Annotated in this window: 51 protein-coding genes (1 of these 51 running past the window's edge); 39 read left to right on the top strand and 12 right to left on the bottom strand. The window is 62.2% G+C overall.

Translation table 11 applies throughout. The annotated features are described in order from the left end of the window. The 14 genes from H7C18_RS30350 to H7C18_RS30285 form a co-directional block, all read left to right on the top strand. Positions 1 to 1,460: the 3' portion of a bifunctional aldolase/short-chain dehydrogenase gene (locus H7C18_RS30350; protein WP_185132873.1), read on the top strand. 610 nt of this gene lie to the left of the window's left edge; only the last 1,460 of its 2,070 coding nucleotides appear in the window; the start codon falls outside the window, past its left edge; the stop codon is at positions 1,458 to 1,460. Positions 1,461 to 1,560: 100 nt separating this feature from the next. Further along, complete coding sequence (locus tag H7C18_RS30345; RefSeq protein WP_185132872.1) at positions 1,561 to 1,932, top strand: sensory rhodopsin transducer; 372 nt, start codon at positions 1,561 to 1,563, stop codon at positions 1,930 to 1,932. Between the two features lie 22 nt (positions 1,933 to 1,954). Beyond that, entirely contained in the window at positions 1,955 to 3,217 is a 1,263-nt protein-coding gene (gene rhaA, locus H7C18_RS30340; protein WP_185132871.1) for an L-rhamnose isomerase, read from the top strand. 6 nt (positions 3,218 to 3,223) lie between these two features. Next, positions 3,224 to 4,696 (top strand): FGGY-family carbohydrate kinase, encoded by a 1,473-nt coding sequence (locus tag H7C18_RS30335; protein WP_185132870.1) that lies wholly within the window; start codon positions 3,224 to 3,226, stop codon positions 4,694 to 4,696. A 77-nt stretch (positions 4,697 to 4,773) separates the two neighbouring features. Continuing rightward, on the top strand, positions 4,774 to 5,538 hold the full coding sequence (locus H7C18_RS30330) for a DeoR/GlpR family DNA-binding transcription regulator (RefSeq protein ID WP_185132869.1): 765 nt from the start codon (positions 4,774 to 4,776) through the stop codon (positions 5,536 to 5,538). A 664-nt stretch (positions 5,539 to 6,202) separates the two neighbouring features. Beyond that, on the top strand, positions 6,203 to 6,949 hold the full coding sequence (locus H7C18_RS35875; protein WP_337913930.1) for a DUF1835 domain-containing protein: 747 nt from the start codon (positions 6,203 to 6,205) through the stop codon (positions 6,947 to 6,949). A gap of 108 nt (positions 6,950 to 7,057) precedes the next feature. Beyond that, on the top strand, positions 7,058 to 7,786 hold the full coding sequence (locus tag H7C18_RS30320; RefSeq protein WP_185132901.1) for a (Fe-S)-binding protein: 729 nt from the start codon (positions 7,058 to 7,060) through the stop codon (positions 7,784 to 7,786). After that, positions 7,783 to 9,306: a LutB/LldF family L-lactate oxidation iron-sulfur protein gene (locus H7C18_RS30315; protein WP_185132867.1), complete on the top strand. Its 1,524-nt coding sequence runs from the start codon at positions 7,783 to 7,785 to the stop codon at positions 9,304 to 9,306. The genes H7C18_RS30320 and H7C18_RS30315 overlap by 4 nt, the downstream gene beginning before the upstream one ends. Continuing rightward, positions 9,299 to 10,033, top strand: coding sequence for a LutC/YkgG family protein (locus H7C18_RS30310; RefSeq protein WP_185132866.1), 735 nt, complete (start codon positions 9,299 to 9,301; stop codon positions 10,031 to 10,033). The genes H7C18_RS30315 and H7C18_RS30310 overlap by 8 nt, the downstream gene beginning before the upstream one ends. A gap of 26 nt (positions 10,034 to 10,059) precedes the next feature. Further along, positions 10,060 to 10,767, top strand: a complete 708-nt coding sequence (locus H7C18_RS30305) for a FadR/GntR family transcriptional regulator (protein WP_185132865.1) — start codon at positions 10,060 to 10,062, stop codon at positions 10,765 to 10,767. 116 nt (positions 10,768 to 10,883) lie between these two features. Continuing rightward, on the top strand, positions 10,884 to 12,209 hold the full coding sequence (locus H7C18_RS30300) for a deoxyguanosinetriphosphate triphosphohydrolase family protein (protein WP_185132900.1): 1,326 nt from the start codon (positions 10,884 to 10,886) through the stop codon (positions 12,207 to 12,209). Between the two features lie 130 nt (positions 12,210 to 12,339). Beyond that, positions 12,340 to 12,681, top strand: coding sequence for a metal-sensitive transcriptional regulator (locus tag H7C18_RS30295; protein WP_420481894.1), 342 nt, complete (start codon positions 12,340 to 12,342; stop codon positions 12,679 to 12,681). A 19-nt stretch (positions 12,682 to 12,700) separates the two neighbouring features. Then, positions 12,701 to 12,901 carry a copper chaperone CopZ gene (gene copZ, locus H7C18_RS30290; RefSeq protein WP_185132864.1) on the top strand — a complete coding sequence of 67 codons (201 nt, stop codon included), beginning with the start codon at positions 12,701 to 12,703 and terminating at the stop codon, positions 12,899 to 12,901. Positions 12,902 to 12,997: 96 nt separating this feature from the next. Continuing rightward, the gene (locus H7C18_RS30285; protein ID WP_238358073.1) at positions 12,998 to 15,289 is read left to right on the top strand and encodes a heavy metal translocating P-type ATPase; all 2,292 of its coding nucleotides are present in this window, start codon (positions 12,998 to 13,000) and stop codon (positions 15,287 to 15,289) included. Positions 15,290 to 15,458: 169 nt separating this feature from the next. On the opposite strand, the gene H7C18_RS30280 is transcribed toward H7C18_RS30285, so the two are convergent. From H7C18_RS30280 to H7C18_RS30260, 5 genes are all read right to left on the bottom strand, one after another. Next, the gene (locus tag H7C18_RS30280) at positions 15,459 to 16,262 is read right to left on the bottom strand and encodes a methyltransferase domain-containing protein (protein ID WP_185132863.1); all 804 of its coding nucleotides are present in this window, start codon (positions 16,260 to 16,262) and stop codon (positions 15,459 to 15,461) included. Positions 16,263 to 16,334: 72 nt separating this feature from the next. Then, on the bottom strand, positions 16,335 to 16,748 hold the full coding sequence (locus H7C18_RS30275) for an SRPBCC family protein (RefSeq protein ID WP_185132862.1): 414 nt from the start codon (positions 16,746 to 16,748) through the stop codon (positions 16,335 to 16,337). 18 nt (positions 16,749 to 16,766) lie between these two features. Further along, positions 16,767 to 16,991, bottom strand: coding sequence for a hypothetical protein (locus H7C18_RS30270; RefSeq protein ID WP_185132861.1), 225 nt, complete (start codon positions 16,989 to 16,991; stop codon positions 16,767 to 16,769). Between the two features lie 38 nt (positions 16,992 to 17,029). After that, entirely contained in the window at positions 17,030 to 17,245 is a 216-nt protein-coding gene (locus H7C18_RS30265) for a hypothetical protein (protein WP_185132860.1), read from the bottom strand. Between the two features lie 71 nt (positions 17,246 to 17,316). Then, the gene (locus tag H7C18_RS30260) at positions 17,317 to 17,970 is read right to left on the bottom strand and encodes a TetR/AcrR family transcriptional regulator (protein WP_185132859.1); all 654 of its coding nucleotides are present in this window, start codon (positions 17,968 to 17,970) and stop codon (positions 17,317 to 17,319) included. A 171-nt stretch (positions 17,971 to 18,141) separates the two neighbouring features. On the opposite strand from H7C18_RS30260, the gene H7C18_RS30255 reads away from it, so the two are divergent. The 4 genes from H7C18_RS30255 (at position 18,142) to H7C18_RS30240 (ending at position 26,492) form a co-directional block, all read left to right on the top strand. Further along, positions 18,142 to 18,909 (top strand): DODA-type extradiol aromatic ring-opening family dioxygenase, encoded by a 768-nt coding sequence (locus tag H7C18_RS30255; RefSeq protein ID WP_185132858.1) that lies wholly within the window; start codon positions 18,142 to 18,144, stop codon positions 18,907 to 18,909. Positions 18,910 to 19,161: 252 nt separating this feature from the next. Next, positions 19,162 to 20,244, top strand: a complete 1,083-nt coding sequence (locus H7C18_RS30250; protein ID WP_185132857.1) for a Gfo/Idh/MocA family protein — start codon at positions 19,162 to 19,164, stop codon at positions 20,242 to 20,244. 129 nt (positions 20,245 to 20,373) lie between these two features. Beyond that, positions 20,374 to 21,798, top strand: coding sequence for an aspartate ammonia-lyase (gene aspA, locus H7C18_RS30245; protein ID WP_185132856.1), 1,425 nt, complete (start codon positions 20,374 to 20,376; stop codon positions 21,796 to 21,798). Between the two features lie 101 nt (positions 21,799 to 21,899). Next, positions 21,900 to 26,492, top strand: coding sequence for a DEAD/DEAH box helicase (locus H7C18_RS30240; RefSeq protein ID WP_185132855.1), 4,593 nt, complete (start codon positions 21,900 to 21,902; stop codon positions 26,490 to 26,492). A 33-nt stretch (positions 26,493 to 26,525) separates the two neighbouring features. On the opposite strand, the gene H7C18_RS30235 is transcribed toward H7C18_RS30240, so the two are convergent. The 5 genes from H7C18_RS30235 to sigZ all read right to left on the bottom strand — a co-directional run bounded on the left by H7C18_RS30235 (position 26,526) and on the right by sigZ (position 31,764). Further along, positions 26,526 to 27,665, bottom strand: coding sequence for a GerAB/ArcD/ProY family transporter (locus H7C18_RS30235; protein WP_185132854.1), 1,140 nt, complete (start codon positions 27,663 to 27,665; stop codon positions 26,526 to 26,528). Positions 27,666 to 27,680: 15 nt separating this feature from the next. Continuing rightward, a complete protein-coding gene (locus H7C18_RS30230) occupies positions 27,681 to 27,851 on the bottom strand; it encodes a hypothetical protein (RefSeq protein WP_185132853.1) in 171 nt (56 codons plus the stop codon). Between the two features lie 99 nt (positions 27,852 to 27,950). Further along, entirely contained in the window at positions 27,951 to 29,123 is a 1,173-nt protein-coding gene (locus tag H7C18_RS30225; RefSeq protein WP_185132852.1) for a Ger(x)C family spore germination protein, read from the bottom strand. Positions 29,124 to 29,181: 58 nt separating this feature from the next. Further along, positions 29,182 to 30,705, bottom strand: coding sequence for a spore germination protein (locus H7C18_RS30220; RefSeq protein ID WP_185132851.1), 1,524 nt, complete (start codon positions 30,703 to 30,705; stop codon positions 29,182 to 29,184). Between the two features lie 435 nt (positions 30,706 to 31,140). After that, positions 31,141 to 31,764, bottom strand: coding sequence for an RNA polymerase sigma factor SigZ (sigZ, locus tag H7C18_RS30215; protein WP_185132850.1), 624 nt, complete (start codon positions 31,762 to 31,764; stop codon positions 31,141 to 31,143). Positions 31,765 to 31,864: 100 nt separating this feature from the next. Here sigZ and H7C18_RS30210 point away from each other — a divergent pair, with 100 nt between their 5' ends. The 18 genes from H7C18_RS30210 (at position 31,865) to H7C18_RS30125 (ending at position 54,123) form a co-directional block, all read left to right on the top strand. After that, on the top strand, positions 31,865 to 32,887 hold the full coding sequence (locus H7C18_RS30210) for an aldo/keto reductase (RefSeq protein WP_185132849.1): 1,023 nt from the start codon (positions 31,865 to 31,867) through the stop codon (positions 32,885 to 32,887). A gap of 94 nt (positions 32,888 to 32,981) precedes the next feature. Further along, positions 32,982 to 33,497 carry an acyl-CoA thioesterase gene (locus H7C18_RS30205; protein WP_185132848.1) on the top strand — a complete coding sequence of 172 codons (516 nt, stop codon included), beginning with the start codon at positions 32,982 to 32,984 and terminating at the stop codon, positions 33,495 to 33,497. Between the two features lie 116 nt (positions 33,498 to 33,613). Next, the gene (locus H7C18_RS30200; RefSeq protein WP_420481893.1) at positions 33,614 to 35,170 is read left to right on the top strand and encodes a glutamate synthase-related protein; all 1,557 of its coding nucleotides are present in this window, start codon (positions 33,614 to 33,616) and stop codon (positions 35,168 to 35,170) included. A 32-nt stretch (positions 35,171 to 35,202) separates the two neighbouring features. After that, complete coding sequence (locus H7C18_RS30195; protein ID WP_185132846.1) at positions 35,203 to 36,033, top strand: GNAT family N-acetyltransferase; 831 nt, start codon at positions 35,203 to 35,205, stop codon at positions 36,031 to 36,033. After that, positions 36,024 to 36,758, top strand: coding sequence for an AAA family ATPase (locus tag H7C18_RS30190; RefSeq protein WP_185132897.1), 735 nt, complete (start codon positions 36,024 to 36,026; stop codon positions 36,756 to 36,758). Before H7C18_RS30195 ends, H7C18_RS30190 begins: the two co-directional genes overlap by 10 nt. 19 nt (positions 36,759 to 36,777) lie before the next feature. After that, positions 36,778 to 37,347: an NADPH-dependent FMN reductase gene (locus H7C18_RS30185; RefSeq protein ID WP_185132845.1), complete on the top strand. Its 570-nt coding sequence runs from the start codon at positions 36,778 to 36,780 to the stop codon at positions 37,345 to 37,347. A gap of 199 nt (positions 37,348 to 37,546) precedes the next feature. Continuing rightward, a complete protein-coding gene (locus H7C18_RS30180; protein ID WP_185132844.1) occupies positions 37,547 to 39,295 on the top strand; it encodes an alpha/beta hydrolase family protein in 1,749 nt (582 codons plus the stop codon). Positions 39,296 to 39,538: 243 nt separating this feature from the next. Continuing rightward, the gene (locus H7C18_RS30175) at positions 39,539 to 40,447 is read left to right on the top strand and encodes an aldo/keto reductase (RefSeq protein WP_185132843.1); all 909 of its coding nucleotides are present in this window, start codon (positions 39,539 to 39,541) and stop codon (positions 40,445 to 40,447) included. A gap of 128 nt (positions 40,448 to 40,575) precedes the next feature. Further along, entirely contained in the window at positions 40,576 to 42,186 is a 1,611-nt protein-coding gene (locus H7C18_RS30170) for a family 10 glycosylhydrolase (RefSeq protein WP_185132896.1), read from the top strand. A 70-nt stretch (positions 42,187 to 42,256) separates the two neighbouring features. After that, positions 42,257 to 42,796: a metallophosphoesterase family protein gene (locus H7C18_RS30165; protein ID WP_185132842.1), complete on the top strand. Its 540-nt coding sequence runs from the start codon at positions 42,257 to 42,259 to the stop codon at positions 42,794 to 42,796. Continuing rightward, complete coding sequence (locus H7C18_RS30160; protein ID WP_185132841.1) at positions 42,793 to 43,851, top strand: GDP-mannose 4,6-dehydratase; 1,059 nt, start codon at positions 42,793 to 42,795, stop codon at positions 43,849 to 43,851. The genes H7C18_RS30165 and H7C18_RS30160 overlap by 4 nt, the downstream gene beginning before the upstream one ends. A 119-nt stretch (positions 43,852 to 43,970) precedes the next feature. Continuing rightward, positions 43,971 to 45,710: an ABC transporter ATP-binding protein gene (locus H7C18_RS30155; RefSeq protein WP_185132840.1), complete on the top strand. Its 1,740-nt coding sequence runs from the start codon at positions 43,971 to 43,973 to the stop codon at positions 45,708 to 45,710. After that, a complete protein-coding gene (locus H7C18_RS30150) occupies positions 45,700 to 47,556 on the top strand; it encodes an ABC transporter ATP-binding protein (RefSeq protein ID WP_185132839.1) in 1,857 nt (618 codons plus the stop codon). Before H7C18_RS30155 ends, H7C18_RS30150 begins: the two co-directional genes overlap by 11 nt. Before the next feature lie 113 nt (positions 47,557 to 47,669). Beyond that, positions 47,670 to 48,263, top strand: a complete 594-nt coding sequence (locus H7C18_RS30145; protein ID WP_185132838.1) for a TVP38/TMEM64 family protein — start codon at positions 47,670 to 47,672, stop codon at positions 48,261 to 48,263. A gap of 271 nt (positions 48,264 to 48,534) precedes the next feature. Further along, positions 48,535 to 49,200: a sulfite oxidase-like oxidoreductase gene (locus tag H7C18_RS30140; protein ID WP_185132837.1), complete on the top strand. Its 666-nt coding sequence runs from the start codon at positions 48,535 to 48,537 to the stop codon at positions 49,198 to 49,200. Between the two features lie 22 nt (positions 49,201 to 49,222). Next, a complete protein-coding gene (locus H7C18_RS30135) occupies positions 49,223 to 50,284 on the top strand; it encodes a M42 family metallopeptidase (RefSeq protein WP_185132836.1) in 1,062 nt (353 codons plus the stop codon). Positions 50,285 to 51,057: 773 nt separating this feature from the next. Continuing rightward, a complete protein-coding gene (locus tag H7C18_RS30130; protein ID WP_185132835.1) occupies positions 51,058 to 53,154 on the top strand; it encodes an acyltransferase family protein in 2,097 nt (698 codons plus the stop codon). 201 nt (positions 53,155 to 53,355) lie between these two features. Further along, positions 53,356 to 54,123, top strand: a complete 768-nt coding sequence (locus H7C18_RS30125; RefSeq protein WP_185132834.1) for an NADPH-dependent oxidoreductase — start codon at positions 53,356 to 53,358, stop codon at positions 54,121 to 54,123. A gap of 285 nt (positions 54,124 to 54,408) precedes the next feature. Here the strand turns inward: H7C18_RS30125 and H7C18_RS30120 are convergent, their stop codons facing one another. Next, on the bottom strand, positions 54,409 to 54,789 hold the full coding sequence (locus H7C18_RS30120; protein ID WP_185132833.1) for a hypothetical protein: 381 nt from the start codon (positions 54,787 to 54,789) through the stop codon (positions 54,409 to 54,411). A gap of 26 nt (positions 54,790 to 54,815) precedes the next feature. Beyond that, positions 54,816 to 55,814: an LLM class flavin-dependent oxidoreductase gene (locus tag H7C18_RS30115; protein ID WP_185132832.1), complete on the bottom strand. Its 999-nt coding sequence runs from the start codon at positions 55,812 to 55,814 to the stop codon at positions 54,816 to 54,818. Between the two features lie 204 nt (positions 55,815 to 56,018). Here H7C18_RS30115 and H7C18_RS30110 point away from each other — a divergent pair, with 204 nt between their 5' ends. The 3 genes from H7C18_RS30110 to H7C18_RS30100 all read left to right on the top strand — a co-directional run. Continuing rightward, a complete protein-coding gene (locus H7C18_RS30110) occupies positions 56,019 to 56,708 on the top strand; it encodes a metal-dependent hydrolase (RefSeq protein WP_185132831.1) in 690 nt (229 codons plus the stop codon). Between the two features lie 18 nt (positions 56,709 to 56,726). After that, the gene (locus H7C18_RS30105) at positions 56,727 to 56,987 is read left to right on the top strand and encodes a YqkE family protein (RefSeq protein WP_185132830.1); all 261 of its coding nucleotides are present in this window, start codon (positions 56,727 to 56,729) and stop codon (positions 56,985 to 56,987) included. Between the two features lie 44 nt (positions 56,988 to 57,031). Next, a partial coding sequence (locus H7C18_RS30100) for a nucleoside hydrolase (protein WP_185132829.1) occupies positions 57,032 to 57,671 on the top strand: 640 nt, incomplete at its 3' end.

Below are 57,671 nucleotides of genomic sequence, written 5' to 3'. Positions count from 1 at the left end.
CGTACGCGCAGACGATCAAGATCATCAGCGAAGCCGAAGCGTTCATTGAAGCCCGCGTCGACGAGGCGAAGCTGTTCGGCGGCGTCCGGCACGCTCCGTTGCCCGCGGAAGTTCGCCGCGCCATCGCGGCCGAAGTGATGCCGACCGTCCGCGGCGCCGTCAGCGACGCGAAGAAGATGATTCTGACGTTCGACGACCAGGATGACGTGCTTGCATTCGTCGGCGGCGAGAAATCCGCGAAGCTGTCGCAAGTCGGCGCCGCTTGTCCGGACCACCTCGTGCATACGAAGGTCGTGCCTCTGTTTATCGACTGGACGCCGAACGCGGACGACGTCGAAGGGCTCAAAGCGATTCTGAAAGACGGCATCGCCGCCTATAAAGATCAGTACAAAGCGTACTTCGAGCGCAACAGGAACGATGGCGACGTCATGTTCGAAGCCGCTCCGCGCGTCATCCTCATTCCGGGCGTCGGCATGATCAACACCGGCAAGAGCTGGGCCAACGCCCAGGTAAGCGGCGCCCTGTACCATCGCGCGATCGCCGTCATGCGCGGCGCGACCGCCCTCGGGGAATTCGTCTCTCTCAGCGAGAACGAATCGTATAACGTCGAGTACTGGCCGCTCGAGCTTTACAAGCTGTCGCTCGCTCCGCCGGAAGCGGAATTTTCCCGCCAGGTCGCGTTCATTACGGGCGGCGCCGGCGGCATCGGCAGCGAGACGGCCCGGCGCCTCGTCTCCGAAGGCGCGCATGTCGTGCTGGCCGACCTGAACCTCGAAGGCGCCGAGAAGGTCGCCGCCGAGATCAACGACAAGTTCGGAGAGAACCGCGCGATCGCGGTGAAGATGGACGTGACGAACGAAGAGATGGTGCAGGCCGCGTACGCGCAGACGGCGCTGAGCTTCGGCGGCGTCGACATCATCGTCAACAACGCGGGACTCGCCACGTCCAGCCCGTTCACCGAAACGTCCCTCAAGGAATGGAACCTGAACATGAACGTGCTCGGCACCGGCTACTTCCTCGTCGCCCGCGAAGCGTTCAAGATCATGAAGACGCAGGCGATCGGCGGCAGCATGGTGTTCATCGGCTCCAAGAACTCCATCTATGCCGGCAAGAACGTCACCGCCTACAGCTCGGCGAAGGCGCTTGAAGCCCATCTGGCCCGCTGCATCGCGGCGGAAGGCGGCGAGCTCGGCATTCGCGTCAACACGATTCTGCCGGACGCCATTCTGCAAGGCTCCGCCATCTGGAACAGCAACTGGCGCAACGAGCGGGCCGCGGCTTACGGCATCGAGCCGGACCAGCTGGAAGAGTACTACCGCAAGCGCACGACGCTGCTCGTCAACATTTATCCGCGGGACATCGCCGAGGGCGTGGCGTTCTTCGCCTCCTCCAAGGCCGCGAAGACGACGGGCTGCATGCTGACGATCGACGGCGGCGTTCCGGCGGCGTTCACCCGCTAATCGAGTTATCATTCAGGAACCCCCGCAAAGTACCCGAGTTGGCTTCAGAGGAGCAACGGCCGCTTTGCGGGGGCCATTCCATGGGGAGGGCAAACGACACATGCATCCTGCCAAAGGCGAGAAACATTGGATTATCCCGGACGGCTACATTCCGCCGACGAGCGCCGGTTCGCTGACGAGCCACGAGTCGGTCTGCGTGCTGAACTTATCGTCCGAAGAGGCTTTGCTGAACCTGACGATTTTTTTCGAAGACCGGGACCCGATCGAGGACATCCTCGTCGTCGTTCCGCCCCGCCGCACGAAGCACATCCGCACCTCGACGCTGAGCAAGGGAGGAACATCAATTCCGGTCGGCGTTCCTTATGCGATCGAAGTGCTCAGCGACATTCCGATCATCGTGCAGTACAGCCGTCTCGACGCAACCCAGGCCGAGAACGCGCTCATGTCGGTCGTCGGCTATCCGATTAAATAATTTCCAAGGAGGGCACGAACGCATGTCTTCGAAAATCGAGCAAAACTACCGCGAAGCCCAGGAACTGTATGCCAAACACGGAATCGACACCGAAGAGGCGCTCAAAAAGCTGCAGACGATCAAAATCTCGATGCACTGCTGGCAGGGCGACGACGTCCGCGGATTTCTGAACCGCGACCAGGAGCTGACCGGCGGCATCTCGGTCACCGGGAGCTATCCGGGCGCGGCGCGCACGCCGGAGGAATTGCGCGCCGATCTGGAGAAAGCGTTCTCTTTGATCCCCGGCAAGCATAAGGTCAATCTGCATGCCATCTACGCCGATACCGACGAGAAGGTGGAGCTTGACCGGATCGAGCCGAAGCATTACGAGAAGTGGGTCTCCTGGGCGAAAGAGCAGGGGCTCGGACTCGACTTCAATCCGACCTGCTTCTCGCACGAGAAGTCGAGCGACGGCTTTACGCTCAGCCATGCCGATCCGGAGATCCGCCGGTTCTGGATCGACCACTGCAAGGCATCGCGCCGGGTCGGCGCTTACTTCGGCGAGCAGCTCGGGCAGACGTGCGTGACGAACGTGTGGGTTCCGGACGGCTACAAGGACATTCCGGCCGACCGTTTGGCGCCGCGGCAGCGGCTCAAGGACGCGCTCGACGAAGTGTTCGCGGAAGAGATCGATCCGAAGTTCAATCTCGACGCGGTCGAGAGCAAGCTGTTCGGCCTCGGCGCGGAAGCGTACACGGTCGGCTCGCATGAGTTCTACATGGGCTACGGCATCCGGAACAACAAGCTGATCTGCCTCGACGCCGGCCATTTCCATCCGACGGAAGTGATCTCGAACAAGCTGTCGGCGCTGTCCCTGTTCGCGGACGGCATTCTGCTGCACGTGAGCCGCCCGGTTCGCTGGGACAGCGACCACGTCGTCGTGCTCGACGACGAGCTGATGGATATCGGCCGCGAGCTCGTGCGCGGCGACCTGCTCGGCAAAACGCATATCGGCCTCGACTTTTTCGACGCCAGCATCAACCGCGTCGCCGCCTGGGTCATCGGCACGCGCAATACGATCAAGGCGCTGCTTCGCGCCATGCTGGAACCCGCCGAAGCGCTGCGGAAGGCGGAGCTGGCCGGCGATTATACGACCCGTCTCGCGCTGTCGGAGGAGTTCAAGACGTATCCGTTCGGTGCGGTGTGGGACTACTACTGCGAGCAGATGGGCGTTCCGGTTCGCGAATCGTGGCTGGACGAAGTCAAGGCGTACGAGCAAGAAGTTCTGCAGAAGCGCGGAGGCTGATGCCCGGTGGCCGACATCCTCGCATACGATCTCGGCGCGAGCAGCGGAAGGGCGCTGCTCGGCCGTCTGACGGACCGGCAGATCGTCACGGAAGAGCTCCATCGCTTCCCGAACGATCCGGTGCAGGTGGGAGACCGTCTGCATTGGGACATTTTGTGTCTGTATCACGAATTGAAGCAAGGGCTGCTCAAAGCCAAGCATCAGGGCGTTGAAGTGCGCAGCCTCGCGATCGACTCCTGGGCGGTCGACTTCGGCTTGCTGGGAGGAAACGGCGAGCTGCTCGGAAACCCGTACCACTACCGCGACCGGCATACCGACGGCATGATGGAACGGCTGTTCGCGGAGATTCCGGCTGCCGAGGTGTTCGCCCGCACCGGCATCCAGTTTCTGCCGTTCAACTCGGTCTTTCAGCTGTACGCACTGAAGCAAGCCGGTTCTCCGCTGCTGTCGGCCGCGCGACGGTTCCTGATGATTCCGGATCTGCTCCGCTACTTCCTGACGGGGGAGGAGATCAGCGAGTTCACGAACGCGACGACCACGCAGCTGTTCAACCCGACGGCAAACCGCTGGGATTCGGAACTGCTGCGCCGTCTCGGCCTGGACGAATCGCTGTTCGCGCCGGTGGCGCTGCCCGGCACCCAAGTCGGCGCGCTTCGGCCGGCTTTGACGGAAGAACTCGGCGTCGGAGCGATCCCGGTGTTCGCCGTTGCCGAGCACGACACGGGCTCCGCCGTTGCCGCCGTTCCCGCGACGGATCGCTCTTTCGCGTATTTGAGCTGCGGCACCTGGTCGCTGATGGGCACCGAAGTGGAACGGCCGGTGCTGTCCGAGCTGGCCCGCGAGCTGAACTTCACGAACGAGGGCGGCGTGAACGGCACGTTCCGGCTGCTAAAGAACATCATGGGCCTGTGGATCCTGAACGAGACCCGGCGCGAATGGGAGCGGGCGGGGCAGTCGTATTCGTTCCCCGAGCTGGTCCGCCTGGCCGGAGAGGCTAAGCCGTTCGCGGCGTTCATCGATCCGGACGACGATGCGTTCCTGCCCCCCGGCGATATGCCGACGCGGATTCGCGGCTATTGCGAGCGGACCGGCCAGAGGGCGCCGGAGGAGCCGGGTGAAGTCGTTCGCTGCATTCTGGAAAGCCTTGCCTTCAAGTATCGCTACGTGCTAGAGTTGACCGAGCGGCTGTCGGATCAGACGTTCGGCGGGCTGCACATGGTCGGGGGCGGCATTCAGAACGCGCTGCTCTGCCAATGGTCGGCCAACGCGATCGGCCGCCCCGTCTGGGCGGGACCGGCGGAAGGAAGCGCCATCGGCAACCTCGCCGTGCAATGGATCGCGCATGGCGAGTTGTCCGACATATGGGAAGCGCGCAAGGTGATCCGCGACTCGTTCCCGGTCGTCGTGTACGAGCCGCGGGAGCGGGAAGCCTGGGAGGAAGGCTACGGCCGATTCCGGCGTTATACCGGTTTGTCATAAAGAAGAGAGGCCGCCGTCCGGGAGAATCGCTTCTTGGGCGGCGCGCCGCTCCTATATAAAACGGAAGGAGGCTGCCTATGCTGGTTGCGGAACGCTATGAGAAAATCGTTCAGCTCGTCAACGAAAGAGGAAGCATTCGGGTATCCGAACTGAGCGATCTGTGCCAGGTGACGGAGGAGACGATCCGCCGCGACCTGGACCGGCTCGAGTTGGCCGGGCGTTTGCGCAGGTCGCATGGCGGCGCGGTCAGCGTCAAGGATCAGCCGCAGCAGCCGGAAATTCCGTATTCGGAACGGGAGATCACGCATGCCGACGAGAAGCGGCGAATCGCGGCGGAAGCGGTGAAGCGCATCCGTCCGAAGGACCGCATCCTGCTTGACGCCAGCTCCACCGCCTGGTATATGGCGGCGAGCATGCCCGACATTCCGCTGACGGTGCTGACCAATTCGATCAAGGTGGCGACGGAGCTCGCCGTCAAGGAGAAGATCGAAGTGATCTCGACCGGCGGCATCCTCGCGCAGCGGTCGCTGTCGTTCGTCGGCCCGCTGGCAGAGCGTTCGCTTGACGCTTATTACGTCGACAAGGCGTTTTTCTCGTGCAAAGGCGTCCACCTGGAGCGGGGAATCAGCGAGTCGAACGAGCTGCAGGCGCGAATCAAGCAGAAGATGGTCGGAATGGCGGACGAGGTCGTTCTGCTGGCGGATGCCAGCAAATTCGGCGTTCAGGCGTTCACTCATGTTGCCGAAATGTCGCAGGTGAACGCGATTGTCACCGACCGGCGGCTACCGGACGAGACGCTTCGCCGGCTCGCCGAGCTGTCGATCGAGACGACGGTCGTCTGATGCGCGAGCTTCCGGTTGTCGCGGCCATTCTCCTTTACGGAGGCGGCCGCGTCTTTTTGATTGCCGTCTCGCATGCTCGGCTCTTCCGAGTCTGCGACGCCTCGAACGCCGGAGTTGGTTTGATATCAGACTAATTTGCTCGCATGAACGCCTCGGATGCCGGAGTTGGTCTGATTTCAGACGAATTTGCTCGCATGGACGCCTCGGATGCCGGAGTTGGTTTGATTTCAAACTAATTTGCTCGCATGGACGCCTCGGATGCCGGAGTTGGTTTGATATCAGACTAATTTGCTCGCATGGACGCCTCGGATGCCGGAGTTGGTTTGATATCAGACGAATTTGCTCGCATGAACGCCTTGGATGCCGGAGTTGGTCTGATTTCAGAACAATTTGCTCGCTTGGACGTCTCGAGCGCCGGAGTTGGTTTGATTTCAAACTAATTTGCTCGCATGGACGCCTCAAACGCCGATATTGGCAACTGAGCAGAGGGGATATCGGCCGAAAAGGACAATTTCCGGTATACGGAGGCCTTTGCGGGCGATGAAGAGGAGGTAGGACGGATGGCATACGAACCGAAGCTGGCGCATCTGGTTTTTAGCCGGTCTCAAGCCGGGATGATGTCGGCGGCGATCGATAAAACGCGGTCCGCCAACTCATTCCGGAAGTGGACGGCCTCTTCTCCGTCGGACCGCTCGACGGTTTGGATACGGACGAAGGCAGGCGGAACAGGCGGCTTTGGTTCCAGGAACGGTACTCCGACAAATATAACGCTTCCCAAAAAACGGATTTTCGCTCGAATCTGCCGAACCACGCAGCCGTGCTGGCTCCCGACTGTCTTTCGGAAGTAACTCAGATCATCGTCTGGCACGGAGACAACGCGCACGAACAAACCGGTCTGCGATATGCGATGTTTCGGCTTCGTCAAGCGGCGAACGAAATCAGGCTGTTGAACACGTACGGGGTTCATGCGAGCCTGTTCGATCGTCCCGACTGGAAGGTCGCGTTTTCCCATTCGGGAGAAATATCGCCGGATAAGCTTATGCCGATGCTGGCGAAGGCGCTGGAGGGTCCTGCGCTTGCGGTAACTGAGAGAGATAGGCTTGCCAGAGAATGGAGCCAGTGGGAGAATTCAAACGAGACGCTGAGGATTTGGCGGGACGGAAACATATTTGGCGTACCGGAATCGCACTACGACGAATTGCTGTTGCGAACGGTCGGAGAGCTCCAGCGGACTGAGGGCGAATGGGTTTGCGCGGCACGAGCGGTCGGAGAGTTGCTGGGGCAAGACGAGAGCTTTGCAGGAGACGGCTTTTTCGAATATCGGCTCAGAAGTTTGATTCGATCGGGGGAGTTAGATTCGGAAGGCTCGCTTGCGGGCATGGGAGGATATCTCGTTCGTCCGGCGCAATAGCGGTAGGAAGGGCGAATGGCTGATTTTAGCGTTTTCCTCTTGCCAAACCTGTCTGACAACCTGATAATAAGACTATATCGATAACGAGGAATGGGGTTGAGAACCGCGATGAAAGTAAGCCTGTTCATCACGTGTCTAAGCGATGCGATCTATCCTCGCGTCGGAGAAGCGATGTTGCGGATTTTGGCGAAGTACGGCGTCCGCCTCGATTTTCCGACCGTGCAGACGTGCTGCGGCCAGCCGGCTTTCAACAGCGGGTACTGGGACGCGGCGCGCGAATCGGCGCGGACGATCATGGAAGCATTCGAGGACAGCGATTTCGTCATTTCGCCGTCCGGCTCTTGCACCGGCATGATCCACCATTATCCGAAGCTGTTCGAGAACGATCCGGTCATGCGGGCCAAGGCGGAGGCGCTGCAGGCGAAATCGTACGAGTTCACGCAGTTTCTCGTGGGTGTGCTCGGCGTCACCGACGTCGGCGCGTCGTTCCCGCATAAGGTGACGTACCATCCGTCCTGCCACGGCAGCCGCCTGCTCGGCATCAAGGACGAGCCGATGGCTTTGATGCAGAACGTCAAAGGCCTCGAGTTCGTGCCGCTGCCGTTCGCCGAGGACTGCTGCGGTTTCGGCGGAACCTTCGCGGTGAAGATGGCGGACATCTCGGGCGCGATGGTATCGGAGAAAGTCGACCACGTGAAGGAGACGGAAGCCGAAGTGCTCGTCGGGCTCGATTTGGCGTGCCTGATGAACATCGCGGGCAATCTGAGGTACAGAGGCGAGTCGGTGCGGGTCATGCATCTGGCCGAGCTGCTGGCGGAAGGAGCGAAGCTGGCATGAGCGCGAAGACGGCTGCAGGAACGGTCAAGGAGCGGGCGGAGCTCGCCCTGAACGACGAATTTCTGCGCAAGGCGGTCAAGTTTACGACCGAACGGCTCCGCAACGGGAAGAAGAACGCTTCCGCGGAGCACGGCAATTGGGACGAATGGCGGGAGCGTGGAAGGCAGATCCGGCTGCATACGATCGCCCATCTGGATTACTACTTGAACTTGTTCGTGGAAAATGCCCGCGCCAACGGGGTTCACGTGCATTTTGCCGATACGGGGGCCGATGCGGTGAAGATCGCATTGGAGGTCGCGCGTCGCAAGCAAGCGAAGACGGTCGTCAAATCGAAGTCGATGGTGTCCGAGGAGCTTCACCTGAACCATGCGCTGGAAGGAATCGGGGTCGAGGCGATCGAGACCGACCTAGGCGAATACATCATCCAGCTCGCCGGCGAGACGCCCTCCCATATCGTCATTCCGGCGATTCACAAGAACCGTTACCAGATCGCCGACCTGCTGTCCGAGGTGGCGGGCGAGAAGCTGGAAGCGGACACGACGGTACTGGCCGGCTTCGTCCGCAAAAAGCTGCGCGAGAACTTCCTCGAAGCCGACATCGGCATGACCGGCTGCAACTTCGCGATCGCCGAGACCGGCTCAATGGTGCTGTTCGAGAACGAAGGCAACGCCCGAATGGTAACGACGCTTCCGAAAACGCAAATTACGCTGATGGGCATGGAGCGAATCATCCCCTCGTTCCGGGACCTCGAAGTGATGGCGACGCTGCTGCCGCGCTCGGCGACCGGCCAGCGGATGACGATGTACATGTCCGCGATTACCGGTCCCCGGCGGACGGAGGACGCGGACGGCCCGGACGAGATGCACATCATCATCGTCGACAACGGGCGTTCGCTGCAGCTCGGCGATCCGGAGTTTCAGGAGCTGCTCAACTGCATCCGCTGCGGCGCTTGCCTGAACGCGTGCCCGGTCTACCGTCACATCGGCGGCCATGCCTACGGCGGGACGTACAGCGGCCCGATCGGCGCGGTGCTGACGCCGGCGCTGAACAAGAACGTCGCGGAGTGGGACGATATCGCCAACGCGTCCAGCTTGTGCGGCGCCTGCTACGAGGCGTGTCCGGTGAAAATCCCGCTGCACGACATGCTGATCTACCTGCGGAGGCGCAAGGTCGAGAAGGGACACGGCAACAAGCTCGAAGGCGCAGGCATGAAAGGCTTCGCCGCCGTGATGGGCAATGCGAAGCGGTTCCGCGCCGCGCTCAAGATGGGCCAGCTCGGCCAGAAGCTGGTCGTGCGCGACGGAGGCATCCGCACGAAGCTCGGGCCGCTCAAAGGCTGGAACAGCTATCGGGTGACGCCAAGCCTTCCCAAGCATACGTTCCGGCAGAGCTTCGCGACGCTCGATCAGGAAATTCGGGAAGGCTTGAAGGAGATGAGCCCGGACATTCGAGCCCGGATGGAAGCGGCCGTGAAAAACCGCGGAAACGCCGGCCAAGGAGGAGGACACGGACATGGGTGACGCAGCGCAAGAGCATCGGCAATGGCTGGAGCAGATGGAAGCCGCGTCCCGCGCCAAGCAGGCGTCGTTCATGGACGGCATCGCGCGCAAGCTGAAGCGGCCGCGCGTGACGGAGGCTCCGGCGCACCCGCTGCGCGGCGCGCCCGACTTCTGGAACGCGTTCGAGCTGACGCCGGAGGAGCGGATCGAGAAGTTCATGAGCAACTGGCAGAGCGTCGGCGGGCATCCGGCGCGGCTGGCCGACATGGACGCCGTCCGCAAGTTCATAACGGACAAGGCCAAGGAAATGGGCGCGCATTACCTGATCCGGCAGAACGAGCCGGAGCTGGCCGCGCTGGACCTGGAGGGCGCGCTTCCGGAGGCGGAGGTGTCGGTCTGGAATACCGATGCCGACGTCCATTGGAAAGCCCGCTCGGCCGAAGCCGACTTCGGCGTCGTCATGGCCGATTATGCGGCGGCCTACACCGGCACGGTAACGGTCCTGTCCTCGAAGGACAAGGGACGCTCGGTGTCGCTGCTGCCGACGGTGCTCATGATTATCATCCCGGTCGGCCGGCTGAAGACGAAGATGGGCGAGCCGCTGGCCGAGCTCGACCGGGCCGGCCGCGAAAATTTGCCCGCGGGCGCGCACTTTATTTCCGGACCGAGCCGTTCTTCGGATATCGAGAACGACCTGACGATCGGCGTGCACGGACCGGGCATCGTCTACGCGCTGATCGTCGGCTGACAGGCAGGAAGGAAGGAGCCGGTGGCATGGAGCTAACCCCGCTCACCAAGCGGAACCATTACGAGGAGATCACGGAGCAGCTGAAGCGCCGGATTCTGGACGGACAGCTCCAGGTCGGCGACAAGCTGCCTTCGACGAAAGAGCTGTCGGAACGGTTCGGCGTCGGCCGTTCGACGACGCGCGAGGCGCTCAGCGCGCTGAAGGCGATGGGATTGATCGAGATTCGCCAGGGGGGCGGCTGCACCGTCATCCGGAGCCATCCGGCGGAAGGGGCGGCTCCCGAGCTCGAATCGCTTCGCGTCAACCGCGAGACGCTGCTGGAGCTGATCGAAGTGCGCCAGTCGCTTGAGGTATCGATTGCCTCGCTCGCCGCCGAGAAAAGGACGGAAGCCGATCTGAGGACGCTTGAGGACATCGTGAGACGGATGGAGCGGAGCGTCGGCGACGACCTCGAAGGGGAACGCACGGACGTGGCGTTCCACCAGGCGCTCGTCGGAGCGACCCACAACGGCATGATGAGCCGGCTGTTCGACTCGATCATGACGCCGATGGAGCAAGCGATCCGCGAGGTGCGCCGGGTTCAGCTGTACGCGAACCGTTCCGTCGCCAGCCGGCTGCTTCGCGAGCACAAGGCGATCTATGACGCCGTCGCGCGCGGAGACGCCGGACGGGCGGCGCTCAGCATGAAGCGCCATCTTCGGCATGTCGAAGGCACGCTGATGAAGTATTTGTGAGTCCGCGCCCGAACATTTCGGCGCATGGGGGAACCGCCGGTCGTCCGGCGGTTTTCTTTTTGGAGCAAAATTCGTACAATAACGAGAAACGGTTTTTTGAGATCGAGGTGGCGGACATGGCGGAGACGAACGTACGGAAAATTCGATTGTACGATACGGAGAACATCCATTCCGGCGAAGACCGGGACGAATACGAGAAAGATTACGCCAGACTGATCCAGTCCCCCGCCTTCCGGCGGCTGCAGGGCAAGTCGCAAGTGTTCGGCGCGGGGTCGGGCGACTATTACCGGACGAGGTTGACCCATTCGCTCGAAGTATCCCAGATCGCGCGGGAAGTCGCCCGCCGGTTGAACAAAAACGTGCCGTTCTTGGCCCGCAGAGAGCATCCGGGGCTGACGATCGACCCCGAGGTGGTGGAAGTAGCCGCCTTGGCGCACGATTTGGGCCATCCTCCGTTCGGCCACAAGGGGGAGGAAGTTCTCAATCAATTGCTGACGGCGGAGGACGGAATGAAGTACGAGGGCAACGCCCAAAACTTCCGCATCCTGATGTTCCTCGAGAAGCGCGCCGGAAGCGACCGGGGGCTCGACCTGACGGCGGCGGTGCTGCTCGCGATCAACAAATACCCGTTTTGCATCGACGAGCCGGGCCGGATGAAGGGCGTGTTCGCCCGCGAATGGGAAGCGATCGACTATTTGCGTCAGTTATGGGGAATGCCGGCCGAGCGGGCGACGCTCGAGGCGCAATTGATGGACCTTTGCGACGACATCGCTTATTCCACGCATGATCTGGAGGACGGCATCCGCGCCGGGAAGATCCAGATGGGCAGCGCCCTTTTCGAAGACGAACGGCTGGTCGGGAATTTGATCCGGGAGATCGAGGACGATCCGAGCAGCACCGGGATGAATTGGGAAAAGGTCGATAGGAAAGAGACGGTCAAGCGGACGCTGCGCGAATTCGTGGAGCAGTGGAAGCGGATCTACGCCGAATGCGGCTACGAGCCATCCCGGACGAGACGCGAGCTCAAAGCCCGGTGGGTTGGCCGGTACGCGAACGAAGTCGGCATCATCGACGATCCGGAGGGCGGCTGGAAGCGGGTCACGTTCGTGCGCGAAGGGCAGGAGGATCTGGAGCTCGTACGCACAATGGAAATATTAAAGAAGCTGGCATGGGTGACGCTGATCAAAGATTTTCGGGTGCAGCGGCTTCATAAGCGCAGCGAGATCATGGTCCGCCGTCTCTGGGAAAGCTTCAAATCCTACGAGACCGGCAGTCTGATCATCCCCCCGGACTGGCTGGCCAGCTACGAGCGCCAGAAGGATCATTGGCCTTGGAAGCGGCTGGCGGCCGATTATATCTCGGGAATGACGGACGCCTACGCGGAAAAGGTGTATGCAGAGTTTTTCGCCAGCCGGTCCGGATCGATTTACGAAAGAGATTAAGATGGCCCCATCAAGCGTCGTTTCGCTTCGAAGCCTGTTCAGGTAATTTGCGGGACCATCGGAAATTTTGGTGTTGACATACCCTATGGGGGTATATTATGATGAATTCGTGAGGTGATCATGCATGGAAATGACGACGAGCACGGGACACGCCGCGGCGGATGCCCATGACAACTGCTCTTCGGGCGGCATGGAGAGGAAGAGCCACCATTCGGATAAGACGAAGGCGAACCTGCTCTCCCGGTTGAACCGAATCGAAGGCCAGATTCGCGGGATCAAGGGGCTGATCGAGAAGGACACGTATTGCGACGACGTCCTCAATCAGATTGCCGCCGCCCAATCCGCACTGAACAGCGTCGGCCGACTGCTGCTGGAAGGGCATATGAAGAGCTGTATCGTGGAGAGGATCCAGGCGGGAGAAAACGAAGTGATCGACGAGCTGCTGGTCACCGTCAACAAATTGATGAAATAATTCATGGGAGGGACGTTCGATGCAAAATATAACGTTGAAGGTAGAAGGCATGTCCTGCGGCCATTGCGTCAATTCGGTCGAAGGCGCCGTCGGCAAACTGGGTGCGGCCGCGAAGGTCAACCTGGCGTCCCATTCGGTCGATATCTCGTTCGACGAGTCGAAGATCAGCCTCGCCGCGATCAAGGATGCGATCGAGGAGCAAGGGTACGACGTAGTGTAACGGGCTCGAGGAGCCATCCCGTTGCGGAGGCTCCCTTTTTTTACCCCGATGCATACCCTATGGGGGTATGATTGAAATAGAACGGAAGGTGACGACATGAGCGAATCGGCGGGTTCCATGGAACAACTTGAACAAAACGTGGATTTGAACATCGGCGGCATGACGTGCGCGGCGTGCGCGAATCGCATCGAGAAAGGCTTGAGCCGGATGCCGGGCGTCGCCAGCGCGAACGTCAACCTGGCGCTCGAGACGGCGCGCGTGGCGCTCGCCCCGGACGGAAGCGCGACGGTCGGCGATTTGATCCGCAAGGTCGAGCAGCTCGGCTACCGGGCCGAGCGGAAGACAGAGCAGGCGGATAGCGGCGAGAAGAGGCGGAAGGAGATCGCTCGCCAACGGAACAAGCTGATCGCCTCGGCGATTCTGGCGTTCCCTCTGCTGTGGGCGATGGTGGGCCATTTCTCGTTTACGTCCTGGATCTGGGTGCCGGAGCTGTTCATGAATCCGTGGTTCCAGCTGGCGCTGGCGACGCCGGTCCAGTTCGTCATCGGTGCCCGTTTCTATGAAGGAGCCTACAAGGCGCTCCGCAACGGCAGCGCGAACATGGACGTGCTCGTCGCGCTCGGCACGTCCGCCGCTTACTTCTACAGCTTGTATCAGACAATTCGCACGGCCGGCGGCGGCATGCACGGGATGCGGGTCGATCTGTATTTCGAGACGAGCGCCGTGCTCATTACGCTGATTCTGCTCGGCAAGCTGTTCGAGGCGCTGGCCAAAGGCCGCTCGTCGGAAGCGATCCGCTCGCTGATGAAGCTGCAGGCGAAGACGGCGCTTGTCATCCGGGAAGACGGCAGCGAAGCCGGCATCCCGCTGGAACAGGTCGCCGTCGGCGACGTGTGCCTCGTCAAGCCGGGCGAGAAGGTGCCGGTCGACGGCGAAGTCGTCGGCGGCGAGTCGTCCGTCGACGAGTCGATGCTGACCGGCGAGAGCTTGCCGGTCGGCAAGCGGCCGGGCGACGCCGTGTTCGGCGCCACGCTGAACAAGAACGGCACGCTGCGCGTCAAGGCGACGCGGATCGGCAAGGATACGGCGCTGGCGCAGATCATTCGCGTCGTCGAGCAGGCGCAAGGCTCGAAGGCGCCGATCCAGCGCGTGGCGGACAAGATCTCGGGCATTTTCGTCCCGATCGTCGTCGGCATCGCCGTCCTGACGTTCCTGCTCTGGTTTTTCGCGCTGGATGCCGGACAGTTCGCCGGCGCGCTGGAGAAGGCGATCGCGGTGCTTGTCATCGCTTGCCCCTGTGCGCTCGGACTGGCGACGCCGACGTCGATCATGGCCGGTTCCGGCCGCTCCGCGGAGCTGGGCGTTCTGTTCAAGGGCGGCGAGTATTTGGAGACGACCCAATCGGTCGACACGATCGTGCTCGACAAGACCGGCACCGTGACGAACGGCGCGCCGTCGCTGACCGATCTTAAGGTGTCCGCGGACTGGTCAGGCGAGGAATCGTCTCTGCTGCGCTGGATCGCTTCCGCCGAACGCGGCTCCGAGCATCCGCTCGCCGAAGCGATCGTCCAAGGCTTGCGCGAGAGGGGTGTCGCGCCGAGTGAGCCGGACTCGTTCGAAGCCGTTCCGGGCTTCGGCGTCCGGGCGACGGTGGAAGGCCGCGAGCTGCTCGTCGGCACGCGGCGGCTGATGGACAGCCGTGACGTATCCGTGCCGGAAGAGGCGCTGCGGGAGATGGGCCGTCTGGAGGAGCAGGGCAAGACGGCGATGCTCGTTGCGGCGGACGGGAGGTATGCAGCTCTGGTCGCCGTAGCCGATACGATCAAGGAATCGTCGCGGCAGGCGGTGGAGCGGCTTCAAAGGCTTGGTCTCCAGGTGATCATGATGACCGGAGACAACGAGCGGACCGCCCGGGCGATCGCTCGGGCGGCCGGGATCCAGCATGTCCTGGCGGAAGTGCTGCCGGAGGGGAAGGCCGCCGAGGTGAAGAAGCTGCAGGAGGCGGGGCGCAAAGTCGCCATGGTCGGCGACGGCATCAACGACGCTCCGGCGTTGGCGACGGCCGACATCGGCATGGCGGTCGGCACGGGTGCCGACGTGGCGCTGGAGACGGCGGACGTGACGCTCATGCGCGGCGATCTGAACGGGATCGCCGACGCGATCGGGCTGAGCCGGAAGACGATGCGCAACATCCGCCAGAACCTGTTCTGGGCGCTCGCCTACAACGTCGTCGGCATCCCGATCGCCGCGAGCGGCCTGCTCGCGCCCTGGCTGGCCGGCGCCGCGATGGCGCTCAGCTCGGTATCGGTCGTGCTCAACGCGCTCCGCTTACAGCGAGCCCGCGTCGGAGCGGACGCCGATCGCGCCCGGCAGCCGAGCCGCGCGTAAATGCCGATCGTCGAAAGGACCTCAAACACCACCGCAACGTGGGTTTGAGGTCCTTTTTTACATCTTTTGGAGGCAAGTTATTGCGATATGAGACTAATTCTGGCCTTTGAGCCGCGAATCGGTGCGAGCTATTGCGTTTTGAGACTAACTCGGCCCGGCGATTTCGGCTTTATCGCTTTGTCGCCTTGACGGAGAAGAGAAGAGGCATGCGGTCGCCGTCTTTCATTCGCCAACGTCCCCGGTCGTCCTGAACCATGAGGCCCGGGAATTGATGGTAGACCGCGAACGGGAACTCGTGCAGGAACTCGAGCGTGAGTCCCGCCCCGGCGAGCGCGCTGACGATTTCGCCCAGCGTGTGCTGCCATTGATAGGAGACGGGGTGGGCCAGCTCTTCTCCGTCTCCGGTATAGGTAGTGGCGGACTGGTAACAATGCGCTTCCTTGTCGAAATACGAATCGCCCAACGCCAAGCGTCCGTCCGCCGCTTCATACATAAAAGTAATCGGGTGCATCTCCGCCATGTAGAACGTCCCTCCCGGCTTCAGGGAGGCGCCGATCAACTCCGCCCAGCGGGTCAAGTCCGGCAGCCAGCACAGCACGCCGTAAGACGTATAAACGATGTCGAACAGCTCGCCTTGGAGCGCTTCCCGGGCATTGTAGAGGTCCGAGCACAGGAAGCGGGCGCCCAGCCCCAACCGCTCGTTCAACGACTCGGCCAGCCCGATCGCTCGATCGGAAAAGTCCACTCCCGTCACGCGTGCGCCCAAACGCGCCCAAGACAGCGAGTCCATGCCGAAGTGGCATTGCAAATGCAGCAGCGATCGTCCCGATACGTCCCCGACCTCGGAGAGTTCCAGCTCCGACAGGGAGTTTTTCCCGGCCAGGAAATCGTCCATCCCATAAAAAGCCGACTTCGCATGCACGGCCGTCCGATCGTTCCAATTCAAGCGGTTCGCGTCGCGGTAATGGTTCACGTTTTTCCCTCATTCCACGTTTTGGGCTCATGCTACCATCTCATGGAACCAGCCTGCAAGGGAATGTTCGATCTAAGCCGTTCTTTCCGCCGCTTCGATCGTCTCTTTCATGATGGATGCCCCGCGCCGGACCCGCAGCCGGATTTCGGGAGCCAGCTCATCAGGCAGAAAGTCGGTGATCCAGACGAGCAGGCTTCCGCCATCGCTTCCGTCCAAAACCTGGAACGATGCGTGATGGTGCATAAGCGGCGTGCGCGACTCCTTCACGGCATAGGCCATCCGCCGCGACTGGTCGTCGATGTCCACGATAGATTCGCGAACCGTGTCTCCATTCGACAGAATGAGAATCCGCTCGTGCCCTTCCATGCGAGTGTCCGCCGTATAAACGGGAACAAGCCGCCGATGCACCGCGCCGACGTCGCGAACGGCATCCCATACGCGCTCGGGCGGAGCATCGATTCGAATTTCCTGGCGAATGCTTGCCATTTGAAGACAGTCTCCTTTTTAGGCAGTAATCCGTACGAAAGACGCCGGATCGAAGCGAATCGACCCGGAGACCCGTTCCGAGCCGGCGGCAAAGCCGTTTTGAAACCGTTCGAACAGCTGCCGCAGCCTCAGCCGGTATTCTCCGCCGGATTCCAAGTGCAACCCCTTAGCTTCCAGACACCGCTTCGTCTCTTCAAGCAGCGTCGTCAAGCCCGACTCTTCGAAAAACCGCAGCCCGTCCACCGCGCTTTTCCAGTATCCGGGCTACTCCAGCAAGTAGATCATCCAGGCTTCGAAGTCGGCTTCCGAACGAAAGGCAGGGTAAGCAGCCGGAACCCGAACAGAGCCCGCTCACCCGCGCCCAGCCCGGAGAGCATTCGGGCTCTCTCGCCGGACGTGCCGGCGCGAATCCGGCGAACCGCCGGCTCCGAGCAAACGAGCCAAAGCTCCGCATCCGGCAGCGAATCGAAAGTCCGCTGATCCATTTCCGCCAACATGAACGACATCACGCTCCTCATCGCCATCTTATTTTTGATTGAGTTAAAAGTCAACTTAAAGCCAAAAAAAATTATTGAGGCCGAAGCAAAGCGACGGACGATTCCACCACTTGATTCAGCGCCTCATCCAGCCGTCGTTTCCGATCTGCCTCCGGAGTTCCTTGCGCGTCTAGATCCTGCTGCATCTGGTCGAGATAGTTCATGCCCTGGGAGACCGACCCCCAGAATTGCATGGCAGCCAAGCCGGCGTCTCCCGCCGGAATTTCGCCTCGGGCGGCGGCCTTCTCGATGGCGCAGGCCATCGGCTGCAGGAAGTTCCGCGCCCATTCGAAAGGGGAGAATTCCTCGGGACTGTACAGATGGTGCAGATCCAGGCTGATCCTCATATGAAAGCGGGGAATGGCCGGATTTTTCAGCACTCCTTCGCATAAGAGGCGCGCATACGTCTGAAACAGCCCGAATGCAGGCTTGTCCTGTTCGAAGTAGCTTCTCGTGAACTTTTCCGACTCGTCGTTCATCGTCTCGTAAAGCTCGCGGAACAACGTTTTTTTATTTTTGAAATAATAGTAAACGAGGCCGTGAGAAAGTCCGGCCCGATCGGCGATCTCGCCCATGTCGGAGGCGGCGTAGCCTTTCTCGGCGTAGACGCGGACGGCCGCCTGGAGGATTTCCCGTTTCCGCTGCTTGCGGATTTCTTCGTTTTGTTGCTTCGTCCGAGGAGACAAGAGCGATTCCCCTTCTTCATCCGTGACATGAATGCTCGCCGAAATTATAGGGAAAAGCCGCCCGGATTGTCAACAAAGATGGGGGGAGCGGCGATTGACGAATCTTCCATAAAGATATATAGTTAATTACAAAAAGTAACTTACATTTGATCAAAAAGGGGATGCGCCGACATGATCTCGCCTTTGTTCGTTGGCCACGGTTCGCCGATGATGGCCGTTCAGGACAGCGCGTGTACGGAATTTCTGGCCGATTACGGCAAGAAAGTGAAGCCTAAGGCCATCGTGATCTTTACCGCCCATTGGGAGAGCGAAACGACGGCGATCTCGTCCGTGAGCGGGACGTACGACACCATCTATGACTTCGGCGGTTTCCCGGACGAACTATACCGGATCCGCTATCCGGCACCCGGCTCGCCCGAGCTGGCGCGGCGGGTCGGAGAGCGGTTCGCCGCCGCCGGCATACCGCACCGCTTCGACGAGCGGCGCGGACTGGATCACGGCTCCTGGGTCGTGCTGAGCCGAATGTTCCCGGAAGCGGACATCCCGGTCGTCCAGATTTCCGTCCATCCGTTCCTGCCGGCTTCCGAACAGTTCCGCATCGGAACGGCGCTGCGCGGACTGGACGGCGAGGACGTGCTTGTCATCGGCAGCGGCGCGACGGTCCATAACTTCCGCGCCCTCAATCCGAGGGCGGACCGTCCCGATCCGTGGGCGATCGCGTTCGACGACTGGCTGGTCGCGCGGATTCGCGCCAAGGAGCTGGATGAGCTGTTCCGCTACGAAGAGCTGGCGCCGAACGCAAAGGCGGCCGTTCCGAGACCGGAACACTTCGTGCCGCTGCTGCTGGCGTTCGGAAGCGCGGATCCGGCGTCCGTCGCCGAGGAGGTTCACCGCAGCTACGAGATGGGGTCGCTCAGCTACTTGGCGCTGGCGTTCTGACCGGGCGAGCCGGCCCGCCCGCCTTCGGATGTTTCACGTGAAGCGGCGGAATCCGGCATTTTTCGCTTGCCGGACCCGACCGTCGCCACGATCCAACACTTTGCTTGATGAGGCCGCCGGGGAAACTTGCGTTTCCTTGGCGGTTTTTCGTAAAGCCAAATTAGCATAAACAATGTTCATTGATTACCGCAGGGTGTCGGACTATGATAAAAAAGCGGTATCATCAACAATTGATGAAGAAGGATGGATACGATGAAACGGAGCAAAGTCGGCATCGTCGGTTGCGGCAACATCAGCAGCATTTATTTTCAAAATCTGAGCAAATACCCGGAAGTGGAGCTCGTCGCGGCTGCGGACCTCGATCTGGAGCGGGCGCAAGCGAGAGCGAAGGAGTTCGGTCTGTCCAAAGCTTATACGGTGGACCAGCTGCTCGCCGATCCGGAGATCGACATCGTCGTCAACCTGACGATTCCGAAGGCTCACGGCCCGGTCTGTTTGGCCGCCGTGAAAGCGGGCAAGCACGTTTACGTGGAGAAGCCGCTGGCGGTAACGCGCGAGGAAGCGGCGGAGCTGCTGGCGGTCGCCCGCGAGAAAGGGCTGCGCGTCGCCTCTGCGCCGGAAACGTTCCTTGGCGGCGGCCTTCAGACGTGCCGGAAGCTGATCGACGACGGGGCCATCGGCAAGCCGGTCGCCGCTTCGGGCTTTATGATGGGCGGAGGCCCCGAACCCTGGCATCCCGATCCGGAATTCTTCTACCAAGTCGGCGGCGGACCGATGTTCGACATGGGTCCTTACTATTTGACGGCGCTGGTGTCGCTCCTCGGTCCGATTCGCCGGGTGACCGGTTCGGCCGTCATTACGCATTCCGAGCGGACGATCGGAAGCGGCAAGAAGCAGGGCCAGAAAATTCCGGTCGAGATCCCGACCCACATTTCCGGGGTGCTTGACTTTGCGGACGGCGCGGTCGCCACGCTGATCACGAGCTTCGACGCGCCGGCCGGCACCTCGATGCCGAACATCGAGATCCAAGGCACGGAAGGGACGCTCATCGTTCCCGATCCGAATACGTTCGGCGGCGTCGTTCGGCTGAGAAAAGCCGGCTCCCAGGAGTGGCAGGAGATTGCGCTGACGCACGGCAACACGGACAACAACCGCGGCATCGGCGTCGCCGACCTGGCGGCCGCCATCGCCGAAGAACGCGAGCATCGCGCCCACGGAGACATGGCCTACCACGTGCTGGAGGCGATGCACGGCTTCCACGACGCTTCCCGCGAGGGAAAACATTACGAGATGAAGAGCACCTGCGCCCGTCCGGCGCCGATGCCGGCCCTTTGACGAGACAGCCGCCCCCGGAGCCGATCGCTTACGGAGGGCGGCTTTTTCGTTTCGGGCATCCCAGCTTTTTCCCGCCTTTTGGGGCATACTAGTTTGTTGAACCGGAATTGCCGAAGAGGAGGATGACGAATGGACTATCGGACGGAAAAAGATTTCCTCGGCGAAAAACAAGTTCCCGCCGACGCTTATTACGGCGTTCAGACGCTGCGGGCGATGGAGAATTTTCCGATTACCGGCGTGCCGGTCCACCAGGAGCTGATCTGGGCTCTCGCTCACGTGAAACGGGCCGCCGCTCTGGCGAACATGAAGACGAAGATGCTTCGGGCGCCGATCGGAGAGGCGATCGTCAAAGCGGCCGAGGAAGTGGCGGGCGGCGCGCTCGCTTCGCAGTTCATCGTCGATTCGATTCAAGGCGGTGCGGGGACTTCGATCAACATGAACATGAACGAGGTGCTGGCCAACCGGGCGCTGGAGCATCTGGGGCACCGGAAAGGCGAGTACTTCTACTGCAGTCCGAACAACCATGTCAATATGTCGCAGTCGACCAACGATACGATTCCGACCGCCATCCGGATCGCCGCGCACCGGCTGACGAAGTCGCTTCTGGAGACGCTGGGGCGGCTGCGGGAGGGTTTCGAGGCCAAGGCGTCGAAGTTTGACGGAGTGATCAAAATGGGCCGGACCCATCTGCAGGACGCGGTTCCGATCCGTATGGGCCAATCGTTCGGCGCTTACGCCGCGGTAACGGCGCGGGACGTCGTCCGCATCGCCCGGGCCGCCGAACAACTGCTGGCGGTCAACATGGGCGCGACGGCGGTCGGCACCGGCTTGAACGCGAAGCCGTCCTATATCCGCGAGGTCGTCTCTCTGCTCGCCGAAGATTTGGGCATTCCGGCGCATGCGGCCGCCAACCTGGTGGACGCGACGCAAAACACCGACGCTTATACGGAGTTGTCCGCCTCGCTCAAAGTGTGCGCGGTCAACTTGTCGAAGATCTGCAACGACATCCGGTTGATGGCTTCGGGTCCGCGCGCCGGGTTGAACGAGCTTGATCTGCCTCCGCGCCAGCCGGGCTCGTCGATCATGCCGGGCAAAGTCAATCCGGTCATGGCCGAAGTGGTCAATCAGACCGCGTTCCAGGTGATCGGCAACGACCACACGATCTGTCTCGCTTCCGAGGCCGGACAGTTCGAATTGAACGTCATGGGGCCGGTCATCGCGTTCAACCTGCTGCAGTCGCTCAAAATTCTCCGCAACGCCGTCGACGTTTTTGTCCGTTTCGCGCTCGACGGAATGGAGGCGAACCGCGAGCGTTGCGCAGATTACGTGCACGACAGCTTCGGCATCGTCACCGCGCTGAATCCGCACCTGGGCTATGAGGTGGCGGCCCAGCTCGTGAAGGAAGCGCTGAAGACCGGCACGCCGATCCGCGATCTCATCCTGGAGCGTCATCTGCTGACGCCGGAAGAGATGGACGTCATTCTCGATCCGGTGCAGATGACGACGCCGGGCATCGCCGGGGAGTGGCTGTTGACGGAGCGGGGCACGGAGTAGGCGAGGAGAGGCGGGAACGAAGCCCGTTCAACGGGCCGGCGTGCCGCACCGTGCCGCATGGCCCGCTCGCCGGCCGGCCAACGTACAAGGAGGAATTCATCGTGCCTTCATCCCTGCTGCAATCGTTCCATCCCGTGCTGGCCGAATGGTTTACGGCGTCGTTCGGCGATCCGACCGACGTTCAGACGCGGGCGTGGCCGCTCATCGCCGCCGGCCGGCATACGCTCATCGCGGCGCCGACCGGCTCGGGCAAGACGCTAGCGGCGCTGCTGCCCTGCCTGAATCGGATCGCCTCGGAGCCGACGGCGGCAGCGGGCGTCCGCGTGCTCTATGTCACGCCGCTCAAAGCGCTGAACAACGATATCCATCACCATGTGCTCGGATTCGTCGAAGAGCTGCACGCCCTGGCGGCGGCCGGAGGCCGCAACTGGCCCGGCATCCGCTGCGCCGTTCGCACCGGGGACACGACGTCGTCCCAGCGAAGCGCGATGCTGAAGCGGCCGCCGGACGTGCTGGTGACGACGCCGGAGTCGCTTTTTCTGCTGCTCGGTTCCGAGAAGGGGCGCGCGATGCTGGCGACCGTCCGCCAGACGGTCGTGGACGAGATTCACGACCTGGCCGGCGGCAAGCGCGGCGCGCATCTGGCGCTGTCGCTCGAACGGCTGGACGAGCTGTGCGGCACGCCGGTGCAGCGGATCGGCGTGTCGGCGACGCAGAAGCCGCTGGAGCGGGTCGCCCGCTTCCTCGGCGGCTGGGAGGAGCCGGAAGCGGGCTCCGCTGCCGCGAAGCCGGATGACGAAAAAGCGGAAGGAGCTGGCGGAGCGGATAGCGCCAAAAGCGACGGTGCAAGCCGGATCCTGACGGAGGAGGCGGATGGCACCGGTAGCGGCGAGGAGAGCCGGAGCGCAGCGGAAGCGGCGGAAGCCGAGGAAGAGGCCGGCCGCCATGCCGGCAAGCCGCATCCGCTCGGGTACCGGCCCCGGCCGGTCGCCATCGTCGAGAGCCGCATGAGCAAGCGGCTGGACGTGACGGTGACGATGCCGGACCAGAGCAGGCCCGCGCATACCCGGGAAGCCGTCTGGCAGCCGCTGCTCGACCGGATCGTGCAGCTTCTGGACGGCACCCGCTCGGCGATCGTCTTCGTGAACAGCCGAAGGCTATGCGAACGGCTTTGCCTGAGGCTCAATGACCACGTCGGCTACGAGCTGGCCCGTCCGCACCACGGAAGCGTGTCGCGCGAGCGCCGGCTCGAAGTCGAGCGCATGCTGAAGGCAGGCGAGCTGCGCTGCATCGTGGCGACGTCGTCGCTGGAGCTCGGCATCGACGTCGGCCATGTCGATCTGGTCATCCAGATCGACTCTCCGACGGGCGCCGCAAGCGGCATCCAGCGGTTCGGCCGGGCCGGCCACGCCGTCGGCGAAGCGAGCCGCGGCGTCATTCTGGCGCGCACGCGCGGGCCGCTGCCGGAGATCGCGGTGCTGAGCCGCCAGATCGCGGCGCGCGATATCGAGGAGATCCGGGTTCCCCGCAGCCCGCTCGACGTGCTGGCGCAGCAGATCGTCGGCATGGTCGCGGCGGACGATTGGCCGGTGGAGCGGCTTTACCGGTTGACGGCGCGCTGCGACAGCTACGCGTTTTTTTCCCGCGCGCGCTTGGACGAGCTGCTGGACGTGCTCTCGGGGCTGTACCCGTTCGCGAAGCCGCTGCTCGAATGGAACCGGGAGGACGGCATGCTGCGCTCCCGAAGCAATTCGGCGATGGCGGCCGTTACCGGCGCGGGGACGATTCCGCAGAGCGGCAACTATCCGGTTCATCATATCGACAGCCGCGTCCATCTGGGCGAGCTGGACGAGGAATTCATCCAGGAGAGCCGGGTCGGAGACGTGTTCCAGCTCGGCTCCGGGTCCTGGATGATCCGCGAGATTCGCCAGGACCGGGTGTACGTCGCCGAGGCCGCCAACCGGTTCAGCGAGGTGCCGTTCTGGCGGAACGAAGCGGGCGGACGGTCGTACGGGCTGGGCGAGAAAGTCGGCGCGTTCGTCCGCGAGCTCGGCGAGCGGCTCGGGCTGTCGGAGACGGAGGAAGGGGACGAGGCGTCGCTTCAAGCGAGGGAGGAGACGATCGCTTGGCTGGGCGACGCCTGCGGGATGGAGCGGCAAGCCGGCGGGCAGCTGGTCGACTGGATCTCCTCCCAGCAGCGGTTCTGCGGCCTCCCGACCGATCGCCGCATGCTGGTCGAGACGTACAAGGACGTCATGAACCAGACGCACGTGATTCTCCACAACTATTGCGGCCGCCGGGTGAACCGCGCCTGGCTGCTGGCGATCGAGCGGCAGTTCGAGACGCGGCTTCCTTATCGGCTGTACGGCAATGCGAAGGACAACGGCATCGAGCTCGTCCTTCCGGAATGGGACGAATCGTGGCTGGAAGCGATTCGGCAGGTGACGCCCTCCAATCTGGAGTCGCTGCTGACCGAGGCGATCTCCGGCTCGCCGCTGCTGGCGCTGGCGTTCCGCCGCATCGCCGAGACGTCGCTGCTGCTCTCCCGGAGCTTCCGCCGGACGCCGCTCTGGCAGAAGCGGCTGCGGGGCGAAGAGCTGCTGCGCGGCGCCATGCCTTATGCGGAGAGGTTCCCCTTGCTTCGCGAAGCGATGAAGGAATGCCTGTACGATTACCTGGACTACGAAGGGCTCAAAAAAACGCTGGAGCGGATTCAGGGCGGCGAGATTGCGCTGGATATTCGGGAGACGCCGCATCCGTCTCCGTTCGCCGCCCAGTTCCTCGCGGACTACGTCAATATGCGGGTCTACGAGGGGGACGGCGTCGACGAGTCGGTCCGGCTGCGCCTCCTGAACGTCAGCAAGGAGCTGGCCGTTCAAGTGTTCGGCCCGGACGGCGTACCGGGCGTCCGGCCGGAGGCCGTCGAAGAGCAGCGCCGAATGCTGGACGAGCCGGAGCGGCTGCCGGAGAACGCCGAAGGGTTGTACCGACTGCTCAAAACGAGAGGAGATATGACCGCCGACGAGCTGGCCCGGCTGGCCGGCGCCCCGGCTTTGGCGTGGCTGGAAGAACTGAGGGAAAAGGGCCGCGCGGTACCGGCCGATCTGACGGAGGACGGGGAATACCGGTGGATTTGCGCGGACGAGCGATCGATCTACGCTCGGTTTCCGGACGACGCGGAGTCGGTTCTGTTCGTCGTCGGCCGCTACGCCGGCCGCGTGCTGTCGTTCACCGAGCCCGAGCTGTGCGAGCGGTATCCGGCGCTGACGCTGCCGCAGGCCCGCGAAGCCGCGGAGCGGCTGCTGGCTGCTGGCCGAATCGTGCGGGCGCCGTTCGCCGCCGACGAGGAGGAGCGGATCTGGACCGACGCGTCCATCGCGTCCCGCGTGGTCCGGCTGTCGATCAGCCAAGCGCGCGGCGCGGCGGAAGCCTCGGAGCCGACCCGTTGGTGCGGGCAGATCGCCAAGCTTCAGTCGGCGCTGCAAGGAACGCAGCAGCCGCAAGGGCCGGAAGGGCTTCGCGCGGCGATGGAACGGCTGCAAGGGCTGTACTTTCCGCTTTCCCACTGGGAGACGATTCTGCTGCCTTCGCGCATGACCCGCTATCGCAAGGAAGATCTCGACGAGCTGTGCGCTTCGGGGGAAGTCGTCTGGCTGGGCAAAAAAGAAGAAGGGGACAAAGAAGGAAAAGTCGCTTTTTTTCTGGCGGAATCGCGGGAGCTGATCCGGCCTTGCATCGCCGCGGCCGCGGCCGAAGGGAAATCGTCGAAGCACCCGAAGCTGCTTGAACGGCTGCGGAGCGGCGGTGCCAGCTTCCTGACGGCGCTCGCCCGCGAGGAGGGCAAGACGCCGTCGGAACTGCTGCCGCAGCTGCTCGATCTGGTGTGGGAAGGCGCAGTCTCGAACGATCTGTTCGCCCCGCTGCGGCTTTCGCAAGCGCCGAAGCCTCGCAAGGGGCCGGACCGGACCGGCTCGGGCTTCGGGCGCTGGTATTGGACCGGCTCGCTGGCCGGCGGGACGACAGCCGTCACGGAGTCGGAGCCGGGAGACGTTCTTCCGGATACCGGACTCGAATCGTCCGCGGTTCGCTGGGCCCGCCATCTGCTGGACAGCTTCGGGCTCGTGAACAAAGAGCTGGTCGCCAAGGCCGCGCCGTTCGGATGGGACGCTTTTTATCCGGTGCTGAAGCAGCTGGAGGAATGGGGAACGGTCTCGCGCGGCATCTATGTGGCGGGCGACCCGTCGCTGCAGTTCACGACGCGGGAGATGGCGGAAGCCGTGGCGGGCTCGCCCGCCGGCGCGCGGAGCGAAGCCGCCACCGTGCTGTCGGCGGCCGATCCGGCCAATCCGTTCGGCTGGATCGCCGATTGGCCGTCATCGGCCCAAGGAGCTTCCTTCGCCCGGAAGCCGGGCAATTATCTCGTTCTGCAAGGCGATCGATGCGTCTACTGGATCGAGAACAACGGCCATCGAATTTATGGGCTGGACGGGAGCGACGCTCCGAAGTCGTCCCCCGGAGAGCAAGCGGCGATGCTTCGCTCCGTGCTTGTCTCGGTCATGAAGCGGCAGGGGCTGGTCAAAGTCGTGATCGACCGCATAGAAGGAACGCCGGTGCTCGAGACGGAGGTCGGCCGCGAGCTGCGCGGACTGGGAGCGGAGACCGATCGTCAATCGCTTGTCCTGTGGGCGAACTGACGCCGCGAACTGACACTGCCGCCCGGAACCGCCTTATCCTGAGGAATCGGCCGATCCGGACGCCCGCGCGCCGGACCGCCGCCGCTTGATTCCGATCAGAGCGGCAGTCAGCAGCAGCGGCAGCGTAAACCCGCCGAATGCCCAGAGCGGATGCATGACGTTGACGATCTCGATCCACTCCGTATTGCTGTCGTAGGATACCAGCGAATTGAGGAAGCCGATTAACGCCAGCGGCATCATAATCGCCCGGGCATCCTTCAGTTTGAACAGGTCTGATACGAAATGGGCCAGTACGAACAGCGCGATGGACTCCTTCATGTAGGAGCCGGCGATAAGCGACATGCCGATGACCGATTCGATCCGTTGGATGATTTCGAACGCCTCGATGATCCGGGCCAGCTCGAACAGCGAATATTTTTTGATTGGAGCGAGCGGTCCGAACAGCATCAGGGTGCACAGCGTGGACAGGATGAGGAACAGAATGCAGGAAGAGAACCCCTTGGCCAAAGAGCGCCCCAGAAAGGTACGATCCTCCTTCCGCGTATACTTCAGCAGCATGCCGAACACGAAGATCTCTTCGAAGGGGAACCCGAACGAGGAGTATGCCCCATGCCAGATCGGCCGCCACCCGTACGGGAAAACGGGCAGCAGATTGGCGAATTGATAGTTTGGAATGGCCAGCGCCAGAACGATCACCGTAAGCGGAATGATCAGCATCAGGATAAGCGCGAACATCCGGGCCATGACTTCGATCCCGGCCCGTGCGGTCAGCGCCGCAATGGCGAAGATCGCCAGATTGAACACCGTGTTCGGCGTCTCCCGCAGCATCGAGCTGTTCATGAACAGTCCGACATCGATGACGATTCCGGTTACGATGTGCAGCAGGAAGGGGACCGTCATGACGGACAACGCAAAGGTGACGGCGGTCCCGAGCGCTTTCTTGCTGCATTCGACGTAGCTGAGATCGGGCTCCGCCCGGTGCAGGAACAGCAGGCATCCGAGCAGGAGCAACCCGGCCGCTCCGGAGAAGAGCAGGGAGATCCAGGCCCCTCCGAAAGCCTCGCTGATGATCGGCCCCGGAATGTTGATGATCGCCGAGCCCGTCATAAAGGCAAAGAGCAGGAGACTCATCTGAAAGGCGCTAATCGGTACCGCCGCTTTCTTCTCCATCATGGAACATTCCCTCCCTTACTTCGGCTTGTAGGACAGGAAGCGCTCGATGCTCCGGGCCGGTCCGGCGAACAGCAAGTCGTTCCACTCGTACAATTCCATCCAGTCCAGATTGCCGGCGTAATCGATGGCCTCATAGACGGAAAAGGCGAGCAGGAACGCGTACACCGTTTTTTCGCGCCAATCCATTCTTCGCGTGACAAGCCGCTGGAAGATCAGCATCGCGGCATATACGACGGCAAGCAGAAGCAGTCTTGCGCCCAGGGGGCTCCCTCCTTTTCTCCTGAATCATTCGGAGCCTTTCCCGGTCACGGCCGGGCGGCCTTCGGAAGTGCCTGTCGTGACGATTTTCAGTCGGAGCCGAATCTGAAGGGGAATCTCGGAGAACCGCTTCTCCCAGTCGGGCTTCCACTTCCTCCAGAGCGCCGGTTGCACCGCGTAAACGCGCTGCCCCACGCCGATAATGTCGGTTTTTTCCCGTTGAAGCTGGTCGTATGTCGCCATGATCTCGTCCGTCAACGATTGACGAAGTCGCCGAATGAATTTTTGCTCGTCCTGATTGTTTTGAATCGTCGTGCATTTCAGCTCCCCGATCGCAAGCGTCGCATACGCATCCATCTGCAGTCGGGGCCGTTCGGAGAGATGTACTTTCAGCCGGCTGGAGAATTTCAGGATTTCGACGCTTTCCGACCGGTTCGGCTGGCCGGAGCAAGGCAAATTCTGCATGCCGGACTGGTACTTGTTGCGAAGCATCAACAGCCCTTCGGTATGCTTGGAGTCGAGAATCCCGATCATTCGGCCGTTCTTGATCAAGGCGACGCCGGCCGTGGAGAACGTATCTTTGCCCTGCGTCGCATAGAGATAGGGCAGCGCGGCGTCGCCGTTGCCGCTCAGCATTTGCTCGGCCATGTAGAGAAGGTTCGATTCGACCGTTTTGCCCGAGTCGTGGTAAGAAGTTTCCATCACGCGCAGCAACTGCTGACTGGTCGTCTGCTCGACAAGCGGGTGCTTGTCCAAGTATTCGCCTGCTTTGCCCCGCGTGACGGCTACGGCGGCGGTCAGCCTAGGCTCGTGGTCGCGATAATACATATCGAGCAGCTCTCCGATGTTGCGGTGCGCGGCTATCCGGTCGCTGATCAGAATCATCCGCATGTGGCTCCATTGCGCCTTGCGTCCGAGATGGATCGGAATGTCCCGGATCGCTTCTTCGACCGACAGATCCTTCGTTACGATATTGACGTACATAGAGCCGGTTCGCGACTTGCCCTGGCTCGTACCGGACGGCGTGGGACGATAGATTTGCGACGTCATCTCAATATTCCCGTCTTCCCCTTCGTCAAGCGCGACTCCCATGACGAAACCGAGCTGGGGCAGCTCGAATTGGCTCCAGCAGCCGGACAGGACCGGAAGCGACAGAAGGAGGGCGGACAGCAGGAAGCGACGGGCGGTCCAGATTCTCATGGTTACCTCCGAAGCCGCGCAGACGGAAGCCATGACGGAACCGCAGCGCGGGCAAGCGCTATTTGACGCTGCGATGATGGCCCCGATTCACGGGATTGCGCAGCAGACGGCTGAGCGGCGCTCGAATCACCACATCCCTGAACTGGCGTAGCCGAAGCGGCGCGAGCGGAGCGAGATAGGGCTGCCCCAGGGTGCGAAGCGAGCATAAATGGAGCAGGATGAGAAGAAAGCAGATCATCATCCCGAACCCCCCGAGCAGCGCCGCCGACACCATGAGCGGAAACCGCAGGATGCGAAGCGCGATCGCAAAATTGTATTGAGGAATCGTAAACGAAGCGATCCCGGTCAGCGCGACGATGACGACCATGATCGGCGACGCGATGCCGGCGCTGATCGCCGCGTCCCCGATGACGAGCGCCCCGACGATGCTGACCGCCGAACCGATCGATTTCGGCAGCCGGACCCCCGCCTCGCGCAACAGCTCGAAGAAGAACTCCATCAGCAGCGCCTCGAAAAAAGCGGGGAGCGGAATGCCTTCCCGCGCGTCGATGACGGCCAGCAGCAGGATGGTCGGAATCAGCTCGGGATGGTAAGTCGTCAAAGCGATATACAGACTCGGCAACGTCAGCGCGATGATGAAGGCGTTGATTCGCAAGATGCGGATGATGCTCGAGAAGATCGTACGCTGGTAATAATCTTCGCCGGACTGGAAGAATTCCGTGAATTTGCCCGGGCAGAGGAGGATGCTGCCGGTTCCTTGGACAAGCACGGCGATCTTGCCGTCCAGCATCGCCGCTACCGCCGTATCCGGCCGTTCCGTATACCGGTGCTGCGGAAACGGGGATAGGGGGGAGTCTTCGATCAGCTGTTCGATATAGGAAGACTCGAGAATTTCCATGTTCCGGGTCTTTTCCAACCTGACGCGAAACTCTTCGAGAAGGCCGGGATCGACCTTTCCTTCAATGAAACCGTAAGCGAATTGGGTTTGCGATTCACCGCCGCCGTTGCTCCTGACGATTTTGAAGTTGGGCGATTGCAGCCGCAGACGAAGCAGGCCGAGGTTTTTTTGCAAATTCTCGACGGTGCTCTCGTGCGGGCCCTGCACGACCGACTCGTTCGTCGGTTCCGCCACTTGCCGGCTCTCGACCGACAGCGCGCTGAAGCTGAGCGCCCGGTTCCAGCCGTCGAACGCGACGACGACATGGCCGGCGGAGATGTCGGCCGCGACGGAAGGCAAATCGCAGCGCATTTGGGCCAGTTCCGCGGAGACGCCGCGCCGTTCGAAGAAGGCGGCCAGCTCGTCGATCTTAAGCTCGGTGCCCGGCCCGACTTCGTGGGTGAGCAGGTCCTGCAGCACCGACTTCATATAGTTCTGGTGTCTCTCCTGGACCAGGGAGTCATAGAAGAAGGAGCAGGATCGGAAGGCCAGATCGGGACCGTATCGCCAAGGCAGGATCACGAAGTCCGAGCTGCCTTCGAACAAACGGCGGATCCGCGCCAGATTGTCGTCCAAGTTTTCCGACCAGGGCTCAGCCTCGCCCGGGGAGACGCTCCGCCGGGATCCGGCTTCCGTGCGGTCCATGCATGTCCCTCCCTCCGTTGCCGCAAATTACCGGTTTTCGCTTAGTATGGACGGGAGCTCTCAGGATATGCAGCAGAGCGGTCAGAAGGTTCGATTGCTGCGACGGTTTAGGAGAGTTAGGGGCAGGCTGGTTGCGGGAGGACATAGGGAGCGGTTGACGGGAGCGAGAGGCGGAGGGACGGCGGAAAGAAGGCGGTCACGAGACAGACTGCAGGAGGAGGAACGAGACGAGAAGCCGCAGGAGTTTGCCGGCAGACAAAAAGCAGGAACATGTTTCCACGGGAGTTCTCGCGAGAGTTGCTGCTTTTCGACATTAACTCCGCTCGAATAGCCCTGCCCCCGCGAGAACTGTTGCTTTTGGACACGAACCCGACCCGAAAACCCCATCCCTGCGAGAATTGTTGCTCCCGGGCACACTTCCCGAGCTTGCAGCCCTCAGCTGTCCGAACAGATCGAGAGCGGGAGTTTGTCTGCGGAACGGGCTTTTTTGCGCTTTTTGGGAGGATCGCGATATTCGGCCAGCACGATGCGGAAGTCGATGATGTGGCCGTAGGCGTCCGATTCGATATGGCAGCAGCCGGTCAGCAGCTCCTTCAGCAGCTCGCGGCCGCGCTGCACGCGCGATTTGGCCGCGGAGTACGAGATGCCGAGCCGCTCGGCGAGCTGCTTCTGCGGCAGCCCTTGAAGCTCCGACAGCTCCAGCGCCTCCCGATAGATGTCCGGCAGCCGGGGAATGGCCGTCTCGAAGCAAGCGATCACCTCTCGCGCGTAATCCGGCTCCGGCGGCGCCTCCGCGGCAATCGAAAGATCGTCCGGCATCGCATCAAGCGGCTTGCGCTTCCGGTAATGATCCGCGATCGTATTCCGCACGATCCGGTAAATCCACGGCTTGATTTTCCGTTCGTCCTGCAGATCGTTCCGATGCTTGTATATTTTCACGAACGCGTCCTGAACGATGTCCTCCGCGTCCGCGTTTCCGCGCGTTTCCCGGTCGACAAAGCGGCGCACCGGCTCGTAATATTCGTTCCACAACGCGGCGATTTCCGTTTCCTTTTCCATCGGCTACCCCGTTCCTCGAAAAAAAATTCACCGTTTCTTGCGTCCCTCGGAGAAGAGGTCCGTCTTCCTAAGTGTAATCAATTCATAGGAGGATGAGAAGATGAAGTACAATTTGTTGGGCAACACGGGCGTGCTCGTATCGGAGATCGGGTTGGGAACGATGACGTTCGGCGGAGGCGGAGCCTGGGAAGCGTTCGGAGGAATCGGAGAGAAGGAAGCGGCGGCGCTCGTCGATCAGGCGCTTGATGCGGGGGTCAATTTTTTCGATACCGCCAACGTTTATTCGGACGGGCGTTCCGAGGAATGGCTCGGAAAAGCATTGAAAACGAAGCGGCACCAGGCGATCGTCGCGACCAAGGTAAGGGGGCGAATGGGGCCGGGGCCGAACGATATCGGTTTGTCGCGACTCAGCATCATCCGTCAAGCGGAGGAAAGCTTGCGAAGGCTCGGCACCGACTATATCGATCTGTACCAAATCCACAACCCCGATCAACTGACGGACTGGGAAGAGACGCTTCGCGCTATGGACGATCTCGTCCGCTCGGGGAAGGTGCGCTATATCGGCAGCTCCAACATGACCGGCTGGGAGATCGTGAAGACGCGGGCGGTCTCGCGGCAGCACGGCCTGCATGCGTTCAAAAGCAGCCAGTCGTACTATTCGCTCGCCGGCAGAGAGCTGGAGCGGGAGATCATCCCGGCGCTTCGGGACCAGAACATGGGGCTCATCGTCTGGAGTCCGCTCGCGGGCGGCTTCCTGTCGGGCAAGTACGGCCGCGGCAACCGCGGGACGGACGGCGACCGGTTCGCCAAGTTCGCTTTTCCGCCCGTGGACGAAGAGAAGGCGTATGCGATTATCGACGCGCTCCAAGACATCGCCCGGGCGCGGGAGTCGACGGCGGCGCGGATCGCGCTCGCCTGGCTGCTGAATCAGCCGGCCGTCACGACGGTCGTCGTCGGAGCCAAACGTCCCGATCAGCTGCAGGACAATCTTGCAGCCGGCGGCATCGCGCTGACTCCCGAAGAGCGCTCGCGGCTGGACGAGGCAAGCCGGCTGCCGGTCGAATACCCGGCCTGGCCGTTCATGGAGGACGACGAATCGATCGTCCGCAAGCTGCCGCGATAATCGCGAGGAAGACCCCGTCGCCCAAGCGAAATTATGGTATGCTGGGATGGTAAAATGAACCGGCGTATTCCGGGACGAGAAGGAGATCGGTACGATGGATAGCAAACGCTGCAGCGAATCGAGAACGATTTTTTCCAACCATGTGCTCCCGCCGGACACGAACAACCACGGCACGCTGTTCGGCGGCAAGCTGATGTCGTATATCGACGACGTGGCCGCCCGCTCGGCCATGAAGCACAGCCGCCGAACGTGCGTGACCGCGTCGATGGACTCCATCGACTTCCTGCAGCCGATCCGGGCGAACGACGAAGTGGTGCTGGAAGGGTTCGTCACGTGGACGCACCGCACGTCGATGGAGGTGTTCGTCAAAGTCATCCGCGAGGATCTGCTGACGACGGAACGCATGCTGTGCGCGACCGCGTTCCTGACGTTCGTGGCGCTGGACGAGACGGGGGCGCCGACGCCCGTCCCCGGCGTGGTGCCGGAGTCTCCGGAAGAGATCGGCTTGAACGCTTCGGCTGCGGGGCGGATGGAGGCGCGCACGGCCCGAAGACGCGAGAGCAAGCGGGTGGCGGAGCGATTCGGCGTCGGTTTTCCATGGGAAAAGTAAGGAGGCGGACTCGTCCGTCTCTCGGTTGCCAATTCTGACGGGAGGGAGCGATCGGTTTGCAAGGGGCGATTATCGTCATTCTGTTGGTGGTGTTCATCCTCGTTCCGGCTTCGCTGATGTTCTACTTATGGCTTGCGGCCAAGAAGCCGCAGCATTCGATCATCCGCGCGCATCCGTACATGGGGTGGATCCGATACTTGCTCGAGAAGCTCGGGCCGGAATTCCGGCAATATTGGTTTGACGGCGATACGGAGGGCAAGCCGTTCTCGCGGGCGGACTACACCGGGCTCGTCTTCGCCGCCAAATACCGCACCGACCTGATCAGCTTCGGCTCCAAGCGCGATTATTCTCAGCCCGGCTACTATTTGGCCAACGGCATGTTCCCCAAGCTCGTCGAAGAATTGCGGACCGACCTTGGCGATACAGTCCGGTCCAAGCGGTACGAGATCCGGCATGAGGGGCTGTTCAGCCGCAAGGAGCGTCTGGTCGAGGACAAGGCGAGAAGGTGGCTGTACCGCGAGGAAGACGCGGTAATCGTCGGGCAGAAGAGAGAAAAACCTTGGAAGCTGCGCGGCATGTTCGGCGCTTCGGCGACGTCATACGGCGCGGTCGGCGAGCATTATATCCAAGCGGCTGCCGGCGGCGCCATGATGGCCGGCGGCTCGTGGATCAATACGGGCGAAGGCGGCGTCGCCGACGTCCATCTGGCCGGCGGAGCGGACATCGTCGCGCAGATCGGCCCCGGCCTTTTCGGTTATCGCGACGGAGAGGGCCATTTCTCGTTCGAGGAGTTCCGGGCGAAGGCGGCGGAGCCGCTCGTCAAGGCGTTCGAGCTGAAGTTCGCGCAGGGGGCCAAGATCCGCGGCGGCCACCTGGAGGGCAAGAAGGTGAACGAGAAGATCGCCGCGATCCGCAAAGTGCCGGTCGGCCGGACGGTCAATTCGCCCAATCGCTTTCCGTTCCTGACCGGACCGGAAGAGACGCTTCGCTTCATCGCCAAGCTGCAGGAGGAAGGCGGCAAGCCGGTCGGAATCAAGATCGTCGTCGGCGATCCGCAAGGGCTGGAGCCGCTGTTCCGCGCGATGACCGATCTCGATCTGTTCCCTGACTTCATCACGGTCGACGGGAGCGAAGGCGGCTCGGGCGCGACGTTCAAGTCGATGGCGGACGGGATGGGGCTGCCGCTGTTCCCGGCGCTGATCGCGCTGGACGACGCGGCGAGAAGGTTCGGCGTGCGCGACCGCTTCCGCATCTTCGCCTCCGGCAAGCTGATCTCGCCCGACCAGGCGGCGATCGCGCTCGCTCTCGGCGCGGACGCGGTCAACTCGGCGCGCGGTTTCATGATGGCCGGCGGCTGCATCATGGCGATGCAGTGCCATACCGGGAAGTGTCCGGCCGGCGTGACGACGACCGATCCGAAGTACATGGCCGCCCTCGTGCCGGAGGAGAAAATGTGGCGGATCATGAACTACATCCTGCAAATGCGCGAAGGAGTGTTCGCCTTGGCCGCGGCATGCGGGCTGGAGAGCCCGAGGCAGCTGACTCGCGACCATGTCGTGTTCAAGAACGAGCTCGGCCGGACGGCGCGCATGAGCGAGCTGTTCCCGTATCCGGCGCCGGAGACCGGCGCGCGGGAGGACCGCCGGCCGGAGGCGCGAACCGATGCCGGCTGAGACCGAACAGGAACCGTCGGAGGTGACTGGACATGCTGCTGCCTAGCTATGAGCTGACGGAGCGAATCGAGCGGGCGGAGACGGAGGCGCTGCTGGATCGGATGGAAGCGATCCGGTCGCGGCCCGGCAACCCCGAAGCCGTGGAAGTTGCGCGAATCGGCGGAGCCGTATGCTTCTACAGCCGGACGATGCCCTGGCCCTCCTTCAACACGGTCAAAGGCGTCCGTTCTGCGGATGTCGCGCGTTTGGACGAGATTCTCGACTTCTATCGCTCCCGGGGGCGCAAGCCCCAATTCGAGCTCGTGCCGGCGCTCGCCGGACCGGAGCTGGCGGAAGCGCTCGCCGATCGGGGCTTCTACGCTTCGGGCTCGCACGCTTCCTTGTTCGCGGATCCGGGCGAAGCGCCGGCCGGGGAACGGCCGCCTTCGGGGTCCATCGAGATCCGCAGATTGCGGGAGGACGAATTCGAGACGTATGGAACGATCCATTGCCGCAGCTTCGGTTTGCCCGACAACGGCATTGCGCCGGTGGCGGAGAATAACCGCGTGCTGCACGGCCGGCCCGGCTGGTCGTTTTACCTCGGGCTGACCGGGGATCGTCCGGCTGCCGCCGCCGTGCTTCGGGCGGCGGACGGCGTCGGCTCGCTGACGTTCGCGGCGACGCTGCCCGAGTACCGCGGCCTAGGCCTGCATCGGGAGCTGCTGCTCGCCCGCCTGGAGGAGACGCGCCGGCTCGGCGGCCGGCTGCTGGTCGGGCAATGCGCCTACTTGTCCCGGAGCCACCGCAACATGGAACGGATCGGCATGCGGCTCGCATACGTCAGATCGACCTGGACGGAGAGGAGGCAGCCCCCATCTACTTAAGAGAGCTTCATCTGCTAAGCGAAAGAGTCGGCCGTCCCTCCGCCTACCCGTTCAACATTCCCGCCATTCGCGGGCTGGACAAGCTTTCATTTCGCAGCAACGTGACCTTTTTTACGGGCGAGAACGGTTCGGGCAAGTCGACCTTGCTCGAAGCGATCGCGTACCAAAGCGGCTTTCATACGGGCGGAGGAGGCCGCAACAACGCCTACGAGCTGGCGTCGTCGGAATCGCACCTCGGCGAGGCGATCCGTCTGTCCTGGCTGCCCAAAACAAGCCAAGGCTTCTTCCTGCGCGCCGAATCGTTCTATTCGTTCGCGAGCCATGTCGACGAAATCGCCCGGGAAGATCCGGACGTTTATCGCGCCTACGGCGGACGGTCGCTGCATGAGCGCTCGCACGGAGAATCGTTCCTGGCGCTGTTCGAGAACCGCTTCAACCGGCCGGGGCTTTATCTGCTGGACGAGCCCGAAGCCGCCCTATCCCCGGCCAGGCAGTTGATCTTTCTGCGCCATATTCACGAGCTGCAGCGCAAATCCCAGCTGATCGTCGCGACGCATTCGCCGATTTTGCTCGGCTATCCGCATGCCGAAATTTATCATTTTCATGAGAGCGGCATCAAGCCGATCCGCTATGAGGACACCGAGACGTATCAGATTACGAGGCGTTTTTTGGAGAATCGGGCATTTTATTTGAACGAACTTCTGGAGGAAGAACCGGAGTTCTAACGGGACGGAGGATGGGAAAATGTCGGATCGGCAACATGCGGAAGGCGTCCGGAGCGAGAAGCTGGTGCTGGGCGTCTCGGGCAGCCTGCGGGAACAATCGGTCAACACCGCCATTCTGAAAGCGATGCGGAATTTGGCGCCCGAAGGAATTCGGTTCGAGCTTTTCGAAGGACTGGACCGGCTGCCTTATTTCAGCACGGACCTGGATCAGGATACGCTGCCCGAGCCCGAAGCGGTCGGGCGGTGGCGCGGACGTCTTCGGCAGGCGGACGCCGTCGTCCTCTGTACCCCGGAGTTCGCCGCGGGCGTGCCGGGCGTGCTCAAGAACGCGTTGGAGTGGACGGTATCGTCCGCGGAATTCATGAACAAGCCGACGGCCGTCATCAGCGCTTCGCCGACGCAGACCGGCGGCGATAAAGCCCATGCTTCGCTGCTGTTGACGCTGGGCATGCTGATGGCGGATATGCCGGAGGCAGGCAAGCTGACGATCCCGCTCGCCGGCAAATACGTGAACGAAAGCAAGGAAGTGTCGGACCCCGTGCTGCTGGATCGGCTGCGGGCGGTTCTGGATGCGGTCGTCCGCCCTTAAGGGCGGACGATAGGCAGGGTCCCCGCATAGTGCCTGAGGAAGCTTCGAAGCCAAGCTCCGCTTTGCGGGGATATCTTACGGGATGTCTTGTCAAGACGCGTCAAATCGGCTATTGTTTATTTAGATAATTATCTAATTATCGAAATGAAAGTCTCGGAAGGTGCTGGATTCGGGAAAAGAGAGAGGAGAATCGGTACAGATGGGGAAACGCAAACGTACAAAAGTTGAAAAGACGAGTCGGACGGTATTGGCCGGATGCCTGATGGCGGGGCTTCTGCTGCCCGGAGCCGCATGGGCCGAAACCGGCGCGGCCGCGGAGACCCAGACCGCCCCGGCCGCATCGGCGCCCGCCTCGGAAGGAGGTTCGTCCGCCGTCGGATCGCTCCCCGCGCTCGTTCCGCTGCGGGAAGCCTCGGAGCAGCTTGGCGCGGTCGTCATCTACAAGTCTTCGGACCGCTCGGTCTCCATTCAATGGGCCGGCCGTCTCATCCGCTTAAGCCATGAAGGGATAACCGTTGAGGCCGAGGGGCAACAAACGGCCGCATTGTCCGCCAAGCCGACGGTCGGTTCGGAGGGAAGGCTGTACCTCCCGTTGGACGCGTTCCGACAGGCTTTCGGTATTCAAGCGGACTGGAGCGACAAGGACGGCATCGAGCCGGGCGCGAACGAGACCGCGGCGAGAGCGGCGTTGTTCATGCGGCAGCTTGCCTCCGGCAAGGTCCAGGACGCGGGAGCTCTTCTGGATTCGCAGCTGGCGGCCGTCCTGCCGCCGGACAAGCTCGCCGCTCTGCCGCAGCAGATTGTCTCCGCGTTCGGGCCGCCGGCCCGGCTGGACCGGGTATCGGTCGAAGACAACGGCGTCCATGTGAACGCCAAGCTGTCCTACACTTCCAAGCTGAAGGCGCCGTTCGCGATCGAGATCCGCTTCAACCATGACGGAGAGATCGACGACCTCTACATTCCGTCCACGCCGGAAGCCGGCTACGCCGCTCCCGATTACGACGATCCGTCCGCTTACGCCGAAGAGCAAGTCACGGTCGGCGAAGGAACGTTCGCGCTTCCGGGCACGCTGACGATTCCGGCGTCCGGGGAGCCGTCAGCCGTCGCGGTGCTCGTTCACGGCTCGGGTCCGGAAGACCGCGACGAATCGATCGGCGCGGCGAAAACGTTCCGCGACTTGGCGGTCGGTCTGGCCAAGGAAGGAATCGCCACGATCCGCTACGAGAAAAGAACGAGAGAGCATACTATGCAGTCCGCAACGCCGGACTTGACGGTGAACGAGGAGACGATCGACGACGCGCTGCTCGCCGCGGAGAAGGTTCGCAGCGATCCCCGCTTCGCCGGCAAACCGGTCGTCGTCATCGGCCACAGCCAGGGCGCCATGCTCGTGCCGCGGCTGCTTAACCAGGACAAGGATAAGGCGGTGGATGCCGCCGTCTTGATGGCCGGCCCGGCGGAGCCGCTCGAAGACCTCATGCTGACTCAATACGAGAACGCGGTCGACCGCGCCGTCGCGGCGGGACAGCCGGACGAGGTCGTCTCGCAGCTGAAGCAGCAGGCCGAAGCATGGAAGATGACGCTCGGCGTGATCAAGAACGAGGCGTACACGGCGGACGACTATCCGGCGAACCTGCGGATTCCCAACGCGCGCTGGTGGTTCGACTTCCGCAACTACAACGGTCCGGAGATCGCCAGGACGCAGAGCGTTCCGCTGTTCATCCTGCAAGGCGCCAACGACGTACAGGTGGACGCCTCCAACCTGGACGGCTGGAAATCGGCGCTGGCCGGCCGAGCGGACGTGCAATACGAGCTGTATCCGAAGCTGAACCACCTGTTCGTGCCTTCCGACCAGCCTTCAACCGGCGCCGAATACTTCGTTCCCGGCAACGTTCCGCTGCAAGTGTCCGAGGACATCGCGTCCTGGATCGGAAAGCTTCCGAAAAAATAAGAGAAGCGGCTGTAACGAGAAACAGCGGGAACCGGCCCTCCGCCGATACCGCCCGGATTGTGAATCCGGGCGGTTTTTCGCATGTCGGGATCGCTCCCGTTCAAAACGCGCTTCCTCCTGGCGACGCTCGTCGATCCGCTTTCGACTCTATCGAATCCGGCCGGCGACGGCCGCAAGATTGGAAGCGGATCCAGTCTATTTATGGTAAACTGATAGCGAAACTTTATTAGGAGGAATCCGCTCATGGAAACCAAACAATTGGGTAGAACGGGACTAACGGTTACGAAGCTCGGCTACGGGGCGATGGAAATTCGCGGACCGCGCGTATGGAACGGGCGGCCGATCGCGGATGAGGATTCCGAACGGATTCTGAACGCGGTGCTCGACTCGGGCATCAACTTCATCGACACGTCCTACGATTACGGACGAAGCGAGGAACTGATCGGCCGCTACATCAGCCATCGGCGGAGCGAATATTTCCTTGCGACCAAATGCGGCTGCACGCTCGTCGATTGCGGCGATCATGACGAGACGCCTCATGTCTGGACGAGGGACAATCTCCTGCACAACATCGAGACGAGCCTGCGGCGGATGAAGACCGATTACGTCGACCTGCTGCAGCTGCACGGACCTACCGTCAAGCAGGCGGAGGAAGGCGGGCTGGTCGACGCGCTCAAGGAGATTCAGGCGTCCGGCAAGGTTCGCTGGATCGGCATTTCTTCCTACCTTCCCAATCTTCCCGGCTTTCTCGAGCCGAACGTGTTCGACACGTTCCAGATTCCCTACTCGGCGCTGGAGCGCGCGCATGAGAACCTGCTGAGCGACGCGGCCGCGACCGGCGCGGGCGTCATCGTGCGCGGCGGCGTCGGGCGCGGGGAACCGGGAGCGGGACTTGGAGCCGAAGACAAATGGCGGCTGTGGGAAAAAGCGAACCTGGACGAGCTGCTGGAGGAAGGGGGGAGCCGGACCGGCTTCCTGCTGCGGTTCACGCTGACCCATCCGGCGATGTCCACGACGATCGTCGGCACGATGAAGCCCGAGCATCTCGCCGAGAACGTTCGTTACGCGGAGAAGGGGAATCTTCCGGCCGACGTTTACGAGGAAGCGAAACGCCGGCTGGCGGAAGCGGGAGAGGGGCCGGCTACCGTCTGATCGGTCTTGTCCGCCAGACAGAAGCCCGCTATTGGCAAGGACTGGACGGCAATTGTGCAACTAAACCGCAAAATGGACGTCTATTCATGGCAGAACGGATTATGCTTAGAATAGGAGTTATTTGAATGATGCGGTTGCGCAAGTGGATCAGTTCTCTTTGGTTGTTCTCGTTGCTGCTCTCGACGTTGGCCGCCGGCGGCCATGCCTTTGCCGCGAACGACATCTCGATCGTGCTGGACGGCCGGACGCTCGGCGCGGACACTTCGCCCTACCTTGTTCCGAAGGCGAATCTGACGATGGTTCCGATTCGCGTCATCAGCGAGAATCTCGGCGCTTCCGTCGATTGGTCGCAGCAGACCCGCACGGTGACGATTCGCCGCTCCGGCGTCGTTATCACGATGGAACAGGGCCAATCGTCCGCCCGGGTCGACGGCGCCGTCGTGAAGCTGGGCGCTTCCGCCTCCGTTCGCAATTCGCGGATCATGGTGCCGCTCCGCTTCGTCTCCGAAACGTTGGGGCTTCAAGTGGACTGGAACGCGAAAACGCGCATCATCGCGCTGACGACGCTCGGCGGTACCGGAACAGAGGGATCGGTAGGAACGGGCGGTTCGGACGGTTCGGGCGGTTCGAGCGGCTCCCGGCCGGCCGAGCTTCGCGGCGCGTGGATCTCGACGGTGTACAATCTCGATTGGCCGTCGACCGCTTCCTATGGAGATCCCGCCAAACAGGAGGCGGAATACGATAAGCTGCTCGACGATCTGCAGGCGATCGGAATCAATGCGGTGTTCGTGCAGGTCCGCCCGATGGGAGACGCTCTGTATCCTTCGCGGCTAGTGCCCTGGTCCAAATATTTGACCGGCACGCAGGGGAAGGATCCGGGCTACGATCCGCTCGCCTTCATGGTCGAGGAGACGCATAAGCGGGGCATGCGCTTCGAGGCGTGGTTCAACCCGTTCCGCGCGGCGGCGGGATCGACGACCGACGGGCTGGCCGCGAATCACGTTGCGGCGGAGCATCCGGACTGGATCGTCCAGGCGGGGGCGACGCAGTATATCAATCCGGGTATCCCGGCCGCCCGGCAGCACGTCATCGACGCCATCATGGAGGTCGTGAACGGCTACGACATCGACGGCGTCCACCTCGACGACTATTTCTACCCGTCGGGCACGGCCTTCGCCGACGATGCCGCATACCTGCAGTATAACGACGGGTCGTTCGCGAACAAGGGAGATTGGCGCCGAGACAACGTCAACCGGTTCGTCCGCGATCTCGGGCAGGCGATCCATGCGGCCAAACCGAGCGTGTCGTTCGGCATCAGCCCGTTCGGCGTCTGGCGCAACCAATCGGCCGACCCGACCGGATCCGCGACGAAGGCGAGCGTTACGTCGTACGACGACATGTATGCGGACACGAGAACGTGGATTCGCCAGGGCTGGATCGACTACATCGCGCCGCAAATTTATTGGAGCCTCTCGTTTTCCGCGGCCCGCTTTGACATCCTCGCCGAATGGTGGGGGAACGAGGTGAAGGGCACCGGCGTGAAGCTGTACGTCGGCCATGCGCCCTATAAGCTGGGAACGACGGAAGCCGGCTGGCAGTCGCCGCAGGAGATCGTTAACCAGCTTAAATATGACGCGGATTCGGGGCAAGTCCAAGGAGACATCTTCTTCAGCGCCAAAGATCTGCTGCGCGACCCGCTGGGTCTGCTGCCTTTGCTGCAAACCTATTACGGAGTCTAGAAGCCCGTGCGGCCCGGCGTGAACAAGCGTCTCCCCTTCACCTGATTTTAGAGAAAGAAGGAATGTCCGCATGCGAATCGGCGTCGTATCGGATACCCACATGCCCCGGGCGGCCAAGTCGCTGCCCGCGGCGCTCGTGCAGGCCTTCCGCCGGGTGGACCGGATCCTTCATGCGGGCGACTGGACGGATCTGTCCGTGCTGGCTCATCTTTCGCGCATCGCTCCGGTAGACGGGGTGGCGGGCAACAACGACGGCGCGGACATCGTCCGCCGGCTCGGGTACCGCAAGACGATCGAGGTGGGGCCGGTGCGCATCGGGCTGGTGCACGGCCATGGCGACGGAGGCAGAGGGGCGACGGCGGAGCGGGCGCTGAAGGCGTTCGCGGACGATGACGTGCAGGCCGTCGTGTTCGGCCATTCGCATATTCCGATGCTGGAGGAGCGGGACGGCGTCCTGCTGTTCAATCCCGGCTCGCCGACGGACAAAAGGCGGCAGTCCCGTTTTTCATGCGGTTTGCTGGATATCGAGGACGGACGGATCCGGGCGCGGCACGTCTTCTTCGAAGACAAGTCGCCGTCTCAGGGCAAAGGGGGCCGCGCGGGAAGATGAAGACGTACTGGGTAACCGGAGGAGCCGGCTTTATCGGCTCCCATCTGTGCGAGTCGCTGCTGAGGGACGGACACAAGGTCATCTGCGTCGACAGCTTCGCGGACAACTACGATTACCGGTTCAAGGTGCGAAACGTGCTGGAGTCGCTTGGAATGGAGCCGGCCTTCGAGCATCGAGACAGAGAGGACGATTTGCGCCGCCTGCAGGAGGCGGCGAATTCGGAACAATACCGGCTGGAGCCGGCCGACATTCGCGACGGGGAAGCGCTGGACCGGCTGTTTGCCGCTTGCCCGCCCGACGTCGTCGTCCATTTGGCCGCGCTGCCGGGCGTTCGGGCTTCCATCGAGCGGCCGGCTCTGTTCTATGACGTAAATGTCGTCGGCACGCTTCGGCTGCTGGAAGCGATGAGAACCCACGGCACCGTCAAATGGGTGTGCGCCTCGTCCTCGTCCGTATATGGCGACAACGCCAAAGTGCCGTTCGAGGAGGGCGATCCGACGGGGCGCCCGATCTCCCCGTACGCCGCCACCAAAAAAAGCTGCGAGCTGATGGGCTACGCGTACCGGCATCTGTTCGGCATCGACGTCGTCATGCTGCGCTTTTTTACGGTATACGGAGAGCGGCAGCGGCCCGACCTTGCCATCCGCAAATTCGCTTCGCTGCTGAGCGACGGCAAGCCGGTCCCGATGTACGGAGACGGCTCCACGAGCCGGGATTATACCTACGTGGCCGATATCGTGGACGGCATCCGGCACGCCGCCGACTATGTGGAACGGCATTCCGGCGTTTACGAGATAGTCAATCTGGGAGGAAGCCGAACCGTCTCGCTGGCACGGATGATAGAGACGCTCGAACAGGCTTGGGGAGAACGGGCCGCGATCGACCGGCAGCCGATGCAGCCGGGAGACGTCCTGCGGACGTACGCCGACCCGGCCAAAGCGCGGACGCTGCTCGGCTTCGAGCCGTCAACCCCGTTCGAAAAAGGAATCGAAAGGTTCGTCTCGTGGTACCGCAGGCAGAAGACGTGGGAAGCCGGGCTTCGCAAGCCGGGTTGAGATTGTTACCCATTCGCTATAAAATAGAGGACGGCAATGTAGGAGTCGGTCCACAAAGAGGGGAAACCGCTGGCTGCGGTTTCCTTTGTCGTTGCGGAGGAAAGGAACGAGAATCTGCCATGCGGAATGAGAGAAAGTATGTCAAAAAGTACGGCCTGCCTTTTTCATTCGCTTTTCTGCTCGTCGCCATGGAAGCGCTTTGCGATTTGCTTCAACCGACCCTGCTGTCGCGCATGATCGACGAGGGCGTGTCCCGGCTCGATCTGAACACCGTGCTAAGGTTCGGCGCGTACATGCTGCTGGTGACGGCGGCGGGCGCGGTAGCGGCGTCCGGCAGGAACATCGTGTCAAGCCGCGTCTCCCAGCGATTCGGGGCGGAACTGAGGTCCGACCTGTTCCGGCACATTCAATCGCAGACGCTGCCCCAGCTCGACCGGTTCGACCGGGCTTCGCTCGTGACGCGGCTCACGAACGACGTGACGCAGGTTCAGAACTTCGTGAACGGGATGATGCGCGTTTTCGCCAAGGCTCCGATTCTGTGCATCGGCAGCCTGGTGATGGCGATCCGCCTGAACCCGAAGCTGGCGACGGTGCTGGCGATCGTCGTGCCGATCGTCGCGGTGCTCATCTACTTCAACCTTCGCATCGGCTTTCCGCTGTTCCTGAAGGTGCAGGCGGCGATGGACCGGTTGAACGGCGTCATGCGGGAATACCTCTCCGGGGTTAGAGTCGTCAAGGCGTTCAACCGCTTCGCCGACGAGAGCGTCAAGTTCGAACGCATCAACGAGGACTATCGCGTCCATTCGGTGCGGGCGCTGCGCCGGATGTCGGTCTTCAACCCGGCCGTGCTGTTGACGGTCAACTTCGGCATCGTGACCGTCTTGTGGATCGGGGGGCTGCGGGTAGACAACGGGCAGATGCAAGTCGGACACATCGTCGCGTTCGTCAACTACATGACGCAGATCTTATTTTCCCTCATGATGATCTCGATGGTGTTCAACATGCTCGTGCGGGCCAAAGCTTCGTACGGGCGGATCGGGGAAGTGATGGCCAGCGCCGCTCACGTTCATCGGCGGACGGGCGCGGAGGACGAGATGGAGGGCAGAGGGCGAATCGACTTCGAGGACGTGACCTTCTCGTATGACGGCGAGGAGGGTACGCCCGCGCTCAAGTCGATTCGGCTTCACTGCCTGCCCGGCCAGACGGTCGGCATCATCGGTTCGACCGGGTCGGGCAAGACGACGCTCGTTCAATTGATTCCGCGCTTCTACGAAGCGACGTCGGGAACGGTCAAGGTCGACGGGGTGGATGTCCGCCGGCTCGATCCGAAGACGCTTCGCGACAAAGCGGCGATCGTTCCGCAGCGGGTCATGCTGTTCTCCGGCACGATCCGGGACAACATCCGATGGGGGAACGAATCGGCGACGCAGGAACAGATCGAGAGGGCGGCCCGGATGGCGGCGGCCCACGATTTCATCCGTTCGCTGCCGGAAGGATACGATACGAAGCTGGGGCAGGGCGGCGTCAACCTGTCGGGCGGTCAGAAGCAGCGGCTGTCGATCGCCCGGGCGCTCGTTCGGGAGCCGGAGATTCTGATCCTCGACGACTGCACGAGCGCGGTGGACGTCGCGACGGAAGCGGTCATCAAGGAGCAGCTGCGGACGTACGCCCGGGGGCTGACCTGCCTGCTCATCGCGCAGCGGATCACATCCGTCATGGACGCGGACCAGATCGTCGTGCTCGACCGGGGCGAGATCGCCGGAATCGGCGACCATCAGACGCTCCTGCGGGAGTGCGGCGTATACCAGGAAATCTACCGTTCCCAGATCGGCAAGGAGATGCAGAGCCATGGCGCATGAACAGAGCCGTTCGGACAGCCGCCCCGCCGTCAGGGACTTGCCGCAGATGCCGGGAGGCCATCCGGGCCGGGGACGCGGCGGGCCCGTCCAGAAACCGAAAGATTTCCGCGGCACGATGAAGCGAATCTGGGGCTATATCGGCCAGGAACGGCGCTGGCTGGCGATCGTCTTCGCCCTGATTCTGATCGATTCCGGCCTGACGCTGGCCGCGCCGTATCTGATCGGCGTCGCCGTCGACGCCATCGGCCAAAATGCGGAAGTGGACTTCCGCATCCTGGAGGCCGCGCTGGCCGGACTCATTGCCGCGTATGCGGGAGATGCGGTGCTGACCTTCATGCAAGGCTGGCTGATGGCCGGCGTCTCGCAGCGAATCGTGCGGCGCATGCGCGGCGCCCTGTACGACAAGCTTCACGGGCTCCCGCTCGTTTACTTCGACACGCGGCGCCACGGGGAAATCATGAGCCGCTTGTCCAACGACATCGACAACGTGAGCACGACCGTCTCGCAGACGACCGCCCAGCTGATGTCGGGAGGCATCGCCATCATCGGCTCCCTTGTCATGATGCTCGTGCTCAGCCCGCTGCTGACGCTCGCCAGCCTGATTACGGTGCCGCTCGTCTATTTGCTGGCGCGCACGATCACGAAGCGCACCCGCGTGCTGTTCAAGGATCAGCAGGCGCAGCTCGGCGCGCTGAACGGCCAGATCGAGGAGACGATCTCCGGCATCGAGGCGGTCAAGGCGTTCAACCGCGAGGAGAAGGTCATCGCGGACTTCGAGGAAGCGAACCTGACGCTGCGGGATACCGGCATGAAGGCGCAGATCTGGTCGGGCTTTCTGATGCCGCTCCTTAGCGTCATTAACAATATCGGCTTCGCGGCGGTCGCGATCGTCGGCGGGACGCTGGCGGTGAAGGAGATCATTACGGTCGGCGTCATCGCCAGCTTCATCACCTATTCGCGGCAGTTCGTCCGGCCGCTTAACGATCTCGCCAACATTTTCAACGTGCTGCAATCCGGAATCGCCGGCGCGGAGCGGGTATTCGAGCTGCTCGACGAGAAGGAAGAGCCGGACGATCCGGCGGACGCCGTCCGGCTGGAGCGGCCGGACGGCGAGGTCGTCTTCGACGACGTCAGCTTCGGCTATGTGCCCGAGAAGACGATCGTGAAGGACCTCAGCTTCCAAGTGGATGCGGGCACCAGCATCGCCCTTGTCGGTCCGACGGGCGCGGGCAAGACGACGATCGTCAACCTGCTCACCCGCTTCTACGATGTGACGGGAGGCAGCATCCGGATCGACGGACGCGACATCCGCGAGTACACGCGCGACAGCCTGCGAAGCGTGTTCGGCATCGTGCTTCAGGATACGTATTTGTTCTCCGGCACGATCAAGGAGAACATCAAATACGGACGGGCGGACGCGACCGACGAGGAAGTGCGCGCCGCGGCCCAGGCGGCCAACGCCGACAGCTTCATCCGCCTTCTGCCGCAGAAGTACGACACGGTGCTGACGGAGAACGGGGGCAACCTGAGCCAGGGTCAGCGGCAGCTGCTCGCGATCGCCCGCGTCATTCTGGCCCAACCGTCGATCCTCATTCTGGACGAGGCGACGAGCAGCATCGATACGCGCACGGAGCGTCATATTCAGGATGCGCTGCTCCATATGATGAAGGGAAGAACGACGTTCATTATCGCGCACCGCCTCAATACGATCCGCGACGCCGACCGGATCATGGTCATCGAGCAGGGCGGCATTGCCGAGAGCGGGTCGCACGAAGAGCTGATGGCGCGGGGAGGCGTATACAGCCGAATGTTCCACGCCCAGTTCAAAAATCTCGAAGGCGCATAAGGTCCGAACGAAGCAAGAGTTACTGGATAATTATGGAAAGTTGTTCACGGGGGGTTCACATAGTCGGGTTATAATCGTCACCAGTCCCAAAGCGGAAGGTAAGTGGATGCAAGATGGATCAGATTAACGACGCCATCGATTGGCTTCTCGGCGTTACGCAATTGGACGGGTACAACATCTTGCTGTTAACGATGCCGCTGGCGGTCGTGCAAGGGTTTCTCGGCATTTTTCCGTTTTCGACGCTCGTCATGCTTCACATCTCGGCATTGGGAATCGGGGCCGGCATGGCGGTCAGCTGGCTGGTCAGCATCGTCGTCTCCCTTATCGTTTTCTATTGCTGCCGCTACTGGTTCTCGGACTGGTTCGACCGCAAGCTGCAAAGATACGAGAACAAGTACGACAAGTGGAAAAAATTTTTTCAACTGTACGGGGTGTGGGCGATCATTCTGATGCGCACGCTGCCGATCATGCCGAACAACGTGATCGCGTTCCTGTCGTCGGTGTCGGCCATCAAGCCGATGCCGTACCTGGTCTCCTCGATCGTCGGCAACCTGTCGCATATTTGGCTGTTCGGCATCATCAGCTCCTCGATTCTGCTGCCGGATACGGACATTCGGATTTTGATCGCCGCGTACGCCGCCTTTTTCCTCGTTCTGTCTGCCCTGTTCTGGCTGAGCTTGAGACGGAAAAGCACCTTGGAGCAGTAAGAACGTTGAATGGACCATCGGCCTCCGGCGCCTCGCTTCCGCGGCGCGCGCGGAGGCTTTTTGTTGTTTAGGAAATGATGCGATTAAATTTCCTGCGGATAACCGGGGGCTCCCCCAAAAGGAATCGGATTTAACTTCAGAGCATCTCTTCACTTTTGGGGGATTTGTTCTTTGGGCAGGAACGATTGTTTGACAGGCGGACCGATGCATCTTTATCATGGAGGAGGGGCTTGCCCCTTACGACAGAGAGAAGAAGGAAGGGCCGCTACCTATGCTGACCAAAGCGGAGCGAATCAAGAGATCGAAGGCGCCTGCCGCCTCCGAGACGCAGAATGACCGGGTGCCGCCCGGGCAAGTGCTGACGGACCGGTTCCCGATTTTGCATGAAGGGGATGTGCCCCGTTACGATATGAAGGAATGGAGCCTGCGCAGCTTCGGCGAAGTGGAGGAGGAGCGCTCTTTCACCTATGACGAGCTGATGGCGCTTCCGCGCACCCGCATCTCGTGCGACATCCATTGCGTGACCCGCTGGTCGAAGCTGGACACGGTATGGGAAGGCATCCGCTTCCGCGACCTGCTGCCGCTTCTGAAGGTGAAGCCGGAAGCGAAGTACGTCATGGTGCATGCCGACCCGGATTACGAGACGAACGTGCCGCTGGAAGATTTGATGGGGGACGACATTCTGCTGGCGTTCAACTACGACGACAAACCGCTGACCGATAAGCACGGCGGGCCGCTGCGGTTGCTCGTGCCCCATCTGTACTTCTGGAAAAGCGCCAAGTGGGTGCGCGGGTTCGAATTTATGCAGGAGGACCGGCCCGGCTTCTGGGAAAGCAACGGCTTCCACCTTTACGCCGATCCGTTCAAGGAGCAGCGTTTCTCCGGCGAAGATCTGAACATTCCGGAAGACGAATGGCACCACAAGGATTTCGATTGAGACGGGAGGAGCGACGAGCGCCATGACCGAACCGCTCCGTCCGAAGCTGGACCGGGCTTATATGCTCGATTGGCTGCAAAAGCTTCTGAATACGCCGAGCCCGAGCGGCTACTGCATGGACATCATGCGGCTGCTGGAGGCCGAGACCGGCCGGCTCGGCTTTCCGATGGAACGAACCCCCAAAGGCAACGGCATCGTCACCGTCGCCGGGGCGGATCCCCGGAAGCCGGCGCTCGGCCTGTCCGCGCACGTCGATACGCTAGGCGCCATGGTGCGGGCGATCAAGCCGAACGGCGCGATCCGTTTCACGCCGGTCGGCGGGTACGCCATGCAGACGGTGGAAGGCGAATACTGCCGGATCCATACGCGGGACGGGCGAACGTACGAAGGTACGGTGCTGTCCACGAAGACGTCCGTTCATGTATACGGCGACGCGCGGGACTGGAAGCGCGAAGAAGCGAACATGGAGATCCGCGTAGACGATGAAGCGGGGACGAAGGAGGAGACGGAACGGCTCGGCATCGCGGTCGGCGACTTCATCTCCTGGGACCCGCGGGCGCGGCTGCTGGACAACGGCTGGATCAAGTCCCGCCATCTGGACGACAAGGCCGGCGTCGCCGCGCTGCTGGGCGTGCTGGAATGGCTTTGGCGCACCGGAACGGTCCCGCCTCGTACGGTGAAGCTGATCGTGTCCACTTACGAGGAAGTGGGACACGGCGCGGCCGCGGTGCCGCCCGACCTCGCCGAGCTGATCGCGGTCGACATGGGGGCGATCGGCGACGATCTGTCCGCGACCGAGAAGGACGTCTCCATCTGCGCGAAAGACTCTTCCGGCCCGTACGACTACGGCATGACGTCGCGCCTGCTCGAGCTGGCGAAGCGGGAGGGGCTGCCGCATGCGGTGGACATCTTCCCTCATTACGGATCGGATGCCTCCGCCGCGCTCCGGGCCGGCGCCAACGTCCGCGCCGCTTTGATCGGCCCCGGCGTTCACGCCTCCCACGGCATGGAACGCACTCACTCCGACGCGATCGCAGGCACGGCCGCCCTGCTGGCCGCCTATCTGCTGGAACCGCCCGAATGACCGGGAACCGTCCGGTCAATCGGGCGGTTTTTCGTTGCCGAACTTTTCCCGGGAAAGCGCAGGACCCGACAATCGGTGTCGGAACGGCATGCGAAGAGACGAAAAGAGGTCGAAGTCCGCGAACGGAGGCGGAGCCGTGCGACTCGAGCCTTAGGCGTTTCCGGGGCTTCGGGCGCAAAGAAGGCGTCCGGATCGGCTTTTTGGGGAAATCCGTGGAGGATCCGCCGGTGCCGGAAACCGCTTCGGACGAGCATTTCCCCAATAAACGGCGTTTTGCCGGGAAATCTTCTAAAGCGCTTTCGCCTATTGCCCCCGTTTTCGGAAATCTCGCCTAGATCCGCAGCGAAAAAGTCGTATCTTTTTTTGCCGAAACTTGTCCCGAACGTTAAACCTTTCCGGCTTACGCAACGTCTATTAAGCATAAGAATAAAGCAACCCACGCAAGGCGCCGCACCCGGCGCCGATCCCAGAGGTGATGCCTCCACAACCTGACTGGTTCCAGTTTGACAGCGGACGTTTATCCAAGCATGAATGATGGGCTCGTTTTAGAAGAAGGACAAGATGTAAGCGCAATCATTATGGTGGCGAGGAATGGACGGAACGAAGATGGCATCAGGTTCGCGTACGAACGACGGCAACTCGATTCGATTTCGCACGAAAAGATTTTCTGCAGGCGCACAAGGCAAGGCCCATCGGCAAGCAATCCATGCTTGATAGACCTCAGACCGATTTTTACTCCATAACGATCAGTCATTATAAAGGAGTCCGCTGGTATGACCCATAATACGAATGGCAAAGCTCGCTACATGCCCGGCCTTGACGGCCTGAGGGCGCTGTCGGTATTGGCGGTGATCGCCTACCATCTCAATTGGCAGGGAGTTCCCGGAGGATTCCTGGGCGTCGGCGTCTTCTTCGTCCTGTCCGGATATCTGATTACGGATCAATTGGTCTCCAAATGGCAGCAGGACCGGAGAATCGACCTGAAGTCGTTCTGGATCCGCAGAGCGCGCAGGCTTCTCCCCCCGATGCTGCTCATGACCGCGGCGGTATCCGTCTGGCTGGCGATCGCCGATCCGTCCAGGCTGCGGAGCCTGGGCGGCGACATCGGTTCCGCGGTCCTGTACGTCAACAATTGGTGGCTGATTTTTCATAAAGTGTCCTACTTCGAAAGCTTCGGACCGCCTTCGCCGTTCGGCCACTTCTGGTCGCTGGCGGTGGAGGAGCAATTTTATTTGATTTGGCCGATCGTTCTGCTCGTTCTGCTGCGGCTCGTCCCCCGCAGAGGCAAGCTGGCCGCTTGGATGCTGGCCGGGGCGGCCGCGTCGGCGCTGCTGATGGCGCTGCTGTACTCGCCGGGCTCCGACCCGAGCCGCGTCTACTACGGAAGCGACACCCGCGTGTTCGGCCTGCTGATCGGCGCGGCGCTCGCGGTCGTATGGCCGAGCCGCCAGCTGTCCGAGAAGGTGCCGGACGGCGTGCGCTGGGCGCTTGACGGAATCGGCGCGCTGTCCCTGCTCGCGATTCTCTTCATGATTGCGAGCGTCGGGGAGTACGATTCGTTCGTGTATCGGGGAGGCCTGCTGCTGCTCTCGGCGCTGACGGCGATCGTCGTGGCCGCGGTCGCCCATCCGGCCAGCCGGCTGGGCCGGATGTTGTCCGGAAAGCCCCTGCGCTGGATCGGGGCGCGTTCGTACGGACTTTACTTATGGCATTTTCCCGTTATTGCGCTGACGACGCCGGTCTCGGACGCGGGCAGCTTCAATCCGACTAGGGCCGCGCTACAGACGGCCGCCAGCTTCGCGCTGGCCGCGCTGTCCTGGAAGCTCGTGGAGGAGCCGATCCTGCGCGGTTGGAAAAGAAGAACGTCTGCGACCGTCGCTGCGAGCCGGGAGAACGGAAAAGGGAGAAGACCGGCGGTCACGCTTCTGTCGGCAGGCTTGACGCTCGTCCTGTGCGTCTCTTGCGGGGGCACGGGCGGTACGGGGACGCCGACCGGCATTGCCGCCGGAGCTCCCGCGGAATCGGCGGACGCGTCCGGAACGGCGACGCCGCCGGCCGCGGGGGCCGGGCAAACGGAACCGCCGAAGGATCATGACGGTCAGACGGAAACGGCCGTCATGAAGCCGCCGAAGACGGATACCGCCTCACCTTCGCCGGCCGGGAAGCCGAACGCTTCCGCGGCGGGCACGAAGACCGACAATAGCGACGCAGGTGTGAAGACCGGAAATAGCGACGCGGGCACGAAGCCGGCCGGCGGCAGCGGGAACGGCGCCGGGGCCAAGCCGAGCGGCGGCGTCGCTCCGATATCGAAGGGCGGCGAAGCTTCCGGAACGAAATCTTCCGGCGGCGATTCGGACCTTTCGCCGATCTCCGGCAAAGGGGTTACGGCGATCGGAGATTCGGTTCTTCTGGGAGTGAAGCCCTACCTGGAAAAGCAATTGACGTCCATTATCGTGGACGCAAAGGTCGGCCGGCAGCTCTCGCAAGCGGGGGATACGGTCGATGCGCTCGACAAGGCCGGCAAGCTGGGAGATATCGTGATCCTCGAACTGGGAACGAACGGACCGTTCACCAAGAAAAAGCTGGACGCCTTGCTCGACTCGCTGGGCCAAGACCGGAACATTCTGCTGGTGAACACGAGAGTGCCGCGGAAATGGCAGGACGATGTCAACGGCATGCTCAAAGAAGCCGCTTCGGACTATGATAACGTAACGCTGGTGGACTGGTATGCGGCCAGCGCCGACCAGGACGCCTACTTCGGCAAAGACGGCGTGCATCCGACCCGTACCGGAGCCGAAGCTTATGCGGCCATGCTGGAGAAGGCGGTCGCCAAGCTTCATCCGGGCGGCTCCGGGAACTCGGTGAGCTGATCCGCGATCGTTAATGCCATTAAGAAAAAGCCCGCTACTCCAAACGGCATCGGCTGTTTGGACAGAAGCGGGCTTTTGACAATGGCGGTTGCCCAAGCCTTGCTTGTCCCCGCGGTTCCGGTCCTTCGAATTGACTTTGGATGAGCAGAAGGCTAAGGTGGATTCAATCATCTTTTTTGAAACGAGGTGCGCCGCAGGCCCATGAATCCGATTCTTCAGACCATTATGAACCACCGTTCGGTTCGGTCTTACTCGACCGAGCCGGTTGCCGACGATCAAATCCGGCGGATCGTCGCATGCGCGCAAGCGGCGTCCACGTCCAGCTATCTGCAGGCTTATACCATAATCGGCGTACGGGATCCGGAGCGAAAGGCGAAGCTCGCCGAATTGGCGGGCGGACAACGGCATGTGGCTTCCTGCCCGGTGCTGCTCGTCTTTTGCGCGGATCTGCGGCGGTTGGAACTGGCGGCGGAGATGGAAGGGGTTCGGCCGGACGAGACGGCCGCTTCGCTGGAATCGACCGAGCTGTTCATGGTGGCATTGATCGACGCTTCCCTGGCCGCGCAGAATGCCGCGCTGGCGGCGGAATCGATGGGGCTCGGCATCTGCTACATCGGCGGCATCCGCAATCGGCTCGCGGAGACGGCGGAACTTCTGCGAACGCCGGATCGGGTCATCCCCGTCTTCGGCATGACGGTCGGCTACCCGGCCAGAACCAACAACCGGACGCAGAGCCGGAAGCAGCGGCTGCCGCCGGAAAGCGTCTATGGCGAAGAGCAATATCCGGATTCGGAGACGTTGAAACAAAGTCTGACCTCGTACAACGCCGACATCTCCGCCTATTACCGGGAACGGACCGGGGGAGAACGCGCAGACCGCTGGACCGAGCAGGCGGCGACCCGTCTTCGCCGTCCTACAAGGCTGGACGTGAAGGAAATCTTGCTCCAAAGGAAGCTGCCGCTCCAATAGCAAAAAGACGTCAGGCGGACCTGACGTCTTTTTGCTGTAGCTCTGATCGAGCTGGATGCGGGCTGGGGACCGATCGGGAGCGGCGTAATCGCTACAATTGGCGATTAGGGAGAAGCGGGAGTGCCTGCATTGCGTTGTAATCGCCAATCTGGCGATCAGGGAAGAGCTGGATTGCCGGCATCGTGTTGTAATCGCCAATATAACGATTAGGGAGGAGCAGAAATGCCGGCTTCGCGTAGTAAACGCCATTTTGGTGATTAGAGGCGAGTGAAAGGGGGCTTGGAGTTACGTTACGGCTATCCCGTCCATGTGAGTAAACAGATTACTCTCTTCCGCCCACGTCACCGCAATCCCGTCCAAGAGAGTAATCTGGTTACTCTCTTTCGCGCACGTCGCCGTAACTCCGCCCAAGTGAGTAATCTGGTTGCTCTCTTTCGCGCACGTCGCCGCAATTCCGCCCAAGTGAGTAATCTGGTTGCTGTCTTTCGCGCAAGTCGCCGCAATTCCGTCCAAGAGAGGAATCTGGTTGCACTCTTCCGCCCACGTCACCGCAATCTCGTCCAAGAGAGGAATCTGGTTGCTCTCTTTCGCGCACGTCGCCGCAATTCCGTCCAAGAGAGTAATCTGGTTGCTCTCTTTCGCGCACGTCGCCGCAATTCTCTCCAAGAGAGGAATCTCGTTACGCCGTCAGGTTACAGATCGAACGCTTCGGCCAGCAGCCGGTACGACTTCAGCCGCGCTTCGAAATCGTGCGTCAGCGTCACGATCATGAACTCGTCGATGCCGTACTCTTTCTGCATCGCCAGCAGTTGGTCTCGCACCTGCTCCGGCGTGCCGAGAATCCGGCGCCGGCGAACGGCGCGGATGCGCTCGCGGTCATAGTCGGTGTACGGGTAGCTTTCCGCCGTCTCGACGGAAGGGAACCGGTCCAGCATGCGGCCCTGTTCCAGCGACAGAAAGAACAGGTCGGTGCTCGTCGCCAGCCGGGACGCTTCTTCTTCGGTGTCCGCGCAGATGACCATGACGGCTGCCAAGGCGCGAGGCTCGGGCACGAGCTCCGACGGCTTGAAGCGCTCCTTGTAATAAGCGATCGCGTCCTCGCTGCCGGGCACGCCGAAAAACTGAGCGTACGCGTAAGCCGTTCCCATGCTCGCGGCGATCTGGGCCGAGCCGAGGCTGGAGCCGAGCAGCCAGATGTCCGGCGCCGTCCGAATGCCCGGCGAGGCGTGAAGGCCGGCATAGCGGTGCTCGGCAGGCAGAGAATCGTGCAGGTAGGCCGTCAAGTCGGCGACCTGCTGGGGGTAACGGTCGATGTCCGCGTAGCGGCCCTCTTGCAGCGCACGAGTCGAGAGCGGCATGCCGCCCGGCGCGCGGCCGAGGCCGACGTCGATGCGGCCGGGGTGGAGCGCCTCGAGCAGCCGAAAATTTTCGGCGACTTTATAAGCGCTGTAATGGGTCAGCATGATGCCTCCCGAACCGACGCGAATGCGCTCGGTATGGGCCGCCAAGTGGGCGATCAGCACCTCCGGGCTGGAGTGGGCGAGCGCCCGGGAGGCGTGATGCTCCGACACCCAATAGCGATGGTAGCCTAGCGCCTCCGTATGCTGCGCCAGGCGCGTCGTTTCGGCCAGCGTCTCGCCCGCCGTTCTTCCTTCGCAAATCTGAGATTGATCAAGCACGCTCAAAATCATCCGTAACACCTCATTTGTTCGATATCGGCCGCCAGTGCGAGCTGGGATCTGTGAGCGGCTTCGAGAAAACCCTTTGGTAAATCATCATACCGCCGGCCGTAACTGTAGTCAACAAAATCACAGAATATCGATTTTCCGATCCGCGTCGGTCATTTTGTAAAATATCCTGAATGGATTATGATGAATAGAAAAGGAGGTTATCCCATGGACATCATTTTTCACGGACAATCCGGCGTACAAATCGTAGTCGGGGACAAATCGCTGATCATCGACCCGTTTCTGAGCGGCAATCCGCTGGCGACCGTTAAACCGGAGGACGTTCGCGCCGACTACGTGCTGCTGACGCACGCGCACGGAGACCACATTCTGGACGCCGAGCCTATCTCCAAAGCGAACAAAGCCCCGGTTGTCTCGATTGTAGAGCTGGCCACGTACATGTCGTGGAAAGGCGTCGATACGATCGGCATGAACCTGGGCGGTACGGTCGACCTCGGCTTCGCCAAAGCGAAGCTCGTACCGGCTTTTCACAGCTCGGGTATCGTGGACGAGAAGAACCAGAACATTCTTTATGCCGGGATGCCGGCCGGATTTATTATTCGCGCGGAAGGAAAAACGATTTTTCACGCGGGCGACACCTGCCTGTACGGCGATATGAAGATGCTCGGCGAACTGGAATCGTTCGATCTCGCGCTGCTTCCGATCGGCGACCATTTTACGATGGACCCCGACGATGCGCTGATTGCGGCCGAGTGGCTCCGCGCGCGCCAAGTGGTGCCGATTCACTACAATACGTTCCCGCCGATCCGCCAGGACGCCGACGCGTTCGCCCGCCGTTTGGAGGAGAAGGGCATTCGCGGCCGGGTGCTCGCACCGGGAGAACGAATGACTTTGTAAGAGGAGAGCACGATCGATATGGCGAAAAAAAGACCGGCTCCCGCCCGCAAGCCGGAAACGGCGGAGGCGCCGGCGGCCACGCTGAAGGATCTGCTGAACGCGGAGACGCTCGGCAAGCTCAAAGCGCAGGCCGACGCCCTCAAGGCCGAGGAAGCGAGCCGCAAGGAAGAGAAGCGCAGACAGGAAGAGGAAGCGCGCGAAGCCGAACGCAAGCGGCGGGAGAACGATTTCGAATATTTGCTGAACGAGAGCGGAATGGACTGGAAGAAATACAAGTAAGCTTGTAAAAAAGCAGACACGGCCGTGCGGAGGGAGGCGGTGAGGTGGAGCGAAGCGAACGGGCGCACCCGCTCATCGTCGATACGGACGGCGGCATCGACGGCGCGCTGACGCTCATGTACGCGCTTCTGGCGCCGGACATCGCGCTCGAAGGCGTCATCGCGTCTCCCGGCGCTGTCGGCGCCGCGCAGGCCGCGGACAACGCGCTGCGCCTCATTCGGCTCTGCGATGCCGAGGGGCGCGTACCGGTCGCCGCAGGCGAAGGCGGCGAACCGCTGAAGCCGATGCGCGACCGCGAGCCCGCGGGCGGCCGCAACGGCCTGGCCGGCGCGCTGCTGACGCCGGCCGAGCAGCCGCCGCTCGCGGAGCCGGCGGCGGCTTTTCTCGTTCGCGCAGCGAACGAGGCTCCGGGGCGCGCGAGCCTGGTGATCGCCGGCGCCCCTACGCAATGGCCGGCGGCGCTGCGGCTCGATCCGTCCGCCGCCGGCAGGTTCGCCCGCGTCGCCGTCGCCGGCGGCGCCGCGCTCGCTCCCGGCGACGCGACGCCCGTCGCCGAGGCGTCGTTCCGCGCCGCTCCCGAAGCGGCGGCGCAGCTGCTGGCGACAGCCCGCCCGCTGATCGCGGCGGGGCTGGACGTCTCGTCCCGGCTGCGGCTTCGCCGGGACGATCTGGAGCGCATCGAAC

The organism is Cohnella zeiphila (assembly GCF_014212055.1).
Lineage (GTDB): Bacteria > Bacillota > Bacilli > Paenibacillales > Paenibacillaceae > Cohnella > Cohnella zeiphila.
This window is presented reverse-complemented; position numbering and strand designations above follow the sequence as displayed.

Coding starts and splice junctions, on each gene's coding strand:
- H7C18_RS30225 (WP_185132852.1), bottom strand. CDS start 29,123: ATGAGAATCTGGACCGCCCGTCGCTTCCTGCTGTCCGCCCTCCTTCTG.
- sigZ (WP_185132850.1), bottom strand. CDS start 31,764: ATGGAAAAGGAAACGGAAATCGCCGCGTTGTGGAACGAATATTACGAG.
- H7C18_RS30310 (WP_185132866.1), top strand. CDS start 9,299: ATGGGTGACGCAGCGCAAGAGCATCGGCAATGGCTGGAGCAGATGGAA.
- H7C18_RS30275 (WP_185132862.1), bottom strand. CDS start 16,748: ATGGCAAGCATTCGCCAGGAAATTCGAATCGATGCTCCGCCCGAGCGC.
- H7C18_RS30235 (WP_185132854.1), bottom strand. CDS start 27,665: ATGATGGAGAAGAAAGCGGCGGTACCGATTAGCGCCTTTCAGATGAGT.
- H7C18_RS30150 (WP_185132839.1), top strand. CDS start 45,700: ATGGCGCATGAACAGAGCCGTTCGGACAGCCGCCCCGCCGTCAGGGAC.
- H7C18_RS30145 (WP_185132838.1), top strand. CDS start 47,670: ATGGATCAGATTAACGACGCCATCGATTGGCTTCTCGGCGTTACGCAA.
- H7C18_RS30180 (WP_185132844.1), top strand. CDS start 37,547: ATGGGGAAACGCAAACGTACAAAAGTTGAAAAGACGAGTCGGACGGTA.
- H7C18_RS30170 (WP_185132896.1), top strand. CDS start 40,576: ATGCGGTTGCGCAAGTGGATCAGTTCTCTTTGGTTGTTCTCGTTGCTG.
- rhaA (WP_185132871.1), top strand. CDS start 1,955: ATGTCTTCGAAAATCGAGCAAAACTACCGCGAAGCCCAGGAACTGTAT.
- H7C18_RS30130 (WP_185132835.1), top strand. CDS start 51,058: ATGACCCATAATACGAATGGCAAAGCTCGCTACATGCCCGGCCTTGAC.
- H7C18_RS30250 (WP_185132857.1), top strand. CDS start 19,162: ATGAAACGGAGCAAAGTCGGCATCGTCGGTTGCGGCAACATCAGCAGC.
- H7C18_RS30160 (WP_185132841.1), top strand. CDS start 42,793: ATGAAGACGTACTGGGTAACCGGAGGAGCCGGCTTTATCGGCTCCCAT.
- H7C18_RS30320 (WP_185132901.1), top strand. CDS start 7,058: ATGAAAGTAAGCCTGTTCATCACGTGTCTAAGCGATGCGATCTATCCT.
- H7C18_RS30135 (WP_185132836.1), top strand. CDS start 49,223: ATGACCGAACCGCTCCGTCCGAAGCTGGACCGGGCTTATATGCTCGAT.
- H7C18_RS30255 (WP_185132858.1), top strand. CDS start 18,142: ATGATCTCGCCTTTGTTCGTTGGCCACGGTTCGCCGATGATGGCCGTT.
- H7C18_RS30345 (WP_185132872.1), top strand. CDS start 1,561: ATGCATCCTGCCAAAGGCGAGAAACATTGGATTATCCCGGACGGCTAC.
- H7C18_RS30305 (WP_185132865.1), top strand. CDS start 10,060: ATGGAGCTAACCCCGCTCACCAAGCGGAACCATTACGAGGAGATCACG.
- H7C18_RS30220 (WP_185132851.1), bottom strand. CDS start 30,705: ATGGACCGCACGGAAGCCGGATCCCGGCGGAGCGTCTCCCCGGGCGAG.
- H7C18_RS30195 (WP_185132846.1), top strand. CDS start 35,203: ATGCTGCTGCCTAGCTATGAGCTGACGGAGCGAATCGAGCGGGCGGAG.
- H7C18_RS30175 (WP_185132843.1), top strand. CDS start 39,539: ATGGAAACCAAACAATTGGGTAGAACGGGACTAACGGTTACGAAGCTC.
- H7C18_RS30330 (WP_185132869.1), top strand. CDS start 4,774: ATGCTGGTTGCGGAACGCTATGAGAAAATCGTTCAGCTCGTCAACGAA.
- H7C18_RS30295 (WP_420481894.1), top strand. CDS start 12,340: ATGACGACGAGCACGGGACACGCCGCGGCGGATGCCCATGACAACTGC.
- H7C18_RS30210 (WP_185132849.1), top strand. CDS start 31,865: ATGAAGTACAATTTGTTGGGCAACACGGGCGTGCTCGTATCGGAGATC.
- H7C18_RS30315 (WP_185132867.1), top strand. CDS start 7,783: ATGAGCGCGAAGACGGCTGCAGGAACGGTCAAGGAGCGGGCGGAGCTC.
- H7C18_RS30115 (WP_185132832.1), bottom strand. CDS start 55,814: ATGATTTTGAGCGTGCTTGATCAATCTCAGATTTGCGAAGGAAGAACG.
- H7C18_RS30265 (WP_185132860.1), bottom strand. CDS start 17,245: ATGTTGGCGGAAATGGATCAGCGGACTTTCGATTCGCTGCCGGATGCG.
- H7C18_RS30185 (WP_185132845.1), top strand. CDS start 36,778: ATGTCGGATCGGCAACATGCGGAAGGCGTCCGGAGCGAGAAGCTGGTG.
- H7C18_RS30110 (WP_185132831.1), top strand. CDS start 56,019: ATGGACATCATTTTTCACGGACAATCCGGCGTACAAATCGTAGTCGGG.
- H7C18_RS30200 (WP_420481893.1), top strand. CDS start 33,614: ATGTTCTACTTATGGCTTGCGGCCAAGAAGCCGCAGCATTCGATCATC.
- aspA (WP_185132856.1), top strand. CDS start 20,374: ATGGACTATCGGACGGAAAAAGATTTCCTCGGCGAAAAACAAGTTCCC.
- H7C18_RS30300 (WP_185132900.1), top strand. CDS start 10,884: ATGGCGGAGACGAACGTACGGAAAATTCGATTGTACGATACGGAGAAC.
- H7C18_RS30125 (WP_185132834.1), top strand. CDS start 53,356: ATGAATCCGATTCTTCAGACCATTATGAACCACCGTTCGGTTCGGTCT.
- H7C18_RS30165 (WP_185132842.1), top strand. CDS start 42,257: ATGCGAATCGGCGTCGTATCGGATACCCACATGCCCCGGGCGGCCAAG.
- H7C18_RS30285 (WP_238358073.1), top strand. CDS start 12,998: ATGAGCGAATCGGCGGGTTCCATGGAACAACTTGAACAAAACGTGGAT.
- H7C18_RS30140 (WP_185132837.1), top strand. CDS start 48,535: ATGCTGACCAAAGCGGAGCGAATCAAGAGATCGAAGGCGCCTGCCGCC.
- H7C18_RS30105 (WP_185132830.1), top strand. CDS start 56,727: ATGGCGAAAAAAAGACCGGCTCCCGCCCGCAAGCCGGAAACGGCGGAG.
- H7C18_RS30205 (WP_185132848.1), top strand. CDS start 32,982: ATGGATAGCAAACGCTGCAGCGAATCGAGAACGATTTTTTCCAACCAT.
- H7C18_RS30155 (WP_185132840.1), top strand. CDS start 43,971: ATGCGGAATGAGAGAAAGTATGTCAAAAAGTACGGCCTGCCTTTTTCA.
- H7C18_RS30230 (WP_185132853.1), bottom strand. CDS start 27,851: ATGGATTGGCGCGAAAAAACGGTGTACGCGTTCCTGCTCGCCTTTTCC.
- copZ (WP_185132864.1), top strand. CDS start 12,701: ATGCAAAATATAACGTTGAAGGTAGAAGGCATGTCCTGCGGCCATTGC.